Annotated in this window: 53 protein-coding genes (2 of these 53 only partly in view); 29 read left to right on the top strand and 24 right to left on the bottom strand. The window is 70.4% G+C overall.

Going from position 1 to position 56,958, the window contains the following annotated elements; genetic code table 11:
* The 3 genes in view from BJ992_RS27280 to BJ992_RS27270 are tightly spaced (at most 38 nt apart) and all read right to left on the bottom strand, a layout consistent with a single transcriptional unit that may run on beyond the window.
* Positions 1 to 557, bottom strand: partial view of a Zn-dependent alcohol dehydrogenase gene (locus tag BJ992_RS27280; protein WP_184985810.1) — the 5' portion only. The gene continues 529 nt to the left of window position 1, outside the view; the window shows 557 of its 1,086 coding nt (coding positions 1-557); the start codon lies at positions 555 to 557; the stop codon falls past the left edge of the window.
* Positions 558 to 581: 24 nt separating this feature from the next.
* Positions 582 to 776, bottom strand: a complete 195-nt coding sequence (locus BJ992_RS27275; protein WP_184985808.1) for a ferredoxin — start codon at positions 774 to 776, stop codon at positions 582 to 584.
* A 38-nt stretch (positions 777 to 814) separates the two neighbouring features.
* Positions 815 to 1,291 carry a pyridoxamine 5'-phosphate oxidase family protein gene (locus BJ992_RS27270; RefSeq protein ID WP_184985806.1) on the bottom strand — a complete coding sequence of 159 codons (477 nt, stop codon included), beginning with the start codon at positions 1,289 to 1,291 and terminating at the stop codon, positions 815 to 817.
* Between the two features lie 146 nt (positions 1,292 to 1,437).
* Between BJ992_RS27270 and BJ992_RS27265 the strand changes: the two genes are divergently transcribed.
* Positions 1,438 to 2,073 carry a class I SAM-dependent methyltransferase gene (locus BJ992_RS27265; RefSeq protein WP_184985804.1) on the top strand — a complete coding sequence of 212 codons (636 nt, stop codon included), beginning with the start codon at positions 1,438 to 1,440 and terminating at the stop codon, positions 2,071 to 2,073.
* Here BJ992_RS27265 and BJ992_RS27260 read toward each other — a convergent pair.
* The 3 genes from BJ992_RS27260 to BJ992_RS27250 are packed head-to-tail and all read right to left on the bottom strand — an operon-like array spanning position 2,070 to position 5,142.
* Positions 2,070 to 3,152 carry a prenyltransferase gene (locus BJ992_RS27260; protein WP_184985802.1) on the bottom strand — a complete coding sequence of 361 codons (1,083 nt, stop codon included), beginning with the start codon at positions 3,150 to 3,152 and terminating at the stop codon, positions 2,070 to 2,072. The genes BJ992_RS27265 and BJ992_RS27260 overlap by 4 nt on opposite strands.
* Positions 3,149 to 3,862: a methyltransferase domain-containing protein gene (locus BJ992_RS27255; RefSeq protein WP_184985800.1), complete on the bottom strand. Its 714-nt coding sequence runs from the start codon at positions 3,860 to 3,862 to the stop codon at positions 3,149 to 3,151. Before BJ992_RS27255 ends, BJ992_RS27260 begins: the two co-directional genes overlap by 4 nt.
* Positions 3,856 to 5,142, bottom strand: a complete 1,287-nt coding sequence (locus tag BJ992_RS27250; protein ID WP_343072871.1) for a glycosyltransferase family 4 protein — start codon at positions 5,140 to 5,142, stop codon at positions 3,856 to 3,858. The genes BJ992_RS27255 and BJ992_RS27250 overlap by 7 nt, the downstream gene beginning before the upstream one ends.
* 310 nt (positions 5,143 to 5,452) lie before the next feature.
* Between BJ992_RS27250 and BJ992_RS27245 the strand changes: the two genes are divergently transcribed.
* Complete coding sequence (locus BJ992_RS27245; RefSeq protein ID WP_184985798.1) at positions 5,453 to 6,478, top strand: GDP-mannose 4,6-dehydratase; 1,026 nt, start codon at positions 5,453 to 5,455, stop codon at positions 6,476 to 6,478.
* A 307-nt stretch (positions 6,479 to 6,785) separates the two neighbouring features.
* Here BJ992_RS27245 and BJ992_RS27240 read toward each other — a convergent pair whose 3' ends face one another.
* The 3 genes from BJ992_RS27240 to BJ992_RS27230 all read right to left on the bottom strand — a co-directional run bounded on the left by BJ992_RS27240 (position 6,786) and on the right by BJ992_RS27230 (position 9,682).
* Positions 6,786 to 7,580: an SAM-dependent methyltransferase gene (locus BJ992_RS27240; RefSeq protein WP_184985796.1), complete on the bottom strand. Its 795-nt coding sequence runs from the start codon at positions 7,578 to 7,580 to the stop codon at positions 6,786 to 6,788.
* Positions 7,581 to 7,669: 89 nt separating this feature from the next.
* Entirely contained in the window at positions 7,670 to 8,356 is a 687-nt protein-coding gene (locus BJ992_RS27235) for a maleylpyruvate isomerase family mycothiol-dependent enzyme (protein WP_184985794.1), read from the bottom strand.
* 111 nt (positions 8,357 to 8,467) lie between these two features.
* Positions 8,468 to 9,682, bottom strand: a complete 1,215-nt coding sequence (locus BJ992_RS27230) for a cytochrome P450 (RefSeq protein ID WP_184985792.1) — start codon at positions 9,680 to 9,682, stop codon at positions 8,468 to 8,470.
* 329 nt (positions 9,683 to 10,011) lie between these two features.
* Here BJ992_RS27230 and BJ992_RS27225 point away from each other — a divergent pair, with 329 nt between their 5' ends.
* On the top strand, positions 10,012 to 10,986 hold the full coding sequence (locus BJ992_RS27225; RefSeq protein WP_184985790.1) for an aldo/keto reductase: 975 nt from the start codon (positions 10,012 to 10,014) through the stop codon (positions 10,984 to 10,986).
* A gap of 163 nt (positions 10,987 to 11,149) precedes the next feature.
* A complete protein-coding gene (locus BJ992_RS27220) occupies positions 11,150 to 11,752 on the top strand; it encodes a superoxide dismutase family protein (protein WP_221475001.1) in 603 nt (200 codons plus the stop codon).
* Between the two features lie 24 nt (positions 11,753 to 11,776).
* Here the strand turns inward: BJ992_RS27220 and BJ992_RS27215 are convergent, their stop codons facing one another.
* The 3 genes from BJ992_RS27215 to BJ992_RS27205 all read right to left on the bottom strand — a co-directional run bounded on the left by BJ992_RS27215 (position 11,777) and on the right by BJ992_RS27205 (position 15,217).
* A complete protein-coding gene (locus BJ992_RS27215) occupies positions 11,777 to 13,489 on the bottom strand; it encodes a serine/threonine-protein kinase (protein WP_246496786.1) in 1,713 nt (570 codons plus the stop codon).
* Positions 13,490 to 13,537: 48 nt separating this feature from the next.
* On the bottom strand, positions 13,538 to 14,209 hold the full coding sequence (locus tag BJ992_RS34425) for an FCD domain-containing protein (RefSeq protein ID WP_184985786.1): 672 nt from the start codon (positions 14,207 to 14,209) through the stop codon (positions 13,538 to 13,540).
* Between the two features lie 69 nt (positions 14,210 to 14,278).
* Positions 14,279 to 15,217 carry a TetR/AcrR family transcriptional regulator C-terminal domain-containing protein gene (locus tag BJ992_RS27205; RefSeq protein ID WP_184985784.1) on the bottom strand — a complete coding sequence of 313 codons (939 nt, stop codon included), beginning with the start codon at positions 15,215 to 15,217 and terminating at the stop codon, positions 14,279 to 14,281.
* A 172-nt stretch (positions 15,218 to 15,389) separates the two neighbouring features.
* On the opposite strand from BJ992_RS27205, the gene BJ992_RS27200 reads away from it, so the two are divergent.
* Positions 15,390 to 16,616 (top strand): FAD-dependent monooxygenase, encoded by a 1,227-nt coding sequence (locus BJ992_RS27200; protein ID WP_184985782.1) that lies wholly within the window; start codon positions 15,390 to 15,392, stop codon positions 16,614 to 16,616.
* Here BJ992_RS27200 and BJ992_RS27195 read toward each other — a convergent pair.
* The 3 genes from BJ992_RS27195 to BJ992_RS27185 form a co-directional block, all read right to left on the bottom strand.
* Complete coding sequence (locus BJ992_RS27195) at positions 16,580 to 17,596, bottom strand: MBL fold metallo-hydrolase (protein WP_184985780.1); 1,017 nt, start codon at positions 17,594 to 17,596, stop codon at positions 16,580 to 16,582. The genes BJ992_RS27200 and BJ992_RS27195 overlap by 37 nt on opposite strands.
* Positions 17,593 to 18,750: a steroid 3-ketoacyl-CoA thiolase gene (locus tag BJ992_RS27190; RefSeq protein WP_184985778.1), complete on the bottom strand. Its 1,158-nt coding sequence runs from the start codon at positions 18,748 to 18,750 to the stop codon at positions 17,593 to 17,595. Before BJ992_RS27190 ends, BJ992_RS27195 begins: the two co-directional genes overlap by 4 nt.
* 77 nt (positions 18,751 to 18,827) lie before the next feature.
* Positions 18,828 to 19,487, bottom strand: coding sequence for a TetR family transcriptional regulator (locus tag BJ992_RS27185; RefSeq protein WP_184985773.1), 660 nt, complete (start codon positions 19,485 to 19,487; stop codon positions 18,828 to 18,830).
* A 181-nt stretch (positions 19,488 to 19,668) separates the two neighbouring features.
* Between BJ992_RS27185 and BJ992_RS27180 the strand changes: the two genes are divergently transcribed.
* From BJ992_RS27180 to BJ992_RS27150, 7 genes are all read left to right on the top strand, one after another.
* Positions 19,669 to 20,739, top strand: a complete 1,071-nt coding sequence (locus BJ992_RS27180; RefSeq protein WP_184985771.1) for an acyl-CoA dehydrogenase family protein — start codon at positions 19,669 to 19,671, stop codon at positions 20,737 to 20,739.
* A complete protein-coding gene (locus BJ992_RS27175) occupies positions 20,733 to 21,887 on the top strand; it encodes an acyl-CoA dehydrogenase family protein (RefSeq protein WP_184985769.1) in 1,155 nt (384 codons plus the stop codon). The genes BJ992_RS27180 and BJ992_RS27175 overlap by 7 nt, the downstream gene beginning before the upstream one ends.
* 12 nt (positions 21,888 to 21,899) lie before the next feature.
* On the top strand, positions 21,900 to 22,853 hold the full coding sequence (locus tag BJ992_RS27170; RefSeq protein ID WP_343072870.1) for a bifunctional MaoC family dehydratase N-terminal/OB-fold nucleic acid binding domain-containing protein: 954 nt from the start codon (positions 21,900 to 21,902) through the stop codon (positions 22,851 to 22,853).
* Positions 22,853 to 23,260, top strand: a complete 408-nt coding sequence (locus BJ992_RS27165; RefSeq protein ID WP_184985767.1) for a MaoC/PaaZ C-terminal domain-containing protein — start codon at positions 22,853 to 22,855, stop codon at positions 23,258 to 23,260. The genes BJ992_RS27170 and BJ992_RS27165 overlap by 1 nt, the downstream gene beginning before the upstream one ends.
* Before the next feature lie 72 nt (positions 23,261 to 23,332).
* Complete coding sequence (locus tag BJ992_RS27160) at positions 23,333 to 24,505, top strand: thiolase C-terminal domain-containing protein (protein ID WP_184985765.1); 1,173 nt, start codon at positions 23,333 to 23,335, stop codon at positions 24,503 to 24,505.
* A 152-nt stretch (positions 24,506 to 24,657) separates the two neighbouring features.
* A complete protein-coding gene (locus BJ992_RS27155; protein WP_184985763.1) occupies positions 24,658 to 24,936 on the top strand; it encodes a CopG family transcriptional regulator in 279 nt (92 codons plus the stop codon).
* Complete coding sequence (locus BJ992_RS27150; protein ID WP_184985761.1) at positions 24,933 to 25,358, top strand: hypothetical protein; 426 nt, start codon at positions 24,933 to 24,935, stop codon at positions 25,356 to 25,358. Before BJ992_RS27155 ends, BJ992_RS27150 begins: the two co-directional genes overlap by 4 nt.
* Position 25,359: 1 nt before the next feature.
* On the opposite strand, the gene BJ992_RS34010 is transcribed toward BJ992_RS27150, so the two are convergent.
* Entirely contained in the window at positions 25,360 to 27,150 is a 1,791-nt protein-coding gene (locus BJ992_RS34010) for an RNA polymerase sigma factor (RefSeq protein WP_184985759.1), read from the bottom strand.
* 369 nt (positions 27,151 to 27,519) lie between these two features.
* On the opposite strand from BJ992_RS34010, the gene BJ992_RS27140 reads away from it, so the two are divergent.
* From BJ992_RS27140 to BJ992_RS27115, 6 genes are all read left to right on the top strand, one after another.
* The gene (locus BJ992_RS27140) at positions 27,520 to 28,560 is read left to right on the top strand and encodes an ATP-binding cassette domain-containing protein (RefSeq protein WP_184985757.1); all 1,041 of its coding nucleotides are present in this window, start codon (positions 27,520 to 27,522) and stop codon (positions 28,558 to 28,560) included.
* On the top strand, positions 28,553 to 29,215 hold the full coding sequence (locus BJ992_RS27135) for an ABC transporter permease subunit (RefSeq protein ID WP_184985755.1): 663 nt from the start codon (positions 28,553 to 28,555) through the stop codon (positions 29,213 to 29,215). The genes BJ992_RS27140 and BJ992_RS27135 overlap by 8 nt, the downstream gene beginning before the upstream one ends.
* The gene (locus BJ992_RS27130; protein ID WP_184985753.1) at positions 29,212 to 29,883 is read left to right on the top strand and encodes an ABC transporter permease subunit; all 672 of its coding nucleotides are present in this window, start codon (positions 29,212 to 29,214) and stop codon (positions 29,881 to 29,883) included. The genes BJ992_RS27135 and BJ992_RS27130 overlap by 4 nt, the downstream gene beginning before the upstream one ends.
* 38 nt (positions 29,884 to 29,921) lie before the next feature.
* Positions 29,922 to 30,851: an ABC transporter substrate-binding protein gene (locus BJ992_RS27125; protein ID WP_184985751.1), complete on the top strand. Its 930-nt coding sequence runs from the start codon at positions 29,922 to 29,924 to the stop codon at positions 30,849 to 30,851.
* Between the two features lie 76 nt (positions 30,852 to 30,927).
* Entirely contained in the window at positions 30,928 to 31,407 is a 480-nt protein-coding gene (locus BJ992_RS27120; protein ID WP_184985749.1) for a flavin reductase family protein, read from the top strand.
* A gap of 141 nt (positions 31,408 to 31,548) precedes the next feature.
* A complete protein-coding gene (locus BJ992_RS27115; RefSeq protein WP_343072869.1) occupies positions 31,549 to 32,451 on the top strand; it encodes a maleylpyruvate isomerase family mycothiol-dependent enzyme in 903 nt (300 codons plus the stop codon).
* On the opposite strand, the gene BJ992_RS27110 is transcribed toward BJ992_RS27115, so the two are convergent.
* A complete protein-coding gene (locus BJ992_RS27110) occupies positions 32,435 to 32,908 on the bottom strand; it encodes a MarR family winged helix-turn-helix transcriptional regulator (RefSeq protein ID WP_343072868.1) in 474 nt (157 codons plus the stop codon). The genes BJ992_RS27115 and BJ992_RS27110 overlap by 17 nt on opposite strands.
* Positions 32,909 to 32,967: 59 nt before the next feature.
* Here BJ992_RS27110 and BJ992_RS27105 point away from each other — a divergent pair, with 59 nt between their 5' ends.
* The gene (locus BJ992_RS27105; RefSeq protein ID WP_184985747.1) at positions 32,968 to 33,372 is read left to right on the top strand and encodes a cupin domain-containing protein; all 405 of its coding nucleotides are present in this window, start codon (positions 32,968 to 32,970) and stop codon (positions 33,370 to 33,372) included.
* A gap of 23 nt (positions 33,373 to 33,395) precedes the next feature.
* Here the strand turns inward: BJ992_RS27105 and sppA are convergent, their stop codons facing one another.
* The 6 genes from sppA to BJ992_RS27075 form a co-directional block, all read right to left on the bottom strand.
* Entirely contained in the window at positions 33,396 to 35,087 is a 1,692-nt protein-coding gene (gene sppA / locus BJ992_RS27100) for a signal peptide peptidase SppA (RefSeq protein WP_184985745.1), read from the bottom strand.
* 48 nt (positions 35,088 to 35,135) lie between these two features.
* Positions 35,136 to 37,406: a 1,4-alpha-glucan branching protein GlgB gene (glgB, locus tag BJ992_RS27095; protein WP_184985743.1), complete on the bottom strand. Its 2,271-nt coding sequence runs from the start codon at positions 37,404 to 37,406 to the stop codon at positions 35,136 to 35,138.
* Between the two features lie 105 nt (positions 37,407 to 37,511).
* Entirely contained in the window at positions 37,512 to 37,967 is a 456-nt protein-coding gene (locus BJ992_RS27090) for a hypothetical protein (RefSeq protein WP_184985741.1), read from the bottom strand.
* A 77-nt stretch (positions 37,968 to 38,044) separates the two neighbouring features.
* Positions 38,045 to 39,463, bottom strand: coding sequence for a maltokinase N-terminal cap-like domain-containing protein (locus BJ992_RS27085; protein WP_184985738.1), 1,419 nt, complete (start codon positions 39,461 to 39,463; stop codon positions 38,045 to 38,047).
* Positions 39,460 to 41,172 carry a maltose alpha-D-glucosyltransferase gene (gene treS, locus BJ992_RS27080; protein WP_184985736.1) on the bottom strand — a complete coding sequence of 571 codons (1,713 nt, stop codon included), beginning with the start codon at positions 41,170 to 41,172 and terminating at the stop codon, positions 39,460 to 39,462. The genes BJ992_RS27085 and treS overlap by 4 nt, the downstream gene beginning before the upstream one ends.
* 55 nt (positions 41,173 to 41,227) lie before the next feature.
* Positions 41,228 to 43,255 (bottom strand): alpha-1,4-glucan--maltose-1-phosphate maltosyltransferase, encoded by a 2,028-nt coding sequence (locus BJ992_RS27075; protein ID WP_184985734.1) that lies wholly within the window; start codon positions 43,253 to 43,255, stop codon positions 41,228 to 41,230.
* Between the two features lie 518 nt (positions 43,256 to 43,773).
* Here BJ992_RS27075 and glgP point away from each other — a divergent pair.
* Both glgP and cutA read left to right on the top strand, forming a co-directional pair.
* A complete protein-coding gene (gene glgP / locus BJ992_RS27070) occupies positions 43,774 to 46,368 on the top strand; it encodes an alpha-glucan family phosphorylase (RefSeq protein ID WP_184985732.1) in 2,595 nt (864 codons plus the stop codon).
* A gap of 73 nt (positions 46,369 to 46,441) precedes the next feature.
* A complete protein-coding gene (cutA, locus tag BJ992_RS27065) occupies positions 46,442 to 46,777 on the top strand; it encodes a divalent-cation tolerance protein CutA (protein ID WP_184985730.1) in 336 nt (111 codons plus the stop codon).
* A gap of 5 nt (positions 46,778 to 46,782) precedes the next feature.
* On the opposite strand, the gene BJ992_RS27060 is transcribed toward cutA, so the two are convergent.
* Positions 46,783 to 47,760 (bottom strand): class I SAM-dependent methyltransferase, encoded by a 978-nt coding sequence (locus tag BJ992_RS27060; RefSeq protein ID WP_184985728.1) that lies wholly within the window; start codon positions 47,758 to 47,760, stop codon positions 46,783 to 46,785.
* A 47-nt stretch (positions 47,761 to 47,807) separates the two neighbouring features.
* Between BJ992_RS27060 and BJ992_RS27055 the strand changes: the two genes are divergently transcribed.
* From BJ992_RS27055 to BJ992_RS27020, 8 genes are all read left to right on the top strand, one after another.
* Complete coding sequence (locus tag BJ992_RS27055; RefSeq protein WP_184985726.1) at positions 47,808 to 48,389, top strand: helix-turn-helix domain-containing protein; 582 nt, start codon at positions 47,808 to 47,810, stop codon at positions 48,387 to 48,389.
* Positions 48,390 to 48,450: 61 nt separating this feature from the next.
* Complete coding sequence (locus BJ992_RS27050; RefSeq protein ID WP_184985724.1) at positions 48,451 to 48,822, top strand: hypothetical protein; 372 nt, start codon at positions 48,451 to 48,453, stop codon at positions 48,820 to 48,822.
* Between the two features lie 97 nt (positions 48,823 to 48,919).
* Entirely contained in the window at positions 48,920 to 50,149 is a 1,230-nt protein-coding gene (locus BJ992_RS27045) for a DUF6395 domain-containing protein (protein WP_184985722.1), read from the top strand.
* On the top strand, positions 50,149 to 50,991 hold the full coding sequence (locus BJ992_RS27040) for a M55 family metallopeptidase (protein ID WP_184985720.1): 843 nt from the start codon (positions 50,149 to 50,151) through the stop codon (positions 50,989 to 50,991). The genes BJ992_RS27045 and BJ992_RS27040 overlap by 1 nt, the downstream gene beginning before the upstream one ends.
* A gap of 5 nt (positions 50,992 to 50,996) precedes the next feature.
* The gene (locus BJ992_RS27035) at positions 50,997 to 52,634 is read left to right on the top strand and encodes a flavin monoamine oxidase family protein (RefSeq protein WP_343072867.1); all 1,638 of its coding nucleotides are present in this window, start codon (positions 50,997 to 50,999) and stop codon (positions 52,632 to 52,634) included.
* 3 nt (positions 52,635 to 52,637) lie between these two features.
* Positions 52,638 to 53,162 carry a YbaK/EbsC family protein gene (locus tag BJ992_RS27030; protein ID WP_343072866.1) on the top strand — a complete coding sequence of 175 codons (525 nt, stop codon included), beginning with the start codon at positions 52,638 to 52,640 and terminating at the stop codon, positions 53,160 to 53,162.
* A 442-nt stretch (positions 53,163 to 53,604) separates the two neighbouring features.
* The gene (locus BJ992_RS27025) at positions 53,605 to 55,830 is read left to right on the top strand and encodes a serine/threonine-protein kinase (RefSeq protein WP_184985718.1); all 2,226 of its coding nucleotides are present in this window, start codon (positions 53,605 to 53,607) and stop codon (positions 55,828 to 55,830) included.
* Positions 55,827 to 56,958: the 5' portion of a serine/threonine-protein kinase gene (locus tag BJ992_RS27020; protein WP_246496784.1), read on the top strand. It continues 836 nt past the right edge of the window; 1,132 of the gene's 1,968 nt are visible here — the first part of the coding sequence; its start codon is at positions 55,827 to 55,829; its stop codon lies beyond the right edge, outside the window. Before BJ992_RS27025 ends, BJ992_RS27020 begins: the two co-directional genes overlap by 4 nt.

Genomic DNA, 56,958 nt, shown 5'->3' with positions numbered 1-56,958 from the left:
ACCACGGCCGTGGCGCCGGGCCGCAGTTTGGCCGTGTTGACCACCGCGCCGACGCCGGTGGTGATGCCGCAGCCGATGAGCGCCGCGACCTCGTACGGCACCTCGGGGTCGATCTTGATGGCCCCCTGCCACGGCACGACGATCTCCTCGGCCCAGGTGCCGCACCCCACCATGCCGAACGCCGGGGTCTCCCCGCCGTACCGGAACCTCGGCAGTGTGAAGCTCTCCATGACGTAGTGCATGCACAGGTACGGCTGGCCGCCGACGCAGCGGTCGCACGCGCCGCACGCCGGCGTCCAGTTGACGACGACGTGGTCGCCGGGAGCGACCGAGGTGACCTGGTCGCCGACCTCGACGACCTCGCCGGCGCCTTCGTGGCCGAGCACCACAGGCAGCGGCATCGGCAGCAGGCCCGTCATCACCGACAGGTCGGAGTGGCAGACCCCGGTCGCCTTGATCTTCACGCGGACGTCCGTGGCACCCACGGGGGCGAGGGTGAAGTCGTCGCGGATGTCGAGCTTGTCATCCCCGACGGCGTGCAGCATCGCGGCTCGCATGAAGGACCTCCTAATGGGGACGTGCTACTCCTCTTCCAGGGAGAGCGCGGCTTTGGGGCAGGAACGGACCGCGTGGCGCACGCGGTCGAGCATCTCCGGCGGCGGCTCGGGGAGCAGCACGTGCAGGTTGTCGTCGTCGTCCACCTCGAAGACCTCCGGCGCGAGGCCCATGCAGACGGCGTTCGCCTCGCACACGTCGTAGTCGACCTTTATCTTCATCTGTGCCCCTCCTGGCGTGGATGCGGATGAAGGTGAGACTAGGCCGTGGCGGGTGCGGTCAGCTTGCGGTGGTCCCAGGAGACCACGCGTGTCGGCTCGACGAGGTAGGCCACCCTCTTGCGGCCGGTGTGCTCGACGTAGCCGCGCAGCTCCTCGGCGGGGTCGTCGTCGGGGAGGCGTGCCATGCGCCGGGTGATCTCCAGGCCGGCGCCGAGCACGCCGGCCGGCGCGTCGACCAGGCGCGCGGTGCCGTAGACGAGCACGCCGCGCAGGTCGAAGTAGTCGTCGCCGGTCTCGACGAGGCAGCTCACCCGGGGGTCGCGGTCGATGTTGCGCCGCTTCTGCGCCTTGCCGTACGTCCAGAAGGCGATGCGGCCGTCGATCAGGCCGTAGAACATCGTCACCAGGTGCGGCGTCCCGTCGGGGTTGACGGTGCCGAGCTGGAGCTTGCGGCACTGTCTGAGGTGGTCGGCCACCTCGTCGTCGCTCATCGCGATGCGGGCACGCTGGTTCACCCAGGAAGTAGAACACGTTCCACCAGGGGTGGCAAGGGCTGCCGGAATATTGTTCGGGACAAATCCGATCTTGCCGGGGGTCCCCGCGAGTGGAGGGACGGCGGACGGGTAGGGTGCTGCCCCGTTGCCGTCCACAGGGGAAAACGATGACTTATCCGACCTTGCCGGCCGAGCTGCGGCACGCGGCCGAACGGGCCAAAGGCTTCATGCCCCCGCCTGAAGGCCTGGCGCTGTTCCAGACCGCGCACACCTACGCCGAGCGCGGGCCCATCTGCGAGATCGGCACCTACTGCGGCAAGTCCGCCGTGTACCTCGGCGCGGCGGCCCGCGAGCACGGCACGGTCGTGTTCACCGTGGACCACCACCGCGGCTCGGAAGAGATCCAGCCCGGCTGGGCCTACCACGACCCGACGCTGATGGACCTGCGGTTCGGCAAGATGGACTCCCTGCCGTTCTTCCGCTCCACCATCGCCGCCGCCGGCCTGGAGGACACCGTCATCGCCGTGGTCGGCCGCTCGGAGGTCGTGGCACGCCACTGGAACACCCCGCTCGCCATGCTGTTCATCGACGGCGCGCATTCGGAGGAGCCGGTCACCCTCGACTACGAGGGCTGGGCCCCGCACGTCATGCCAGGCGGCGCGCTGGTGTTCCACGACATCTACCCCGACCCCGCCGACGGCGGCCAGGGCCCCTACCGCGTCTACCAGCGCGCGCTGGCCACCGGCGAGTACCGCGAGGTCAGGGCCGAAGGGTCGCTGCGGGTGCTTCAGCGCGCCGGCTAGGCGCGGCTCGGCGTGGTGGAGCAGCCGCAGGTGGCCGGGTCGGTGACCGGCAGCGTGTAGGGACCGGCGTCCCTGAACAGCGCCGCGGCCGGTGTGGCGCCGGACAGCGCGTCGGCGGCCAGCACCACGGCGGCCGCCGTGTAGGCCGACTGCTCGTGCGGGAACCACGCGCGGTTGGCGAACTGCCAGCCCGTCCAGTACGAGCCGTCCTCGTGCCGCATGTGCTGCACGTCCCGGAACAACGCGTGCGCGCGCTCGGCGTCCCCGAGCGCGTCCAGCGTCAGCACCAGCTCGCACGACTCCGCGGCCGTCACCCACGGCTGGTCCGACACGCACCGCGCGCCGAGCCCCGGCACCACGAACGTGTCCCAGCGCTCGGCCAGCCGCTCGCGCGCCTGCGCGCCGCGCACCGCGCCGCCGAGCACCGGGTAGTACCAGTCCATCGAGAAGCGGCTCTTGTCGGCGAACGCCTCGGGGTGCGCCGCGAGGACGTGACCGAGCTGTCCGGCCGCGAGTTCCCAGTCCGGCTGCGGCGCGCCGAGGTGCTCGCCGAGCAGCACGCCGCAGCGCATCGCCTGGTAGACGGACGAACAGCCGGTCAGCAGCGCGAACCCGGCCGGCTCACCCGTCGCGGTGCGCTGCCAGATGACCTCGCCGCGCGCCGTCTGCAATCCCACCACGAAATCCATGGCGCGGCGGACGGCGGGCCACATGCGGCGCGCGAAGTCCTCGTCCCCGGTGACCAGCAGCTCGTGCCACACCCCGACCGCGAGGTACGCCGCGTGGTTGCTCTCCCCGGCCGCCTCGGCGGTCCGGCCGCGCACGACCTTGCGCGGCCATGAGCCGTCGGAACGCTGGTGGCGCACCAGCCAGTCGTACCCGGCGCGGACCTCGGCGGTGAGGCCGGCCACCGACATCGCCATCAGGCACTCGACGTGGTTCCACGCGTCCACGTGGCCCTCGGGCCACGGCACACCGCCGTCGTCCTCCTGCACCGCGGCGATGCTGCGCGCGGTGGCGAGGACCTGCTCGGCGGTGATGACCCCCGGTACCGCGGGGAGCCGGCCGCCTGCCGTCATGCCGGCTTCCGAACGTAGATCACCACGCTTTTGCCGATCAACGGGTTCAGCACGGCCTCGGCGACGCGGGTCGCCGCGGGCCGCTTCATGATGTCCCACACCAGCAGCCGGTGGTAGGCCTTGGCGAGCGGATGGTCGTCGTCGTTCACGCCGACCGCGCACTTGATCCACCAGTACGGCGAGTGCAGGCCGTGCGCGTGGTGGTGCGGGCCGACCTCCAGGCCGGTGGCCTTCAACTTGGCGCTCAGCTCGGCGAGCGTGTAGATGCGCACGTGGCCGCCAGGCGCCGTGTGGTACGCCTCCGACAGGGCCCAGCAGATGCGCTCGGGCAGGAAACTCGGCACGGTCACCGCCGCCGTGCCGCCGGGCTTCAGCACCCGGAAGATCTCACGCATCGCCGCCATGTCGTCGGGGATGTGCTCGAGCACCTCCGCCGCGATGACCCGGTCGAACGACGCGTCGGGGAACGGCATCGCGAGCGCGTCCCCCGTCACGGTCTCCGCGGTCGCGCCTTGCGGTACCTCGCCTGCCTTGTCCATGGCGGCGAACATGACGGCCACGCTCTGCAGTTCCGCCGCGTCCTGGTCGAACGCCACCACGTCCGCGCCGCGCCGCAGCACCTCGAACGCGTGCCGTCCGCCGCCGCAGCCGAGGTCCAGCACCCGAAGGCCCGGCCCGACCGTGAGCCTCCCGAAGTCGACCGTCAGCACCTACCGCTCCCCTTTCGCCTCTGGATGGCCTCGCGGTACGCCTCCACGGTCCGCCTGGCCACGACGTTCCAGGTGAACCGCTCCATGACCCGGTCGTAGCCCGCCTTGCCGACCCGCTCGCGTTCCTGCGGCGAGTCGTGCAGGCGGCGCAGCACGCCGGCCAGTTCCTCGGGGTCGCCGGGTGCGACCTGGATCGCGGCGTCGCCGACCACCTCGGGCAGCGCGCCGGTGCGGCTGGCCACGAGCGGGGTGCCGCAGGCCATGTGCTCGACCGCCGGCAGCGAGAAGCCCTCGTACAGCGACGGCACCACGGAGATCTCGGAGGTGGCGATCAGCTCGCCGAGCTCGTCGTCGGAGATGCCGTGCACGAACCGCACCCGGTCGCCGAGCGCCAGCTCGCGCACGAGTTTCTCGGTGGGGCCGCCGGGGGTGGGCCTGCTGACCACGGTCAGGTTGACGTCCCGCTCGGTGGCGAGCTTGGCGACGGCGCGCAGCAGCGTCGCCACCCCCTTCATGGGGGAGTCGGCGCTCGCCACGGCCACGATCGAGCCCTTGCGCTTCGGCAGGTGCGGGCGGGGGTGGAAGTGGCGGGTGTCCACGCCGAGGGGGATGAGCCGCATGTTGCGCTGCGGCACGTTGAAGTCGCGGTGGATGTCGGCGAGGCTCGACTCGCTGACGGTGAGGATCGGGCTGAGGCGCGGCGCCACGATGCTCTGCATGCGCACGAAGCCGTACCAGCGGCGCATGGAGAGCTTCTTGCGCAGCGGCGCGGCGCTCAGCTCGATGCGCCGGTCCACGCTGATCGGGTGGTGGATGGTGCCGACCACGGGGAACAGCTTCTGGATGCCGAGCAGGCCGTAGCCGAGGGTCTGGTTGTCCTGCACCACGTCGAAGTCGCCTTGACGGCGCTTCAGCTCACGCAGGGCCCGCAGGCTGAACGTCAGCGGCTCGGGGAAGCCCGCCGTCCACATGGTGCCGACTTCCAGCAGGTCGATCCAGTCGCGGTACTCCTTGAGGCCCGGCGTGCGGAAGGGGTCCTCGTCGCGGTACAGGTCGAGGCTCGGCACCTTGGTGAGCACGACGCCTTCGTCCAGCTCGGGGTAGGGCTGGCCGGAGAAGACCTCCACGCTGTGGCCGAGCGCGACCAGTTCGCGGCTGAGGTGGCGCAGGTAGACGCCTTGGCCGCCGCAGGTGGGCTTGCTGCGGTACGACAGCAGCGCGACGCGCAAGGGGTGGTCCTGATCAGCGGTGAGGTCATGCCGGTCCTTCGGAACCTCCACGGACACCCCTTCCGGGCTGGTGCTCTCTCGACCTCTAAACAGGGCATGTACCGCAAAAGCCGATCTTAGCTGCGAAGACTACCATCTGGTACTAGACGCCTTCTTTGGTGGGAATCGGGCCTCATCTTTCCCGTACGCCGTGCGAACTGGGACATCATGCCAACCGAACGCTGCTCGGTAGAACTGGTTCTAGGTAGGCTGGGGAGACTCCCCTGGCGCTTGGCGGACCACGTGGCGGTACATTCGGCTCTTAACGTCCAAGTTCGGGCGAAGCCATCATCCCCGGGGCCCCGGAGAACTGGAGGACCTGTTGGCCAGGCGTGCTCTGATCACCGGCATCACCGGGCAGGACGGTTCCTACCTCGCCGAGCACCTGCTGGAACAGGGCTACGAAGTCTGGGGTCTCGTACGCGGCCAGGCCAACCCCAGGGTCTCCCGGGTACGCAGGCAACTGCGGGACGTGCGGCTCGTCCGCGGAGACCTGCTCGACCAGGGGTCCCTCATCTCCGCCGTGGAACGGGTCGCGCCTGACGAGGTCTACAACCTCGGTGCCATCTCGTTCGTGCCGATGTCGTGGGAGCAGGCGGAACTCACCGCCGAGGTCACCGGCATGGGGGTTCTGCGCATGCTGGAGGCCATCAGGGTGTGCTCCGGCATCACCTCGTCCCGCGCCACCGCCTCCGGCCAGATCCGGTTCTACCAGGCGTCGTCGTCGGAGATGTTCGGCCAGGTCCGCGAGACCCCGCAGAACGAACTGACCCCCTTCCACCCGCGCTCGCCGTACGGCGTCGCCAAGGCCTACGGTCACTTCCTCACCCAGAACTACCGCGAGTCGTACGGCATGTTCGCCGTCTCCGGCATCCTGTTCAACCACGAGTCCCCCCGCCGCGGCGCCGAGTTCGTCACCCGCAAGATCACCCTCGGCGTCGCCAGGATCAAACTCGGCCAGGCCACCGAACTGCGCCTCGGCAACCTCGACGCGCGCCGCGACTGGGGCTACGCCGGCGACTACGTCCGCGCCATGCGCATGATGCTCCAAGCCCCCACCCCCGAGGACTACGTCATCGGCACCGGCCGCACCCACTCGGTACGCGAACTCGTCGAAGCCGCCTTCACCGCCGCCGACCTCGACTGGGAACGCCACGTCGTCCTCGACCCCACCCTCCACCGCCCCGCCGAAGTGGACCTCCTCTGCGCCGACCCCAAGAAAGCCAGAACCCAACTCGGCTGGGAACCCTCGGTCCCCTTCGAAGACCTCATAGCCATGATGGTCGACTCCGACATCCACCTCCTCTCCACCGGCACCGACCCCGACCAGGACTCCTCCTGGCCCTGACCCCACCCCGACCCAGAGGCCTCGACCACTCGCCGTCCCATCCCTCTCACCCACCGCCGCGCCGACCCGACCCGGGGCCTTGACCGTTCGCCGTCCCGTTCCTGTCACCCGCCGCCGCGCCGACCCGACCCAGGGGCCTCGACCACTCGCCGTCCCGTTCCTCTCACCCGCCGCCGCGCCGGCCCGACCTGGGGGCCTTGACCGCTCGCCGTCCCGTTCCCTCCACCCGATGTCGTTCGCTTCTTCGGCGCCGACGCGGCGGGACGTGGTACGGCGATTTCGGCGCCTGCTTACGGCGGCGAGCCGGTCAGGGCTTGCGGCCGACCCCCGCGAGCACCCACATCTTGGCGAAGTCCACCGGACGGGTGATCCCGGGCCGCCATTCCGGTGCGGTCACGAGGCCCGGCTCGACCAGCTCGAAATCGCCGAAGAAGCGCATCAGCTCGTCCCGGCTCCGCGCGACCCACGGCGCGCCGGCCCTGGCCGACACCTGCACCAGTTCGGCGGTCTCCTCGGGGTGGGGGTCGGGGGTCACGTGGGACAGGGCCAGATAGCTACCCGGTGCCATGACCTCGCGCAGAAGGTCCACGACCTCGTACGCGCGTTCCTCGTCCCGCACGAAGTGCAGCACGGCGACCAGCAACACCGCCACCGGCTCGCTGAAGTCGATGAAACGGGGAAGGTCGGGGTGCGCGAGGACGTCCTCGACCTTCCTCAGGTCCCCCCGGATGAACGCCACCCCGGGGCTGTCGGCCACCAGCGCGTCCCCGTGCGCCACCACCAGCGGGTCGTAGTCGACGTACACCACCCGCGACCCCTCGGCCGCCACCTGGTGGACGTTCGCCTGCGTCGGCAGCCCGGAGCCGATGTCGAGGAACTGGCGGATCCCCGCCTCCTCCGCGAGGAAACGCACGGCACGGCCGAGGAAGGCACGGTTCTGCCGTGCCATCACCGGCATCTCAGGCGCCATCGCGAACGCCTTCTCCGCCGCGATCCGGTCGACCTCGTAGTTGTCCTTGCCTCCGAGCGCGTAGTCATAGATGCGCGCCGCGCTCGGCGTGTTGGGATCGACCCCGGCGGGAGCCGGACGCAACTCGGACATGACAACAACTCCAAAAGTACGGAACCGGATGATCCGCAGCCTAGAGTCGCAGATGCGGGAAACCGGATGATCCGCAGTCTAGAGCCGCTTCACTCCCGATAGATGTTCATCTCGGGCCCGAACCCCAGCGAGGCCGGATCGGCCCTCCCCGTGGCCGCCATCAGGAAGTCCAGCGCGTCCACCGTCACCACCGGAGTCTCCGGCCCCGGAGCCCCGAACACGAGCTCCTCCGGTTCCCCGTCCATCCCCGTCAGCACGAACCGCGCCGGACCGAACCCCTCCTCATCGAGCCGGCGCGACACGTCGTCCAGGGACGCGCGCAGCCCCGGCCCCCGCTCCGACGGCAGCCCCAGCGCCACCCGTATGTCATCGGTGTGGATGAACAGGTCGTGCCACAGCCGGATCGAGCTCTGTGCCCGGTCCAGCCCCGGCAGCGGCCCCGACGTGTGCCAGAAGGTCGCCTCCCGGCCGTTGAGCAGGCCCACGATCGACTTGGCCGCGGTGCGCAACTGGTCGACCAGTTCCGCGGGCTCGCGGCCACGCAGCGCGGCGGCCTGCTGGTCACCGGAACGGGTCTGGCTGAAACCACCCGCGATGTCCTTGGCGAGCCCGGTGACGTGCCCCGCGATGTCGCGTACCTCCCATCCGGCGCAGCGCGTCGGTGTACGCCACTGCTCCGCGGTGAGACCCTCCACCAAGGAGGCGAAATCCGCGTAGGCGCGATCCACGCCTGCGGCGATCTGCGGCCCTTGTGGGGAGTTCTTCAACAGTTTCATGGCGGGACTATACGAACGCGAAGCTTTGCCTGTATACCTGCCGGTCAACTCCACCGAAGATCACCGTACCCCCACCGGTGAGGTGAGGGCACGGCATGGCTCAGGCGCGGCTCAGAGCTCCACGGGCATCGACTTGATGCCGTTGATGAAGTAGGACCGCAGCCGCTTGGCGTCGCCGGCCGGCCGCAGGCCCGGCATGCGCTGCGCCACCACCTCGAACAGCACCCGCAGCTCCATCTTGGCCAGGTGGTTGCCGAGGCAGAAGTGCGCGCCGCCGCCGCCGAACCCGATGTGCGGGTTCGGGTCGCGGCCGACGTCGAACGAGCCGGGGTCCGAGAACACCGACTCGTCACGGTTGGCCGAGGAGTAGAAGACGACGACCTTGTCGTTCTCCTTGATCTCTTTGCCGCCGAGCACGGTGTCGCGGGTGGCGGTGCGCCGGAACAGGTTGACCGGGGAGACCCAGCGGACGATCTCGTCGGCGGCGGTGCCGGCCAGCGAGGGGTCCTTCACCAGGCGCTCCCACTGCTCGGGGTGCTCGAACAGCGCCAGCATGCCGCCGGACGCGGCGTTGCGCGTCGTCTCGTTGCCTGCCACGACGAGCAGCAGGACGAACAGGTCGAACTCCTCGACCGACAGCGTCTCGCCGTTCTCCGCCGGCTGGAGCAGCTTGGTGACGATGTCGGGCTGGGGGTTCTCCCGCCGCTTCTCGGCCAGCTCGTTGGCGTAGGCGTAGACCTCCATCGCGGCCTGCTGGCCGTCGTCGGGTGCGCTCGCGTACTCGGGGTCCTGCGCGCCGATCATACGGTTGGACCACTCGAAGATCTTGTTGCGGTCCTCGACGGGAGCGCCGAGCAGCTCGCAGATCACGTACAGGGGGAGCGGCGCGGCCACGTCGGTGACGAAGTCGATGTCGCCTTTGGCGAGCGCGTCGTCCATCAGGCTGTGGCAGATCTCCCTTATGTGATCCTCCAGCAGGCCGATCTGCCTAGGCGTGAAACCGCGGTTCACCAGGGAACGGCGCCGCGTGTGCTCCGGCGGGTCCTGGTTCAGCATCATCATCCGCTGGAGGAGGAGCTGCTCCTCGGGCATCTCGTCGAACAGCGCGAGCCTGCGGCTGGAGGAGAACAACTCGGAGTCGCGCGACACCCGCACGACGTCCTCGTGCCGTGTGACGGCCCAGAAGCCCGGCCAGCCCTCCTCGGCCCCCTTCTCGTGCCAGAACACGGCGTCGTTGGCGCGCAGCCATGCGAACTGGTCGTGCGGAGCGCCGTCACGCGCGTAGACATCCTGGTCGACGAGGTCGATATCCGTGCTGATATCCATGAGGCCACCTGAGGTTCTGGCCGGAACGCCGGCAAGGCATACGTTACTGAAACGTGTTCTATTACGCTCACGGGGAGCGGTCAAGCCGTGCGACCTGCCGCCGGACACGCTCAGTGACGCCGCGAGTCTGTCCTGTATGTGTGTGACAGGTCAAGGGTCCGATGAATCAACGATCGGCCCGCCAGGCCTTCTTGACGGACGTGTTCGGTTACGCGATCGTCTGCTCAAAATATCCGATGAATCTCGGGCAAGTCACACGAAGGCATTACGAGCCGGGTCCGGCCCGTCTGACCGCAGGACTACCCCGACGACCGTGAAGGAGTCATGACGTGCAGGACGTCATCGTGGGCCGGGGTGCGCGAGTGACCCGGCTCGGCGTAGGTACGGCCCCTCTCGGCAACCTGTTCACCGCGGTCACCGACGACCAGGCCGCCGCCACCGTGACCGCCGCCTGGGAGGCCGGTGTCAGGTACTTCGACACGGCTCCCCACTACGGCCTCGGCCTGTCCGAACGCCGTCTCGGCGCGGCCCTGCGCCAGTGGCCGAGAGGCTTCTACACCGTGTCCACCAAGGTCGGCCGCCTCCTGGACCCCACGGAGGAGACAGGCAAGGACGACGAGGGTTTCGACGTCCCGAGAACCCACCGCCGCGTCTGGGACTTCTCCCGCGACGGCGTACGCCGCTCGCTGGAGAGCAGCCTGAAACGCCTCGGCCTCGACCACGTGGACATCGTCCTGCTCCACGACCCCGACGACCACTGGCGCCAGGCCGTGACCGAGGCCTACCCGGCCCTGGCCGAACTCCGATCCCAAGGAGTCGTGAAGGCCATCGGCGTAGGCATGAACCAATGGCAGATGCCGGCCCGCTTCGTCGAGGAGACCGACCTCGACGTCATCCTCCTGGCCGGCCGCCACACCCTCCTCGACCGCTCAGGCACCCCCCTGCTCGACCTCTGCCGCACCCGCGGCGTCCCCGTGATCGCCGCCGGCGTCTTCAACAGCGGCCTCCTCGCCACCCACGACGCCACCGGCACCTACGACTACGCACCACCCCCCGAGGCCGTGAGAACCCGCGTCCGCCACCTGACGACCCTCTGCGACCACCACGGCGTCACCCTCCCGCAGGCCGCTCTCGCCTACCCCTTGCGCCACCCCGCCGTGGTCTCCGTCCTGGTCGGCGTCCGCAGCCCCGAGGAGATCAAGGCCAACGCCACCCTGGCCGCCACCCCCGTCCCCGAATCGCTGTGGCACGACCTTCAGGCTCAGGACTTCTCGCTGAATGACGAGAAACCGCGGCGACGGTAAAAAATCATCCCATCAGGAATATGTTTCTCTGACGGTGTCCATCGCGTCATCTCACAGCCCCGTCGCATGATTCGGCTGGCGGTCTTTCCGGTGTCGTGATTGCCTGTGCCTGGCGGAACTTTCACATTGGATATCTCTGTCATATCCAGTTATTCGGGCATATGTGAGTTCAGTTGGACGGCTGATCGAAGGAGAGACGATCATGGCGGTGCGCGAAGGCGTCGTGGCCCTACTGGTCCCTCTGGGCCTGCTCACCACCCCGGCCACGGCGCCGGCGGACGAGCGCGGCATGGCGCTGGCGGTGGGCCGGTTCGAGCCGTACGCGCAGGGCCGGGACGCGATCACGTACGACCGGAAACTCGTGCCGGCCGGCGCGGTGGCGGCGGTGAGTTACATGCCGGTGGGGGACGGCCGCACGCAGGTGATGCTGCGGACACGGGGGCTGCTGGCCAACCACAAATACGGAGCGCACGCGCACGTCAATACGTGCGGGGCCAAGGCGGACGACGCGGGCCCCCACTACCAGAACATGAAGGACCCGAAGACGCCGTCGACCGACCCGAAATACGCCAATCCTCAGAACGAGGTCTGGCTGGACTTCACCACCGACGCCAAGGGGAACGGCCTCGCCACGTCGGCGGTGGCGTGGCGCTTCACCGACCGTCAGGCGAAGTCGGTGGTGCTCCACGCCGAGCACACCCACACCGACGCCGGCCACGCGGGCCAGGCCGGCCCTCGGCTGGCGTGCCTCAACGTCGACTTCTGACCGGCTCCTGGGACACCGCCGGGTTCAGGGGATCCGGACGGCCGTTCCCGAGTAGCGCGGCGTCGATTCGCCCTGGCGGACCACCTGGAAGGTGAGCGTGGCCGGGCCCGTGGCGGTCAAGGTGAGCGTGCCGGAGTAGCACGGGGTGCCGCTCACCAGGGTCAGGCGGTAGGTCGTGGCCGTGGTGGCCGTCAGCGTCCCTGTGCAGTGCAGGTCGAGACCCCAGCGCATGGCGCCGCGGGTACCGGACGGCAGGTCGATCTGCACGGGGAAGACCTGCCGTGCGGAGGGGTGCGCGGCGGTGCCGGTCCACCTGCCGGCGAACGGACCGGCGTCCTGGCCGGTCAGGTGGCCGGTCAGGCCGAGCCACAGCGCGACACCCGCCGTACCGGCGAGCAGCAGACCGAGCAAGGCGGCACGCACCACACGGCGACGACGACCACCGGACAGGACGCCGTCGCGCGGACCGCGAGACGCCGCGCCGTCGCGCGGATGGCTGGATTCCAGGTCGTCACGCGGACGGTGGGACGCCAGATCGTCGCGCGGACCACGAGACGCCGGACTGTCGCGCGGACGGCGGGACGCCACGCCGTCACGCCGCGGGCCGGAGGTCGTGGGCCGGGTGCGCGCGCCGCCGTACAGATCATCCGGTCCGCCGGGTCCGTCGGCGTCCAGGCGGAAGGTCAGCGTCGGCGGGTCCTCCTCGTCGGCCTGCCGGTCGAACGGCAAGGTGGCCGCCTCCCTCACCTCCGGGATGTCCGGGACGTCGGAGGCCTGTGGCGCGCGGGCTTGCGGTGCCGCGCCTGCCTGTGGCGTACGCGCCGCCAGCGACGCGCCTGCCTCCAGGACCTCGCCGTCAGGCAGTTCCAGGTCCGCCGTCGGCCGGTCGTCCGGCGGCCTCCCCGCCGGAGCCGGCTCCGGCGCCGAGGCGGAGCGGCGCGCGATGAGGTAGCGCAGAACCTCCTCGGCGGTGGGCCGGTCGTCGGGGTCCGGCCGCAGGCACTCCTCGACGAGCGCACGCAGCGGCCCGGACAACGGGTCGAGATCCGGCTCACCGAACAGGATGCGTCCGAACACCGCTTCCAGGGTGTCCGCCGCGTACGCGTGCCTGCCGCTCGCCGTGAACGCCACCGTGAGGGCCCACCCGAACATGTCGGCCGCCGACCCCGCGCGCTCCCCTCTGAGCGCCTCGGGAGAGATGTACGCCGGCGTGCCGACCGCCAGCCGTCCCGTAGTGGTCGCCGTGTCCATGAGCCGCGAGATCCCGAAGTCGATGACCCGCGGTCCGTCCATCCCGAGCAGCACGTTCCCCGGCTTGAAATCCCGGTGCACCACCCCGGCCCCGTGGATCGCCGCGAGCGCCGTCGCCGTCCCCACCGCGATCCGCTCCATGGCCCCACCGCTACGCGGCCCCTCGTTCGTCACATGCCGCTGCAGTGACACCCCTTCGACATACTCACTGACGATGTACGGCCGATCCCCATAAAGATCCGCGTCCAGCACCTGCGCCGTACAGAACGGCGCCACCCGCCGCACCGCCTCGACCTCCCCCGCGAACCGCCGCCGAGCCCTCTCGTCGTCCAGCCGAGCCCGCATCAACTTGACCGCGACCCGCGACCCACCACTCTCCACCCCGAGAAAAACCGTCCCCTGCCCCCCTTCCCCAAGTCGCCCTACCAACCGATACCCACCCAGCCGCTCAGGATCATCCCCAGAAAGCGGCTCAACCTCCGACATGTGCCATGCCTACCACGCCACCCGCTGTCGCGTGACTTGTCGCGCGGGTCACAGGGCCCGGCGGAGCCATTCCTCGACGCCGGAGATGTGGACGGTGGCCCAGCTTCTGGCTATTTCCGGCTGGTGGGAGGCGATGGCCTCGTAGATGGCGAGGTGTTGTTCCTGGGTTTTGAGGTTGGCGCCTTCCTGGGTGAGTCCGCGCCAGACGCGGGCCCTGGTGGTGGGGGCGGAGAGGCTTTCGATCAGGGAGGCGAGGACGGTGTTGCCGGAGCCCACGGCGATGCGCTGGTGGAACTCGAGGTCGTTGGCGACCATTTCTTCGACGGTCGGGTTGTCGGGGACGGCGTCGAGGATGGCTTTGAGGTCGTCGATGTCCTCGGGGGTCATGATGGTGGCGGCCATGGCGGTGGCGGCGGGTTCGAGGATGCGGCGGACCTGGAAGAACTCCAGGACGGTGTCGTCGCGGTGGAAGTCGACGACGAAGGACAGCGCGTCGAGCAGGAGGCGGGGTTCGAGGCTCGTCACGTAGGTGCCGTCGCCTTGGCGGACGTCGAGCACGTTGATCAGGGAGAGGGCCCGGACGGCCTCACGCAGGGAGTTGCGGGACAGGCCGAGGCGTTCGGCGAGGTCGGCCTCCTTGGGGAGCCGGGCCCCGGGGGCCAGCTCGCCGGAGACGATCATCCCTTTGATCTTGTCGATCGCGGCGTCTGTTACCGCCACCTGTACATCACCTCATGTGTTACGTCGGACGTCACGGATCGGACATCCGACGTCTCAGAGTGTAGGGGATCAACGAGGCGGGGGTGCGACTCGTTCCGCGTGCGGACGGCTCTGGAGGACCTGAAGGCCGTCGAGGAGACGTGCCAGGCCGAACTCGAAGAGTTTGTCCAGGTCGAACTCGACGTCGCTCCGCATGAACGACGCCAGGGCTCCGGTTCCGTCGATCCCCGCGAACTCGTCCTCGTGCGACTCCATCCATTCGTCGTTGGTCAGGCCGGTCTCGCGTTCCGCCTCCGCCTCGGGTTCCAGCGCGGTGGCGAGGCCCCGGACGTAGCTGAACAGCATCACGTGCACGTACAGGCGATGCTCGGGGTCGAGGTCGGTGCCGTCGAACGCCGTCAGCCCCCACTCGGCGTACTGGAGCGCGTTGGGGGCGAGTTGGGGCCGGGTCAGGGACATGGCGGGGGCCAGCCAGGGGTGGCGGTGGAAGAGGCGCCACAGCATGCGGGTGCTGAGTTCGAGCCGTGCGCGCCAGCCGTCCGGCCGGGTGGCGGGGAAGGTCTCCTCGCCGAGCGCGGTGTCGATCATGAGGAGGACGAGGTCGTCCTTGCTCGGGACGTGCCGGTACAGCGACATCGTGGCGACGCCGAGCGCGTTGGCGACGCGCCGCATGGACAGCTCCGCCATGCCTTCGACGTCGGCGAGCGCGATGGCGGCGCGGACGACGCGGTCGCGGGTGAGGTCGGCGGTGTCGCGACCGGAGGCCGGTCTGGCGGGACGGGGGAGGGGGGAGCCCGCGACCACGGTGCCGACCCCGGGCCGGACGGTGGTGAGGCCGTCCTGGCGCAGGACGGTGAGGACCTTCATGGCGGTGGCGATCGCGACACCCCACTCTCGGGTGATGTGGCGCGCCGAGGGGACGCGGTCGCCGGGACGCAGCTCGCCTGAGGTGATGCGCCGGCGGAGGTCGTCGGCGATGCGCAGGTAAGGCGGAGCGGGGTCGGTCATGCGTCCTCCTGGGGTCCATGTACTAGTACACCAGAGGCGGCGACACGGTGCGACCCGCACGGTGTACTAGTACACAATCGAGCCATCAAGCTTGTACTTGCCGGTGTTTCCCAAGGACTGTAGCGTGTACGTAATTATCTGCGTACGCTGTACATAAATGTGGAGGTGTTCCATGGAAGCGACGAGTGTGCTCATCTCAGGCGCCGGCATCGCCGGGCCCGCGCTGGCCCACTGGCTGAGCCGGCACGGCTTCGTGGTGACGGTCGTGGAGCGCGCGTCCGGGGTGCGGCCGGGAGGGCACGCGGTCGACCTGCGCGGGGTCGCGCGTGACGTGGCCGAGCGGATGGGGATCATGCCGGAGGTGCGGCGGCACCAGGCGGACGAACGCGGCTTCGCCTTCGTGGACGGCCGGGGCCGCCGCACCGCGTCGATGCCGGTGGACGCGTTCGGTGGCGAGGGCATCGTGGCCGACATCGAGATCATGCGCGGTGACCTCGCGCGCATCCTGTACGACGCCACACGCGGCTACGTCGAGTACGTCTTCGGCGACCGCGTCACCATGCTCGCGCAACGTGCCGACGGGGTGGATGTGGTGTTCGCCGGCGGGTCCAGGCGCCGGTTCGACATCGTGGTCGGCGCGGACGGCGTGCACTCGGCGGTGCGCGGGCTCGCCTTCGGGCCGGACTCCGAGTACGTGCGTCACCTCGGTGCGTACACGGCGTACTTCACCGTGCGGGACCCGGGTGACCTGGACAACTGGTTCCTGATGTACAACGCTCCCGGCGGCCTGGTGGCGGGCCTGCGGCCCGAGCGCGGCGGCACGGCGAAGGCCTCGCTCACCTTCACCTCGCCGCCGCTCGCCTACGACCGGCAGGACGTGAGCCGGCAACGGGACATCGTGGCCAGGAAGCTGGCAGGCGCCGGCTGGCGGGTCCCCGAGATCCTCCGGCAGTTGCCGGACGCGCCGGACTTCTACTTCGACGAGGTCAGCCAGGTGCACGTGGACCGCTGGTGGCGTGGCCGGGTCACGCTGGTGGGGGACGCCGGCTACTGCGGCTCACCGCTCGCGGGCCTCGGCACCAGCATGTCGCTGGTCGGCGCCTACGTCCTCGCGGGTGAGCTGGCGGCCACGCCGGACGACCACGAGGCCGCGTTCGCGCGCTACCAGGACGAGATGCGCGACTACGTCGCCGCCTGCGTCCAGTTGCCACCCGGCGGTGTCAGCGGCTTCGCTCCCCGGTCACGGTTCATGATCTCACTGCGCGCGTTCTCGATGCGCATGATGACCCGCTGGCCGATGAAGCGCGTCATGGCCGCGCAGTTCGGCAAGGCCGACGCCATCGTGCTGAAGGAGTACGCCGCTCACGGCGCGGAGAACCGCACCGGCTCACCGGGGTGACGCAGCGCCTGGCCGCGCGTCTCCAGCGTGCGCAGGTGCGCGGCGGCCTCCCCGGCGGCCATGCCGCGCTGTATGGGGTACAGGTCGGCCCAGGGACGGTTCCACGTCATCTTCTCGGCGATCTGCCAGATGGAGTACGCGTCGGGGGCCAGATCGGTGAGGAGTGCCGCCAGGGAGTCGAGCTTCTCCTCGTGGTGCGCGCGGATGTCGGCGGCGCGGGCCGCGACCCCCTTGAAGGTCCACTCGTGCGCGGGGAGCGCCTCTGTGGTGGTGAAGGTGGCGAGGCGGTCCAGTGAGCCGAGGAAGTCGGTCAGCGGGTCGGTGTCGGCGCGGTCGTACGGATAGATGCCGACATGTGGGGTGATGCCAGGCAACACGTGGTCGCCGGTGAACAGCCGGTCGGCGTCCTCCAGGTGAAGGCAGAGATGACCGGGGGTGTGGCCGGGGGTCCACACGGTGCGCAGCGCGCGGCCGGGGAGGTCGATCAGTTCGCCGTCGCGCAGCTCGATGTCGGGCTGCGCCGGCGGGATGGGACGCTCGGCGTTGACCATGGCGTCGGCGTCGGCACCCGCGCCGGCCCTGCGCATCATCTCGACCTGCAGCGTGCGGCCGGAGTCGCCGGCGAGCTCACGGTACAGGCGTACCAGGGCCGCGTCGGCCTCGTGCATGGCGATCCAGCCGCCGCACTCCTCACGCACCCGGCCGGCGAGGCCCGCGTGGTCGGGGTGGTAGTGCGTCACGACGACACCGCGCAGGTCGCTCACCCGCACCCCGACGGCCGACAGGCCGTCACGCAGCGCCGTCCAGGCGTCCTCGTGGTTCCAGCCCGCGTCGATCAGCACGATGCCGCCGGGGGACTCGACGGCGTACACCAGCGTGTACCCGAGCGGGTTGCCGGGGATCGGCACCGGCACGCTCCACACGCCACCGCCGTGGCCGGTGGGACGCTGGTCGCTGTAGGGCCTGCGGCGGGTCTTCACGCGCGCTCGAGCACGGTCGCGGTGGCGAGCGCGCCACCGGCGCACATGGTGACCAGGGCCGTGGCGGAGCCCGACCTCTCCAGCTCGTGCAGTGCCGTGGTGACCAGCCTGGCGCCGGTGGCCCCGACCGGGTGGCCGAGCGCGATGGCGCCGCCGTTGACGTTGACCCGGTCGAAGTCCGGCTCGTGCACCGAGCCCCACGACAGGACGATCGACGCGAACGCCTCGTTCACCTCGAACAGGTCGATGTCGCTGATCTTCATGCCGGTCGAGCCCAGCACCTTGGCCGTCGCGTCCACCGGCCCGTCCAGGTGGTAGTACGGCTCGGACCCCACCAGCGCCTGTCCGAGTATGCGGGCCCGTGGCCGCAGCCCGTGCCTCGCCGCGGCCGGCTCGCTCATCAGCAGAACAGCGGCGGCGCCGTCGGAGATCTGCGACGAGGTGCCTGCCGTGTGCAGGGCCTCCGGACCGAGAACCGGTTTCAACGCGCTCAGCCCCTCGACCGTGGTCTCCCGCAGCCCCTGGTCGCGCAGCACGGTGCGCGACGCACCGGTCGGCCCTTCCGGCCCGAGCACGGGTGCGTTGATCGGGACGACCTCACGGTCGAACCGGCCCTGTGTCCACGCCTGCGCGGCGAGCCGCTGCGAGCGGGCCCCGAAGGCGTCCAGCCGTTCCCGGGTGAGTCCCCGCCGCCGCGCGATCCGCTCCGCGGCGGTGAACTGGTCAGGCAGGTCGATGTCCCAGTCGTCGGGACGCGGGTCGGCGGGGAGCACGTTGCTGCCGAGCGGCTGCCGGCTCATCACCTCGACCCCGCAGGCGATGCCGGCCTCGATGACCCCGGCCTGGATCAGCGCCGCCACCAGGTGCACGGCCTGCTGGGACGACCCGCACTGCGCGTCCACCGTGGTGACCCCGGTCTGGTGCGGCAGCCCCGCGTACAGCCAGGCGTACCGTCCGACGTGGCCACCCTGCTCGCCTGCCTGCGTGACGCACCCGGCGAAGACCTGCTCGACCGCGGACGGGTCGAGGCCCGACCGGGTGATCACACCGCTCATGGCCGCCGCGAGCAGTGCCTGCGGCTTGACCCCTGCGAGCACGCCGCCCCGTTTGCCGATCGGAGTGCGGACCGCCTCGACGATCACCGGTGCTCCCATGCGGCTCCCTCCACGGGTCGAACATTGTTCCGGACCGAACAGTAACGGGTTACAGTTCGAGCGGGAACCTCGGGGTGTCAGGAGGCGAGGTCGGCGAGCAGCCGCTCCGCCACGATCTCGATGCGCTGCTGTATCTGCTCGTAGGTGCGCCGTCCGCGCAGCATCTCGAGCAGTTCCTGCACCCACACCGCCGACACGGCGCTCGCGAGGGTGAACCGCGCCTCACCCGCCGACTCGGGGGTGAGCCCGGAGACCCGCAGCAACAGCCCCGCCATGCGGTCGGCGAACGGTGTCTCGACGTCGGCCATGATGAGCGACCGGATCAGCGCGTCGGCCAGCTCGGGCTCACGCATGAGCCCGCGGGTGGCCCGCATCAGCACGTCGACCGCGCGGCCCGCCGGGGTGGCGGCACGCGGTGGACGCCGCTCGATGCTGCTCTCCAGCAGGTCGATCTCCTCGCTGACCACCGCGACGACGAGATCCATCTTGGAGGGGAAGTAGCGGTAGAGCGTGCCGAGCGCCACTCCGGCGCGTTCGGCGACCGTGCGCATCTGCATGGCCTCGACGCCGCCACGCGAGGCGAGGGCCGCGGCGGCCTGGATGATGCGCTTGCGCCGCTGGTGCTGGCTGCGGGTGCGCACGCCTGAGGAGACACCGGCGGTGACAGGGTGAGGCGCGGCCGGACGGGGGTCGGTGCGAGGCGCCGTGGTCGCCGTGCCGGCCTGCGTGGTGCGCATGAGAACACGTTACCGGATTACCCGCAGGTAGACCTTGTTACCGGCCGGTCAACATTGAATGCCGTTCTTCCATGTTCTTTGTGATGCGCTCACTCATCGCCGGCGATCTTCCACGGAAAGGCTATGGACAGCGAATAGAATGTGTTCTAGTTTGCGGCTGACACGCTCAAGGGGGTGCTCGATGGATTTCACCCTGGACGAGACCCAGGCCGAGCTGCGGAGCCTGGCCGCGGGCCTGTTCGGTCGCGAGACGGCCGGCGACGACACCAAGCCGTACGACACGGGGCTGTGGGCCGCGACCGCCAAGGCCGGCCTCGTCGGCGCCTGCCTGCCGGAGGAGTCCGGCGGCGCCGGGCTCGGCGCCGTCGAGATGGCCGTCGTGCTCCGCGAGGCCGGGGCCCACGTCGCGCCGATACCCCTGCAGGACGCACTGGTCGCCGGCATGGTCGTCGGCCGCCACGGCTCGGCCGAGCAGCGCGCCGCGCTGACCCGCCTCGCCGAAGGCGAGATCGTGCTCACCGCGGCCCCGCTGGAACCCGGCCGCGACCTAGGCGCCGAGCCGCTCACCACCGCACGCGAGGACGGCGACCGCCGGCTGCTGACCGGCCGCAAGACCATGGTCGGCCACGCCGCCGAGTCCGAGGCCATCCTGGTGCCGGCCCGCACCCCCCGAGGCGTCGGCCTGTTCCTGGTACGTCCACGGGACGCCACCGTCCACCCCGTGCCGACGGCCACCGGAGAGCCCGCCGCGGCGCTGACCCTCGACGACACCCCCGGCGACCCGGTCGGCGCCGACGACGGCGCCGCGTTCACCCTGCTGCGCCTGCTCACCCTCGCCGCGATCACCGCCACCGCCTCAGGCGTGCTCGCCGGCGCGCTCGACCTCACGACACAGCACATCAGGACCCGCAGGCAGTTCGACCGCGTGCTCGCCGAGTTCCAGGCCGTCACCATGCAGATCGCCGACGTCTACATCGCGGGCCGCGCACTGGACGTCGCCATGTGGTCCGGCGCCTGGCGCGTCGACCAGGGCCTGCACGCCGAGGCCGAGCTCGACCTGGCCGTCGCCGCGCACACCGTCGCCGACGCCGGCCTGCTCGCGCTGTACACCTGCCAGCACCTGCACGGTGGCCTCGGCCTCGACGTGACCTACCCCCTGCACCGCTACTTCGCCTGGGCCAAGCACCGGGCCCACCTGCTCGGCGGCGTGGAGGCCCGGCTCGACGCGATCGGAGAACTGGTCCGATGCTGATCGACCTCACCCCCGAGCAGAAGCGGCTCCGCGACGAACTGCGCGACTACTTCGCCGGCTGCCTCACCCCCGAGGACCGGGAACGGCTGGCCGAGGACCCGTTCGGCGCGGCGTACATCGAGCACTGCCGCAGACTCGGCCGCGACGGCAAACTCGGCCTCGGCTGGCCCAAGGAGTACGGCGGCGCCGGGCTCGGCCCCCTGGAGCAGCAGATCTTCGCCAACGAGATCGCGCGCGCCGAGGTGCCGTACCCCATCATCACGCTCCAGACCGTCGGCCCCACCCTCATGCAGTACGGCACCCCCGAGCAGAAGGAACACTTCCTCCCCCGCATCCTCGCCGGGGACTGTCACTTCGCCATCGGCTACAGCGAGCCGGACGCCGGTACCGACCTCGCGTCCCTGCGCACCACGGCCGTCAGGGACGGCGGACACTACGTCGTGAACGGCCAGAAGATCTTCACCTCCGGCGCGCACCACGCGCAGTACATCTGGCTCGCCGCGCGCACCGACCCCGGCGCCAGGAAACACCGCGGCATCTCCATCCTGATCGCCGACACCGCCGACCCCGGCTTCTCCTGGACCCCGATCGTCACCATGGACGGCCGCCACCACACCAACTCCACGTACTACAGCGACGTACGTGTCCCGGTGGACATGCTGGTCGGCGAGGAGAACAAAGGCTGGGACCTGATCGTCAACCAGCTCAACCACGAACGTGTCACCCTCGGCCCGGCAGGCAACCTGGCCCGCGTGAGCGACCGCTTCGCCGCCTGGGCCCGCCGCACCGGCGTCATCGAGGAACCCGCCGTACGCCGCGCGCTGGCCCGCGCGCACGCCTGCTTCCGCACCAACGAACTGCTGAACTGGCAGGTCGCCGCCAACATGGACCTCGGCTGGCTCGGCGCACCCGACGCCTCCGCCACCAAGATCTACGGCTCGGAGCGCATGCAGGAGATCGGCAGGATCGTCGGCGAGACCCTGGCCAGGTACGGCGACCCGTCCGACCCCGAGACCGCCGCGTTCATGGAGTCCATGGACCAAGGGGTCAAAGGCGCGATCGTGCTGACCTTCGGCGGGGGAGTGAACGAGGTGCAGCGCGAACTGATCGCGATGCTCGGCCTGCGACTACCCCGGCCGCCACGCTGAGGAGGAGACCTGGTGACCACGACGGCGGGATCGGACGTCCACGAACGCCTCATGGCTCTGGCCGATGAGCAGATCGCCGTGGGGGAGGTGCGCGGCGCCGCCGCCGTGGACCCGGTGAACCTGCCGATGATCCGCCACTGGGTGGACGCGATGGGGGACGCCAACCCGCTGTACACCGACGCCGATTTCGCCGCCGGCACGGTGCACGGCGAGATCGTGGCGCCACCCGCCATGATCCAGGTCTGGACGATGGCCGGCGTGCGGACCGAGACCGGCGCGAGCCCCATCGGCGGCGTGCTCGACCTGCTGGACGCCGACGGCTTCACCGGCGTCGTCGCCACCAACTGCGAGCAGACCTACCACCGCTACCTGCGGCTCGGCGAACGCGTGGCACCCGCCACCCGCCTGACCGGCCTCACCGGCCCGAAGACCACCGCGCTCGGCGCCGGGTACTTCGTCACCTGGGTCATCACCTGGTACGTCGGCGACGAACCGGTCGCCGAGATGATGTTCCGCATCCTGAAGTTCCGGCCCTGGGAACAGAAACCGGCCCCGGGGAGGCGCGACCCCTATCCGCTGCGTCCCGCCGTCAACCGCGACACCGCCTTCTTCTGGGACGGCGTGCGGGCCGGCGAGCTCCGGATCCAGAAATGCGGCGACTGCGGCGAACTACGGCACCCACCCGGTCCGTTCTGCACCGCCTGCCGTTCGCTCAACCGCACGTACGTCACGGCCGCCGGGACCGGCGAGGTGTTCAGCTACGTCGTCCACCACAACCCCCCCGTCCCCGGCCCCCGCACGCCGTTCGTCGTCGCCGTGGTCTGCCTGCCGGAAGGCGTGCGGATGGTCGGGAACATCGTCGACTGTCCACCGGACCAGGTCACCGTCGGAATGCCGGTACGCGTGACGTACCGCGAGATGGACGACGACCTCACCCTGCCGATGTGGGCACCCCGGGAGGCCTGATGCGCACCCTGACCCAAGCGGAGATCACCCTCGGCACGGCCCTGCCGCCGCTGACCATCAACCTCACCCCCACCACCGTCGTCTCCACCGCCATCGCCACCATGGACTTCACCCCCGTCCACCACGACGTCGAGAACGCACGGGCCCAAGGCTCCAAGGACATCTTCCTCAACATCCTCACCACCATGGGCCTGGTGGAACGCTTCGTCACCGACTGGTCCGGACCGCAGACCCTGATCCGCGGCATCAACGTCCGCCTCGGCGTCCCCGCGTACGCCGGCGACGTCCTCACCATCACCGGCGCCGTCGTGTCCTGCGTGAACGGCGACTTCACCGTCGACGTCCGCGGCGCCGTAAGCCTCGGCGACCACGCCACCGGCACCGTCAGATTCCGCCTCCCCCACTGACCCACCAGATTCCGTCCCCCCACGGACCCGGTTCATGGAAAGGCACCTTCTTCCCCAGAAAGGCGTACCGAGGTGAACTCACTCTCCGGCCGCACCGCCATCGCCGGCATCGGCGCGACCGAGTTCTCCAAGGAATCCGGCCGCACCGAACTCCAGCTCGCCGCCGAAGCCGTCCACAACGCGCTCGACGACGCCGGCCTGAACCCCGCCGACGTGGACGGCATGGTGACCTTCACCCAGGACGCCAATCAGGAGATCGCCGTGGCCAGGGAAACCGGCATCGGCGACCTGTCCTTCTTCTCCCGCGTCGAGTACGGCGGTGGCGCCGCCTGCGGCACCGTCATGCACGCCGCGATGGCCGTAGCCACCGGCGCCGCCACCACCGTCGTCTGCTACCGCGCCTTCAACGAACGCTCCGGCCGCAGGTTCGGCCAGCCCAACGCCGGCCTCGGCGGCGAACCGTCCTCTCTAGGCGTGGAAATGAGCTGGCACGTCCCGTACGGCCTCATGACCCCCGCCGCCTGGGTCGCCATGTTCGCGCGCCGCTACATGCACGTCTACGGCGCCACCTCGGAAGACTTCGGCCGAGTGGCCGTGGCCATGCGAAAACACGCGTCGACCAACCCCGCCGCCTGGTTCCACAACCGTCCCATAACCCTCGACGACCACCAACGCTCCAAATGGATCGTCGAACCCCTCCACCTGCTCGACTGCTGCCAGGAAAGCGACGGCGCCGTAGCCCTGGTCGTCACCTCGACAGACCGGGCCCGCGACCTCCGCCGCTCCCCGGCCGTCATCACCGCCGCGGCCCAAGGCTCCGCCACCGGCCAGATGATGATGACCAGCTTCTACAGAGACGACATGACCGGCCTCCCCGAAATGGGAGTGGTAGCCGGAAAACTCTGGTCAATGTCCGGCCTCACCCCCGCCGACATCCAGACCACCATCCTCTACGACCACTTCACCCCCTTCGTCCTCTGCCAGTTGGAAGAACTAGGCTTCTGCCCCAAAGGTGAGGCAAAGGACTACATAGCCGACGCCGCCATAGAACTAGGCGGCCGCCTCCCCGTGAACCCCAACGGCGGCCAACTCGGCGAAGCGTACATCCACGGCATGAACGGCATAGCCGAAGCCGTCCGCCAACTAAGAGGCACCGCCGCCAACCAGATCCCCGACACTCGAAACGTAGTGATAACCGCCGGCACCGGCGTCCCCACCAGCGGCCTCATCCTCACCACCGACTGACCACCCGGATCCCGACCTGTAGGGAAGGTGCCGTGTCGGCTGAAGAACGGCATCGAATTCTGTGTGTGCTCACGTGGATACAGGCGGTGAAAGCATCACCACACACGTTCGTAGCTGGTATGAAGGGTGGCACCCGAAGTATGGTCTGAAGTATGGCGACGAAGAAGGTCACGGTGACGATCCCCGAGGAACTGCTCGACGAGATCCGAGCGGAGGCAGCCGAACGAGGTCTGTCGGCCTACGTCGCGGAGGCGCTGCGGTTCAAGCGTGACCGTGATCGGTTGCTCGAACTGGTGGGTTGGCTGGAGGAGGAATACGGTCCCGTCACCGAGCAGGAGCGGGAAGCCGTGCTCGAAGAGTTGGAGGATCTCGACGCTGAGCATGAGCGTCGGCGTGCCGTCGGCAAGGGCAGCTCAGGAGAGGCCGCGTGAGCAAGCAAACCGGCGGACGTGGTCAGCCGCCGCCGAGGGTCTTCGTGTTCGACTGCGAAGCATTGTCTCTGGCGGTGCGCGGGGACAGAAAGACGATTGCCTGGCTCGACCTCGCGGCGCGAGGACAGGTGGAGGTCCTGACCTCCCCGATCACGGTGGTCGAGGCTCACGACGGCAGAACCACGGAGCGGCGCTGGGATTGGGTCCTGTCCCGGCTCAACGTTCCCGATGTCGGCAAGGCTGATGCCCGGCTGGCGCGCCGGCTTCTGGCCGAAGCCGAGCTGCATGGTCACAAGCACGCGATCGACGCGGTGCTCGCCGTCATCGCCCGGCGGCAGAAGGGGCAGGTGACCGTCTTCACTTCGGATGTTGACGACCTGGAAAAGCTCGTCCCGGACACGATCGTCGTCAAAAAGGTATGACTCACGGTGTGACGATGGTGGGGACGGCGAAGAAGACCGTCAGGGCGATGGCTACGCAGAGGATGAAGCCGGCCAGTTCCCACAGCCAGTCGTAGTGGTGTTCGCCGATTTTGATGGGTTTTTGGCGTTTGTGCTGGCGGGGTTGGCGGGGGCGGGGGCCCATGGTGCCGCGGGACGATCTGGCGGGGCGGGGGGTTCTGACGGGGGCCGTGGTCTCGGCGTCCGGTGCGATGTCTTCCGCTGGATCGGAGGCGGTTGCCGGTGCGGCGGTGAGGTCGGTGGCCGAGGAGGTCTCGGCGGCGGGGAGGGAGGGTTCGCTGTCCTGAACGGGGGGGTCCGTCACCGGGTCCTTGGTGGGGACGGCGGCGGTGGCCACGGTGGGCCGCTCGGTCTCCGGGTCCGGGAGGGGGGTGTCGAGGACGGGGGTTGAGGTCGCGGCGGTCGCGGTGTCCGGGGTGGGGGTCGCGGAGAAGGGGGCCACCTTGCGGTCCGGAGGCGGGGTCTTGCGCCTGCGACGGGGCTGGGTGGTGGTGTCGGAGAGGGGAGGCGCGGTGTCCGCGGTGGGGTCCGCGACGGTGTCCAGGACGGGGGCCGCTGAAAGGGTGGGATCTGGGGTGGGTTCGGTGGTGGTGCCGGGGGCCGTGTCGGCGGCGAGCGCGGGGGAGGTGGCAGGGACGGCGGTCATGGGCTTCGGCAGTGGTTTGCCGAGGGCCAGGAGGCGGCGGCGTTGGCGGGTCGGGGGGGTGGTGGGGCGGGGGGCCGTGTCGCGGACCTTGGGGAGGGGTTCGGTGGTGGCCTCGTGGCGGGAGCGGCGGCCGGGGACGGGTGGGGTCAGTTCCGGGAGGTGCTCGGAGGTGCCGGACACGTCGGCCACGTCGGACGTGGCGGAGACGGTCGGGCCGCCGGCGGGGGGCTCTGCCGGGTCCGGGTGGCCGGTGCGAGGCGGGGAGATGGGGAGTTTCTTGGTGGGGAAGACGCCGACGGTGGTGAGGGGGTCGGGGGTGGCGAGGGGGAGGGGCCACTGGGAGGTGGTGGGCCAGCGATGGGAGTCGGCGGCTGAGGTGAGCGGGTCGGCCCCGTAGGTTGCCGAGGTGGTCGGGTCGGCCGGGTGGGTTTCGGTGGGGGTGGGGGCGGCGAGTGGGGGGGTGGCCGTGGGGGGGTGGCCGGTGGTGGTTTCGGCGGTGGGGGCTGTGGGGAGGCCGCGCAGGATGCGGGTGCGGAGGGACGCGGGTGGGGGGTGCCAGGGGAGGCGGGACAAGGCGTCCTCTGGACGGGCCACGGTGAGGGCTTCGTAGACCTCGGCCACGGCAGGAGGGAGGCCGTGGATGGTGAGGGCCGAGTTGACGGAGTGGGAGAGGGATTGCGCGAAGCGCGTGCGCGCGCTGAGGACGAGGGACTCGGCGGTGTCGGCGGCGACGTCCAGGACCCAGGAGAGCTCGGCGGTGTCCAGGCCGCAGACGGCGGACAGCAGGAGGACTTCGCGCTGGTGGGGCCGGACCTCGCGCAGGACGCGCTCGATGAGTGCGGTCGGCGGGTCGGCGACGGGGTCGACCGAAGGGAAGGCGTAGGCGACGTCGCGGCGGTAGACCTCGCGGCGGGCCAGTGCGTACAGCGCGGCACGGGGAGGCTCGACGGCAGGCACGCGGGTGAACACGGCGGCGAGCGCGTGACCGGCGGAGGTGGTGTCGCCGAGCTGGTCGTGGCAGTACGCGAACAGCCCGGCGGCGTGACGGTCGTAGAGCTCGGCGACCACGGCGGCCCGGGGACGCGCGTCGGTGAGCGGTGTGGTCACAGCCGGTTCCTCTGGAATTCTCGCGCGGGGCCGCAGGTTGGGCCTGAGGAGGATGAGACGTGGGAGGTCAATCATGCCAAGTCCCCGGCGAGCGCGGCACCAAACGATGCGAGTTTGATAAATATCGCGAAAGCCCAGGGAAGCCATCTGCCGATATCACGGTGAATTACCGACATGCCTCTGTGACCAGGGATTTCCGGTGGATTGTCGGTGATCGCCGTAGTCTGGGGCAGGGTAAGGCCGTGTGGACCACCGGTCCGCGCGTCACCTACGGTGGGGGCTGCCAAGCGGGTGGTAGCCGTGTCGCCGTGGCGGCCGACTCGACGATCCCGGGCCAGCCGGTCCCGGCCGAGAAGCACGAGGTCGTGCGTGATCACATTTGAAGGCGTCACCAAGCGCTACGCGGACGGAACGGTGGCGGTCGACGATCTCAGCATCGAGGTGCCGACGGGAAGCATCACGGTGTTCGTCGGCCCTTCCGGCTGCGGCAAGACGACGTCACTCCGCATGATCAACAGGATGATCGACCCCACCGAGGGCCGCATCCTGCTCGACGATCAGGACATCAGGAAGATCGACCCTCCCACGCTGCGCCGCGGCATCGGATACGTCATCCAGCAGGCGGGCCTGTTCCCGCACCGCAAGATCGTGGACAACATCGCCACCGTCCCGTACCTGCTCGGCTGGGACAAGAAGAAGGCACGCGCACGCGCGACCGAGCTCATGGAACGCGTCGGCCTGGACCCCAAGCTGGCCGGCCGCTACCCCTTCCAGCTCTCCGGCGGCCAGCAGCAGCGCGTCGGCGTGGCACGCGCGCTCGCCGCCGACCCGCCGGTGCTGCTGATGGACGAGCCGTTCAGCGCGGTCGACCCGGTGGTGCGCACCAGCCTCCAGGAGGAGCTGCTGCGCCTGCAGGCCGAGCTGCACAAGACGATCGTGTTCGTCACCCATGACATCGACGAGGCCATCAAGCTCGGCGACACCGTGGCGGTGCTGCGCGTCGGCGGCAAGCTGGCACAGTTCGCCGCGCCGCCTGCTCTGCTCTCCGACCCCGCCGACGAATTCGTCGAGGGTTTCCTCGGCAAGGACCGCGGCATCCGCCGCCTGTCGTTCGTCCCCGCCACCGGCCTGGAGACCGGCGACAAACCCGAGTTCCCCGGGTGGACGCTCGTCCTGGACGACGACCGCCGTCCTCTCGGCTGGCGCGCCGACGGCGACGGCGGGCTGTACCCGGCCGGCACCGTCGACCTCGCCAAGGACTCCCTGCGTGCCGCCTTGGACGCCTCGCTGATCGCGCCGTGCGGCTGCGCCGTCGCGGTGGACGGCGACGGCGTGTTCGCCGGGGTCGTGACCCGCGAGGCGCTGGACGGCGCGCTGGCCCGCGCGTCGGGGGTGGCGGCCCGTGGGTGAGGAGCCGCTGGTCCGCTGGGACTGGATCGGCCGCAACTGGCCGACCATCCAGGAGCTCCTGCTCGACCACATGATCATGGCACTCGTGCCGGTGGTGCTCGGCCTGCTCATCGCGCTGCCGCTCGGTCTCGCCGGTGCGCGGTGGCGGGTGCTGTACCAGCCGACGGTGAGCCTCATGAACGTCGTGTACTCGCTGCCGTCGCTGGCGGTGTTCATCGTGCTCATCCCGATCACCGGTCTCGCCGAGCGGGCCACGGTGATCGTGCCGCTGACGTTCTACTCTCTCGCCGTGCTGATCCCGGCGGTGGTGGACGGCCTCGCCGCGGTCCCCGGCCACGTACGGCAGTCCGCGGTCGCCATGGGCTTCGGCCCGACCCGGCGCCTGCTGCAGGTGGAGCTCCCCATCGCGGTCCCCGTGGTGCTGGCGGGCCTGCGGGTCGCCACGGTGTCCAGCATCAGCCTGGTCAGCGTCGGCGCGCTGATCGGCCGCGGTGGCCTCGGTTACCTGTTCATCGACGGCTGGCAGCGGCAGTTCCCCACCCCCATCGTCGTCGGCATCGCGCTGGTGGTCGTGCTCGCGGTGTTCGCCGACGGGTTGCTCGTGCTGGCGCAGCGGCTGCTGACGCCGTGGGCCAGGGCCAGGAGGACCACGTGAACTGGCTGCTGGACTTCTTCGGCAACTCCGCGAACTGGTCGGGTTCCAGCGGCATCCCGGTACGGGTGCTGGAGCACGTCGAGTTCTCCCTGGCCGCGCTAATGCTCGCGACGCTGATCGCGTTGCCGCTCGGCCTGCTGATCGGCCACACGCGGCGCGGCGCGCTGCTGGTGGTGGTCGCGGCCAACGCGGCGCGCGCGCTGCCGACCCTCGGCCTGGTGGTGCTGATCGTGCTGCTGGTGGGGGTCGGCACGACCTGGCCGGTGCTGATCCCGCTGGTGGCGCTGGCGGTGCCGCCGATCCTGGTGAACACCTACGAAGGTGTGCGCGGCGTGGACGAGGACCTGCGCGACGCGGCGTACGGCATGGGCCTGCGCGGACGTCAGGTGCTGCTGCGCGCGCTCGTGCCGGTGGCGCTGCCGCTGATCCTGCTCGGCCTGCGCATCGCCGCGATCCAGGTGGTCGCGACGGCCACCGTGGCGGCGTACGTGGGGCTCGGCGGGCTCGGCCGTTTCATCATCGACGGACTGGCGACCAAGGACTACCCGAGCACGATCGGGGGAGCGGTGCTCGTGGCCGTGCTGGCGCTGCTGGTGCAGGCCGGTTTCTCGCTGCTGCAGCGGGTGGCCGTCTCGCCGGGTGTGTCCCAGCGGGCCAAGGCCCGATAGTCTTCAATACCCCCTGTTTTAGAAGGGAATATTCATCAATGAGAAGAACGATAGGCGCCGCGATGGTCACCATGGCCGCGGTGCTGACGCTTGGAGCCTGCGGCGGAGGCGGCGACCCGCTCACCGCCGCGAGCCCCGCCCCTGCTCCGGCCTCCTCGGGCTCCGGCGGCTCCGCGGGTTCCGGCAAGGTCGTGATCGGCTCGGCCAACTTCCCCGAGAACGTGCTGCTCGGCTCCATCTACTCGCAGGCGCTGCAGGCCAAGGGGGTGCCGGTCGAGGAGAAGTTCAACATCGGCAGCCGTGAGGTCATCTTCGGCCAGCTCGTCAACGGCTCGCTCACCGTGCTCCCCGAGTACAACGGCGGCCTGCTCAGCTTCATCGACCCCAACAGCAAGGCCGCGAGCACCGACGAGGTGAACGGCGAGCTGAAGACCAAGCTGCCCTCGCAGGTCGAGATCCTCGACTCCTCGCCGGCCGAGGACAAGGACTCCCTCACCGTCACCAAGGCCAGCGCCGACAAGTACAAGCTGACCTCCATCGAGGACCTCGCCAAGGTGGCGAAGGACTTCACGGTCGGCGGCCCGCCGGAGTTCAAGAAGCGCCGCGAGGCCCAGTTCAAGGACGTCTACGGCCTGACGTTCAAGGAGTGGAAGCCGACCGGTGAGACCACCGCGGACGCCATCAAGAGCGACGCCGTCCAGGTCGGCAACGTCTTCACCACCGACCCCAAGATCCTGATCAACGGCCTGGTGCCGCTGCAGGACCCGAAGAACGTGTTCAGCGCGCAGAACGTCACCCCGGTGGTCAACAAGGCCGCCGTGAACGACACCGTGCGCACCACGCTCAACGCCATCTCCGCCAAGCTCGACACGACCACGCTGACCGACCTGATGAAGCGCGTCGCCGTCGACAAGGACGACCCCCCGGCCGTCGCGAAGGACTGGCTCACCCAGAACGGCCTCCTTTAGGCCTCGTCCCGAAGGCGTCGTCCCCACGTACGGTGGGGACGACGCCTTCGTTGCGTTCCTCCGACGAGAAGAGCCCATGAACGAGTTCACCGAGGCGATGCGGCAACTGGCGGCCGGCGTGGCCGTGGTGACCGTCCGCGAGGGCCGCGACGACATCGGCACCACCGTCACCACCTTCGCGTCGCTGTCGCTCGACCCCCCGATGGCGGCGCTCAGCCTGGACTCGGCGGGCTACCTGTGCGAGGTCATGCTCCGCCACGACCGGTGGGCCGTCACCCTGCTCTCCGCCGGCCAGTCCGTGATCGCCAGCCGTTTCGCCACCCCCGGTCGGCCGAGCGCGCGCCTGCTCCTCGCCGGCGTCCCCCACCACCGAGGCTCCCGCACCGAAGCCATGATCATCGACGGCGGCGTGGCCGCACTGGAGGCCGAGACCACCCGCGTCGTCCCCGGCGGCGACCACACCCTGTTCCTCGCCACCGTCATCGCCGTCGACTACATCGACCCGTCCCACCCCCCGCTCGTCCGCCTGCGAGGCCGCTACCGTCCCCTGACCTGACCCCGCGAGCCACCGACACCTCCGGTCGGCCCCGCGAGCCGCCGCCACCCTGACCCGACCCCGCAAGCCGCCGCGACCCCTGGCGGGCTTCGCGAGATCAGTGGATCATTGAGGGGGTTCCCCATCCCGTGGAGGGTAGCTGTGGACGACCTCGGTGTGACGGTGCCGCAGGACCGGTGGGCCACCGCGCGCACCGCGCTCAAGGAGACCGGCGACCGCTTCGCCGCACTCGTCACCTCGGTCCCCGATCCCGCCGTGATGGCCACGAAGGACTGGACGATCGCGGAGACCGCCGCGCACGTCGTCGTCATCTCCCGCATGTACACGGCACTGGCCCGCGCGGACGGCACGCCGTTCCCCATCGACGGCCTCGACTCCGCCGTCGCGCCGGTCACGATCGAGACGGTCGGCCTGTTCAACGACATCTCCCTGGAGCGCTTCACCGAGCGCGACCTGAAGGTCCTCGCGGCCCGCCTCCGCGACGACATCACCGAGATCCTCCGCGTCACCGAGAACGCCGACCCCTCGGCCCCGGTCATCTGGCTCGGAAGTTCCGTCGTCCCCCTCGGAGGCCTGTTCGCTCATCTCGTCAACGAGCTGCTCCTGCACGGCTGGGACATCGCCACCGCCGCCGGCGTCCGCTGGCCCATCCCGTCCCGCCACGCGGCCCTCTTCTTCGACCTGTTCCTCCTCGGCATGCTCCGCAACGACACCGGCGACCTGCTGAACCGCCCCGGCCCCGTCTCCTCGAGGCGCATCGCCGTAAGGTTCCACTCCCGCCACACGACCCCCGCGCGCCTGGTGGCCCAGGCCGGCCGCATCACCGCCGAACCCCCGGGCCCCGGCACCGACGCGCATATCGCCTTCGACCCCGCGACACTCAACCTGATGCTCTTCGGCCGCATCTCCCAGCCCCGCGCCGTCCTGACCGGCGGCCTGATCGCCTGGGGCCGCCGCCCCTGGCTCCTGCCGGAGTTCCTCCACACCGTGCGCGTCCCCACCATCCCGTACGCTCGCGGCTCGGCGGCTACTGATAGCCGTTGAACCAGCCTGGCACGTCCAGGTGGAACAGGTTGGCCGGGGTGACCTGGCGCAGGTCGGACTCCAGTGCGCGCAGGCGGTCGGCGCCGAGGGTCTTGGCCCAGCGGGCCCGCAGGTCCTCGAAGATGCGAGCCGAGCGGGTGAGGCAGTCGACGCCTCGGTCGGTGAGGCGGACGGTTTTGCGGCGTGCGTCGTGGGGGTCGGTGACGCGGTGGATGTAGCCGAGGCGTTCGAGGTTGTCGATGGTCTTGCCTGCGGCCTGTTTGGAGACGCCGAGGGTGCGGCCGAGGTCGGCGGCGGTGGTGCCTCTCTGGCCGATGGCCTGGAGGACGAAGCCGTACATGGGACGCATGTCGGGGTGGCCCTGGCGGGACAGTTCGGCGTGGAGGTCGTCGATCATGGTGCGGAAGCCCAGGAAGAGCCGGAGGGGGAGCTCGAAGCCGGGTGGGTCAGTTGACACTGTGGACAACCTCGTTCACTATATAGACAACCACATTGTCGATTATGGGGGAGGGCTCCATGACTGTCATCCGTCGTGAGCAGTGCCGTACCACCGAGACGCCGAACGCCGTCATGACGACCTTCGCCTCACCGGCCCAGGGAGGCGCCGGGATCGCCGTCTGGCGGGTGGACATGGCCGCGGGACAGGCGGGGCCGCCGCACGCGTTCGACGTCGAGCAGGTGTGGACCGTGCTCGACGGCGGCGCGACCGTCGAGCTCGGCGATGAGACGTCCGAGGTGGCGGCGGGGGACACGGTCGTCATGGCCGCCGGGGTGCCGCGCCGCGTGCGCAGCGGGACCGGCGGCCTGAGCGCCGTCGTCGCGGCGCCGGCCGGGGGACGCGCGTACGGCGTCACCGGGGACGTGGCCCCCGGCTGCGCCGTCCGGGACGGTGACGAGCTCGTCCCGGCCTGGACGGTGTGACGTGCCATGACGCGCGCCTGCGGTCAGCGGATGGTCCACCAGCCCGGCAGGACGAGTGGGCCGTACGCCGGCAGGCCGAGCTCGGCGGCCACGCGGGTGAGAGGGCCCCAGGCCTCCACGCGGGTGAGCGCGGCGGCCTTGTCCTCGCTGGAGTCGGCGGGACGCAGCCGGTCCAGGGGGTGGACGCGGGGGTAGGAGCGCACCGGCGCGTCGGCGGGGAGGCCGGCCTTGCCGCGGGCCAGGGCCAGCGCGTCCTCAAGGCCGCCGAGCTCGTCCACCAGGCCGCCGCTGAACGCGTCGGCGCCGGTCCAGACCCGGCCGCGGGCCAGGTCGTGCGCACGGTCGCGGTCGAAACCCCGGCCCTGCGCGACCTTGCCGACGAAGTCGTCGTACACGCGGTCCAGCCAGGCGTTGATCCTGGCCCACTGGGGCTCGGAGAACGAACGGCTGGTGGAGTACATGCCGGAGTTGGCGCCGACGTCCACCGCCTCGTAGTTCACGCCGATGCGGTCCAGCAGCTTCTCCAGCGACGGCTTGCCGCCGAACACCCCGATGGAGCCGGTCAGCGTGCCGGGCTGGGCCACGATGACGTCGGCCCCCATGGCGACGAAGTAGCCACCGGACGCGGCGACGTCTCCCATCGAGACGATCACCGGCTTGCCGGCGCGGCGCGCCAGCAGCACCTCGCGCCAGATCGCGTCGGAGGCGACGTACGAGCCGCCGGGGCTGTCCACGCGGAACACGATGGCCTTGACGTGCTCGTCGCGCCTGGCCGAGCGCAGCGCGGCGCAGATGGTGTCGGAACCCATGGAACCGCCGCCGCCGAGCGGGCTGCGGCCACTGCGGCCGAGACGGATCATGCCGGTGCCGTGCACCAGCGCGACGACCTTCTCGCCGGGTTTGGGGAGCTTGGCGCCGATCCCCAGCGGTCCCTTGGCGTACCGGCCGACGTACAGCAGCAGATCGTCCTCGTCGCGGACCTCGTCGTACACCTCGTCGCGGTACGCCAGCCGGTCCACCAGCCCCGCCTCGACGGCCTCGGTGCCGATGAACGGCCCCTGGTCGATCAGCGCGCGCACCCGCTCGGGCTCGAGACCCCGGCCCTCGGCGACGCCGGCGACGATCTGCTCGATGACCGACTCGGCGATGCGGGCCGCGGACTCGCGGTGCGCCTCGGTCATGTGGTCCTGCGTGAACGTGTTGGCGGCGGTCTTGTACTCGTGCCGCTGCCCCACCTGGTAGTCCACGCCGAGCTTGGTGAGCGCGTTCTTCACGAAACGCTGCTCAAGCGAGACACCGGTCAGGCCGACGTCACCGGACGGCTGGAGGTAGATCTCGCCGAAGGCGGTCGCCAGGTAGTACGACACCGTGCCGGCGCCGAACTCGCCGAAGGTCTCGGAGAACGCCACGGTGCGTTTGCCGGCCTCGCGAAGCGCGGTCACCGCCGACCGCAGCTCCTGCACCATGGCGAGACCGATGGGCCGGCCGCCGATCTTCACGATCAGGCCCTTGACCCTGGGGTCGGTGCGGGCCCGCCTGAGCCCGGCGAGAATGTCGGCCAGGCGGGTCTTGCGCATGGACAGGAGCGCACCGAGAGGATCGGCCGGCGGCCCCTCGATGAGGCCGTCGGTGAGATCGAGTTCGAGGACCAGGGGAGCGCTGCGCCGCTGCCGGAACCGGTCGACCGTGTCCGTGATCGCCTTTGTCGCGTCCATAGCGACACCCTAGGCGACGATCCGGCGTGACAGGCGTACGGCGGCGGCTCAGTTCCCGGCGTCCACCTCACGCTCGCCGGACTCGTCAGACGACACGGACTCCTCCGGCAACGCGGACTGCTCAGGCGACGCGGTCTCTTCTCCCGATACCGACGCCGCGGACACCACGGGCTCCGGCGCCGGCTGGTGCAGCCACAGCGCGCCGAGCGGCGGCACCCGAAGGCGCGCCGAGTACGGCCTGCCGTGCCACGGCTCGGCCACCGCGTCCACGCCGCCGAGGTTGCCGACCCCGCTGCCGTGGTAGTCGTAGGCGTCGGTGTTGACCACCTCGTCCCAGCGGCCCCCGGACGGCAGCCCGACGACGTACCCGTCGTGCGCCTGGCCGGAGAAGTTGGCGACGCACACCAGCATCGAGCCGTCTGACCCGTGCCGCACGAACGAGAACACGTTCCCGGACGCGTCGTCGGCGTCGATCCACTCGAAGCCCTTCGGCGTGTGGTCCTGCGAGTAGAGCGCCGGTGTCGTGGCGTACACGCGGTTGAGGTCGCGCACCAGCCGCCGGACCCCCTGGTGGGGCTCGAAGTCCAGCATCCACCAGTCGAGCCCGCGCTCCTCCGACCACTCCAGGCCCTGGCCGAACTCACCCCCCATGAACAGCAGCTTCTTGCCGGGGTGGGCCCACATGAACGCGAACAGCGCTCGCAGGTTGGCGAATCGCTGCCACTCGTCCCCCGGCATCTTGCCGAGCAGCGACCCCTTGCCGTGCACCACCTCGTCGTGGGACAGCGGCAGCACGAAGTTCTCCGAGTAGGCGTACATCAGCGAGAACGTCATCTGATGGTGGTGGTACTGCCGGAACACCGGCTCGTGATGCAGGTATGCCAGCGTGTCGTGCATCCACCCCATGTTCCACTTGAACCCGAAACCGAGCCCGCCGAGGTGCACCGGCCGCGACACGCCGGGCCACGCGGTGGACTCCTCGGCGATCGTCACGATGCCGGGGGCCTCGCGGTACACGACCGCGTTCATCTCCTTGAGGAACTCCACGGCGTCGAGGTTCTCCCTGCCGCCGTAGACGTTCGGGGTCCACTCGCCTTCGCGGCGCGAGTAGTCCAGGTACAGCATGGAGGCCACGGCGTCCACCCGCAGGCCGTCGACGTGGAACTCCTTGAGCCAGTACAGCGCGTTGGCCACCAGGAAGTTGCGCACCTCGTTGCGGCCGTAGTCGAAGATGTAGGTCCCCCACTCGGGGTGCTCGCCGCGCCGGGGGTCGGAGTGCTCGTACAGCGGGGTGCCGTCGAACCGTGCGAGGGCCCACTCGTCCCTCGGGAAGTGCGCGGGGACCCAGTCGAGCAGCACGCCGATCCCGGCCTGGTGCAGCCGGTCCACGAGGTGCCGGAACTCGTCGGGGGAGCCGAACCGCGAGGTCGGCGCGTAGTAGGACGTCACCTGGTAGCCCCAGGACCCGCCGAACGGGTGCTCGGCCACCGGCAGCAGCTCCACGTGGGTGAAGCCCATCTCCGTGACGTACTCCACGAGCTGGTCGGCCAGCTCGCGGTACGTCAGGCCGGGCCGCCACGAGCCGAGGTGCACCTCGTAGGCGCTCATCGGCCGCTCCAGCGCGTCGCCGTCGGCCCGCCGCCGCATCCACTCGCCGTCCTGCCAGGTGTAGCCGGTGACGTCGACCACGGACGCGGTGGCAGGGGGTTGCTCGGTGCGGCGGGCCATCGGGTCGGCCTTGGACCGCCAGACCGAGTCGGCGCCGAGCACCGAGAACTTGTAGTGCTCGCCGGCCCCGACGCCTGGCACGAACAGCTCCCACACGCCGCTGTGGCCGAGGGACCGCATGGGGTGCGCGGCGCCGTTCCAGTGGTTGAAGCCGCCTTCGACGCGCACGCCGCGCGCGTTCGGGGCCCACACGGCGAACGCGGTGCCCTCCTCGTCGTCGTGCGTCATGACTCTGGCGCCGAGCACCTCCCAGAGGCGTTCGTGCCGTCCCTCGCCGATCAGGTGCAGGTCGACCTCGCCGAGTGTCGGCCAGTGGCGGTAGGGGTCGCCGGCCTCGTACGGCGCGGCGCCGGTGTAGGTGACGCGCAGGCGGTACGGCGGGACCTTGTCCACGCCGGGGAGGGTCACGGTGAAGACGCCGTACGCCTCGTGGGCCATCTCGTGCGCGGCGCCGTCCAGCACCAGCTCGACCTTCTCCGCGAGCGGTCGCAGCGCTCGCACGGTGAGGCCCTCGGGGGTGAGGTGGCCACCCAGGATCGCGTGCGGATCGTGGTGGGCTCCTCCGGCCAGCCGGTTCAGGTCAAGGTCCATCGGATCGTTATCGCTCCTCAGCACGGTCTTCGGTCATGTACCCCTGCCCAGGATCCTCGCGCCGACCCACGGCGACAGACCCGGTGCCCCCCAAAAGACGATTTTTCACCATTCCAGGACGCGGACGGTCTCGGTGGTCAGATCCACCACGACCCTCCCCACGTCCAGCCACTCGCCACCGGGGAACCGGATGAACACCTGCAGGCACCGATGCGCCTCGCACCCGTGCCGCCGGAAGATCAGCGTGTGCACCCGCAGGTCCGCCGCCGACCGCAGCCGCCGGCCCGCCGACCTCGCGTACTCGCCGCGTACGGTCTCGCCGAGCACCGGATGGGCCAGCAGCAACTCGGTGGCGTACCGCTCCTCCCACGGAGCGGGGGCCGGGCTCGGGTGCAGCGGCCCGAACGGATCGGCGCGCGGCGGCTGCACGGTCGCGATCGGCCGCACCTGCCGCGGCCGTGGCCCGTGCTCCACGGAGAGGCCGGCCACCAGCCCCGCGCCGAGCCCCACGGCGAGCGTGGCCAGCCCCGCCAGCGCCACAGTGAGCCGCCTCCGCGTCACCCGCACTCCTACGATCCGTCGTCGTAATGTGACGGATCGTATCCGACCGAGAGGTGCGCACGGTGGACGGCGTGCGGTCAGGCACCGGGGCCGGTGAACGCGGCGAGCGGGATCGGCAGCCACGCCGGCCGGTTGCGCGCCTCGTACACCACCTCGTACGCCGCCTTGCTGAGCTCCAGCGCGCGCAGCAGCACCGCGTCGTCGCCGCGGATGCCGCCACCGCCGGCCGAGTAGCCCGCGAGGAACGCCGCGCGGTTGCGCGCGGCCCACTCGGCGGCCCTTGGCGCGAGCCGCCGCGGGTCCGGATGGTCGAAGAGCAGGTGACGCGCCGCGTACTCGAAGGAACGCAGCATGCCGGCGACGTCCCGCAGCGGTGAGTCCAGCGCGCGGCGTTCGCCGAGCGGCTGGCCCGGCTCTCCCTCGAAGTCGAGCACCACCCATTCGCTCGGGGTGCGCATCACCTGACCGAGGTGGTAGTCGCCGTGGACCCGCTGCACCGGGATGGGATGCTCGACGTCGGCCAGCCGGTCGAACGCCTCATGGGCCTCGCCGGCGTGGGCCGCGAGCTCCGGCACCTCGGCGATGGCGGACTCCAGGCGCCGCCTGAACCCCTCGACCATGCGTTTGACCTCGGGGGCCTCGATGGCGCCGGTGGGGAACGCCGCCGCCATCTCCTTGTGCAGGTGGGCCGTGGCCACGCCGAGCCGGTGCGACTCGGCGGCGAAGTCGCCTCCCGCGTCGCCGGCGTCGGTGCCGGCCAGCGAGCCGTACAGGTCGCGCACGCTGGTGAGCGCGAGAGCCCAGCCGTCGCAGGCGGTCGGCAGGAACTCCTGGGTGAACGCCAGCGTGGTGTTCTCGCCGGCCACGTCGGTCTCGATCCAGCCGTACGGCTTGGCGATGTGCGGCGAGCCGCGCTCGGCCAGCGCCGAGACGATCTCCAGCTCGGGGTTCACGCCTGGCACGATCTTGCGGAAAAGCTTGCAGATGTAGCGGTCGCCGTACACCAGCGAGGTGTTGGACTGCTCGGCGCCGAGCACCAGGCTGCGCGGCGAGGTGTCGATCTCGACGCCTGGCATGCGGTGGAACCGCAGCGGCCCGATCTCGTCCTCGCCGGCGATGCCGCCGAGCAGCAGGCCGGTGACCTCGGCGTCGTGGACGGCGTCGTAGGCCACGCCGTCGTCGGTGGGGCCGATCGCCACATGGTTCAGCCGCTGCGGCAGCTCGGGCCGGAACCCGAGGAAGAGCTGGTAGCGGTCGGTGCGGGACTCCTGGCGTACCGTGATGATCAGGTGGCGCACGGTGACGGGGAGTGTGCTTTCGTCGTCCGTGGTCCTGGAGGACCCCGCCACATCGCTGTGGCGGGATTCTGCAGGACCACGAAGGGGCAGGGGGGTGGCGGTCTCTACGGCCAGTTCGGTGATCGCGCGGCCCTTGCCGGCGAACCACCGCTGACGGGTGATCCAGCCGGCAAGCAGCTCCTCGAAAGTAGGTCTCACGTCTCCTCTGTCGCTGAGCTCGTGGGTGGAAGGGTGAACCAGTAGAACCCATGCCCAGGAAGCGTCAAAAGATACGGAAGTTCCCCAATTGGGGGGAATGGCACGCCACCCGTGCACTCCACGGGGGTGACCCCCTCGAACCGCCGCAGGTCCAGTTCCACCGGCTGGGGGAACCGCGACAGGTTGTTGACGCACAGCACCCTGTCGTCGCCGAGTTCGCGGACGAACGCGAGGACGCTGGGGTTGGAGGAGTTCAGCTCGGTGAACTCACCGAGGCCGAACACCGGGTGCCGCTTGCGGATCTCGATCATCTTGCGGGTGAAGTGCAGGATGGAACCCTGGTTGCGCTGCTGGGCCTCGACGTTGAGCGCCTGGTAGCCGTAGATCGGGTCCATGATCGTCGGCAGGTACAGCCGGCCGGGGTCGCAGTCGGAGAACCCGGCGTTGCGGTCCGGGGTCCACTGCATGGGGGTGCGGACGCCGTCCCGGTCACCGAGCCAGATGTTGTCCCCCATGCCGATCTCGTCGCCGTAGTACAGCACGGGGCTGCCCGGCAGGCTCATCAGCAGAGCGGTGAACAGCTCGATCTGGTTGCGGTCGTTCTCCAGCAGCGGCGCGAGGCGGCGCCTGATGCCGACGTTGGCCCGCATGCGCGGGTCCTTGGCGTACTCGGCGTACATGTAGTCGCGCTCTTCGTCGGTGACCATTTCGAGGGTCAGCTCGTCGTGGTTGCGCAGGAAGATGCCCCACTGGCAGTTCTCGGGGATCTTCGGCGTCTGGGCCATGATCTCCGAGATCGGGTAGCGGGTCTCCCTGCGCACCGCCATGAAGATGCGCGGCATCAGCGGGAAGTGGAACGCCATGTGGCACTCGTCGCCGCCGGTCACCGGGTCGCCGAAGTACTCCACGACGTCCGCCGGCCACTGGTTGGCCTCGGCCAGCAGCACCCGGTCGGGGTAGAGGCGGTCGATCTCGCCGCGGACCCGCTTGAGGTAGGCGTGGGTCTGCGGCAGGTTCTCGCAGTTGGTGCCTTCCTGCTCGAACAGGTAGGGGACCGCGTCCAGCCGGAAGCCGTCGATGCCGAGGTCCAGCCAGAAGCGCAGGACCTCCAGCATGGCGTCCTGGACGTCGGGGTTCTCGTAGTTGAGGTCAGGCTGGTGGTGGAAGAACCGGTGCCAGTAGTACTGGCCGCGCACCGGGTCGTACGTCCAGTTGGACGTCTCGGTGTCGATGAAGATGATGCGCGCGTCGCTGTACTTGTCGGCGTCGTCGTTCCAGACGTAGAAGTCGCCGAACGGGCCGGTGGGGTCGTGCCGCGAGGCCTGGAACCACGGGTGCTGGTCGCTGGTGTGGTTCATGACCAGGTCGGCGACGACCCGCATGCCGCGTTTGTGGGCTTCGTCGACGAGCTTGATGAAGTCCCCCAGGTCCCCGAAATCCGGGAGGATCTTCATAAAGTCCGAAATATCGTACCCACCGTCTTTCAGCGGGCTTTCGTACAGGGGGAGCAACCACAGGCAGTCCACCCCGAGCCACTGGAGGTAGTCCAGTTTGCTGATGAGGCCGCGGATGTCTCCTGTCCCGTCTCCGTTGGAGTCCGCGAACCCCCGGATCAGGACCTCGTAGAAGACGGCGCGTTTGTACCACCGTGGGTCGTTCGGCTTCTCGTGTGTGAAGGTGTTCGGGACGGGTTGAGGCGTCAAGCTCACCTGTGGGCTCCCCGCTGTGCTTTATGCCCGCTCTGCCGAGGGACCGGCCATGTGCCTATGACCGGCCCTGCGATAGCGCGCGCAGTGTGAGGACGTGTGCTGGATTGATGTGGGGGTCGAGGCGTACGTAGTTGGCTTGGCGCCAGTGGTACGTCTCCCCTGTGAGGTCGTCGTCCACCACGAACTCCGCGTCCCAGTCGAGACCGAGCGCCGGCATGTCGAGCCGGACCGTGGCCTCGTGCGTGTTGTGTGGATCGAGGTTCACGACGACCAGAACCACATCGCCTAGGCCGTGCCGTCGTGTGGACGGGTCGTAGGCGCCGGGCAGCCGCTTGGAGAAGCACAGCATGTCCGGGTGGTCGATGGTGTGGAACCGTAGATTACGCAGTTCCTGGACCGCAGGGTGTGCTCTTCTGAACAAATTGAGCCGAGTGATGAACGGCGCCAGGCTCCGTCCGTCCCGTTCGGCGCCGGCCCAGTCGCGCGGCCGGAGCTCGAATTTCTCGCTGTGCAGGTACTCTTCGCTGCCCGGCCGCACCGGGACGTTCTCCCCGAGCTCGTAGCCCGAGTACACGCCCCAGCTCGGCGAGCCGAGCGCCGCGATGACGGCCCGCACCTTGAATGCCGGAATACCGCCGTTTTGTAGGTATTCATGGAGGATGTCCGGTGTGTTGACGAAGAAATTTGGACGGACGTAATGCGCGGTCTCGTGGGAGAGCTCACCCAGATACTGCTCCAGGTCGGCTTTGGAGTTCTTCCACGTGAAATAGGTGTACGACTGGTGGAACCCGATCTTCCCGAGGCCACGCAGCATGGCGGGCCGGGTGAACGCCTCGGAGAGGAAGATCACGTCGGGGTCGGTGGTGTTGACCTCGGCGAGCAGCCTCTCCCAGAAGCCCACCGGCTTGGTGTGCGGGTTGTCCACCCGGAAGACCCGCACGCCGTGCGCCATCCAGTGCCGCACCACGCGCAGGACCTCGGCGTAGATGCCCTCGGGATCCTTGTCGAAGTTCAGGGGGTAGATGTCCTGATACTTCTTCGGCGGGTTCTCAGCGTACGCGATGGTGCCGTCCGCCCTGACCGTGAACCACTCGGGGTGCTCCTTGACCCACGGGTGGTCGGGGGAGCACTGGAGCGCCAGGTCGAGCGCGATCTCCAGCCCGAGCTCCTTGGCCCGCTTCACGAAGCCGTCGAAGTCCTCCAGGGTGCCGAGATCGGGATGGACCGCGTCGTGGCCGCCGTCCTCCGACCCGATGGCCCAGGGGGAGCCCACGTCGTACGGCTCGGGGTGCAGCGTGTTGTTGCGGCCCTTGCGGAACGTCGAGCCGATGGGGTGGATCGGCGGCAGGTACACGATGTCGAACCCCATGCCGGCGACGGCCGGCAACCGCTCCGCCGCGGTGCGGAAGGTGCCGGACACCGGCTCGCCTTCCTCCGGCACCACGGCCCCCTCCGACCGGGGGAAGAACTCGTACCAGGACCCGAACAGCGCGCGGCGGCGGTCCACCCGCACCCGCACGCGTCCGCTGCGGGTCACCAGGTCGCGCAGCGGGTGAGCGGCCAGCGCGGCGGCCGTCCCCGGCAGCTCGGCGACCGCGAGGCGGGCCCGCGGGTCGTAGCCGTCGTCACGCAGCCGCTCGGCCACCGACAGCAACGCGGCACGGTGCGCGCAGCCGTCGCAGTTCTGCGCGCGCACCCCGCGCGCGGCGCGCTCGAACAGGCGCGCACCCTCTTCGCACATCAGATCGGTGTCGAGGCCGCGCGGGATCTTGATCTCCGCGTCGTGCAGCCACGTGGCGATCGGGTCGCTCCACGCCTCGACACGGAAGCTCCAGTCGCCCTCGTCGGGCAGAGTGACCTCGACGGCCCAGCGGTCGGTGCCTGGCGCCACCTGCCGCATGGGGAGCAGGGGCCCTCTGGCCCCCTGGGGGCCGGTCAGCACCACCCCCGCCGCGACCGCGTCATGTCCCTCACGGAACACGGTCGCGCTTATCTCGAAGGTCTCCCCCGCCGCGGCCTTCGCCGGCCACTGACCGCACTCGACGACAGGGTGGATGTCCAGTATTGGGATTCGTCCGATCATCGCGTCTCAAGGTAGTGACGGCGCACCAGGCGCCGCCGGGAATTGTGAGGGCAAAAGGTGATCATGTGGTGCCGACCCGGCCCGAAGGTCCGCCGTACCGACGGGCATGATCGCATTCACCGTGGGGCAGGTTTAGGCCGGCCCTCCGGTGACGAGATTCCTCACCCGGGGGGTGACGGCGCGAACCGGGTCGGCGGCACGCGGCGTCGTCCCTCCTGGTGAGAGAGACGAACGGGACTCGTACATTGTCGTGAGGTTCTTACATGCGTCTGCCCCCATAGTCGCGCTTCAAGCCTGTTCAAGGGAAGTTCGCGCATGAGACGAGAAGCTCTCAACGCCGAGATTTGCCCTGTGAGCGCGAACAGTACATGATCAATTTGAATGGAAGAGGGACTGTCGGCTTTGATGTTGTCTGACCGGTTTTAGCGGGTGGTGAGGGCGAATCGCATGAGATCTAACCAGGCGGCAAGTGTGTTTCGGTCGCGCGTCGTGGCGCTGAGTAACTAGGGTCTGGCCTCGTGAGAGCAATCCGCAGGTTCACCGTACGTACCGTCCTTCCCGCCGAGCTGGCCGCGCTGAGCGAGCTCGTGCACAATCTGCGCTGGTCATGGCACCCGGAGACCATGGACCTGTTCGCGGAGGTGGATCCCGGCACGTGGGAGCGGGTCGGCCATGATCCCGTAGCGCTGCTGGGGGCCGTCGAAGCCGGCAGGCTCGCCGAGCTCGCGCGCGACCGCAGATTCCTCCGCCGGCTGGCCGACGCCGCCGACGACCTGCGCGAGTACATGACCGCGCCCCGGTGGTACCAGACGCTCCCCGACGCGCCGGCCGCCATCGGTTACTTCTCCCCCGAGTACGGCATCGCCGCCGCACTGCCGCAGTACTCCGGCGGTCTCGGCATCCTCGCCGGCGACCACCTCAAGGCGGCCAGCGACCTCGGCGTCCCCATCCTCGGCGTGGGCCTTCTCTACCGCCACGGTTACTTCACCCAGTCCCTGTCCGCCGAAGGCTGGCAGCAGGAGCACTACCCGAGCCTCGACCCCGGCGGCCTGCCGCTGAGCCTCCTCAAGGAGGACGACGGAACCCCGGCCAGGGTGGCCATCCCCCTGCCGGGAGGCCGCACGCTGCACTCGCAGATCTGGGTCGCGCAGGTCGGCCGCGTCCCGCTGCTCCTGCTCGACTCCGACGTCGCCGAGAACGACTCGGCCGCGCGCGACGTCACCGACCGCCTGTACGGCGGCGGCACCGACCACCGCCTCATGCAGGAGCTCCTGCTCGGCATCGGCGGCGTGCGCGCGCTGCGCGCGTACTGCAGGATCACCGGCCACCCCGAGCCCGAGGTCTTCCACACCAACGAGGGCCACGCCGGCTTCCTCGGCCTCGAACGCATCCGCGAGCTCACCGAGCACCGCCTGTCGTTCGACGAGGCCCTGGAGGCCGTGCGCGCCGGCACGGTCTTCACGACCCACACCCCGGTCCCCGCCGGCATCGACCGCTTCCCGTCGGAGATGATCGGCCGCCAGTTCGGCGGCGACAACGCCTGGCCCACCGTCCCGGTGGAGCGCATCCTCGCGCTCGGCGCCGAGCCCGAGAACGGCGGCGACCCCGAGATCTTCAACATGGCCGTCATGGGCATGCGCCTGGCGCAGCGCGTCAACGGCGTGTCCGAGCTGCACGGCGCCGTCAGCCGCGAGATGTTCCAGGGCCTGTGGCCCGGCTTCGACGTGGACGACGTCCCCATCGGCTTCATCACCAACGGCGTCCACGCACCCACGTGGGTCGCACGCGAGGTCATGGAGCTCGCCGGCAAGGAACTGCCGTCCATCGTCGAGAAGGCCCAGGGCTGGGAAGGCGTCCAGAAGCTCTCCGACGAGGACATCTGGTCCATCCGCGGCCGCCTGCGCCGCAACCTCGTGGAGGCCGCCAGATCGCGCCTGCGCGCCTCCTGGAAGGCCAGGGGAGCCTCCACCGCCGAGCTCGGCTGGATCGACGAGGCACTCGACCCCGACATCCTGACCTTCGGCTTCGCGCGCCGCGTCCCGTCCTACAAGCGTCTCACCCTGATGCTCAAGGACCCGGCCCGCCTGAAGGCCCTGCTGCTCGACCCCGAGAAGCCCGTCCAGATCGTCATCGCCGGCAAGGCCCACCCCGCCGACGAAGGCGGCAAGAAGCTCATCCAGCAGATCGTCCGCTTCGCCGACAGCGAGGACGTCCGCCACCGCATCGTGTTCCTCCCCGACTACGACATGAACCTCGGCCAGCTCATGGTCCAGGGCTGCGACGTCTGGATGAACAACCCCCTCCGTCCCCTGGAGGCCTGCGGCACCTCAGGCATGAAGGCCGCACTCAACGGCGGCCTCAACCTGTCGATCCGCGACGGCTGGTGGGACGAGTGGTACGACGGCAACAACGGCTGGGCCATCCCCACCGCCGACGGCGTCGAGGACCCCGACCGCCGCGACGACCTGGAGGCCTCGGCCCTGTACGACCTCATCGAACGCGAGGTCGCCGACCGCTTCTACGACCGCACCGGCGGCTCCCACCCCCGCCGCTGGCTCGACATGGTCAAGCACACCCTGAGTTCCCTCGGCCCCAAGGTCCTGGCCGGCCGCATGCTCCGCGACTACGTCGTCGACCTGTACACCCCCGCCGCCGCCTCGGCCCGCGAGCTCTCCAAGGCCGACCACAACAAGGCCAAGGAGTTCGCCGCCTGGAAACTCCGCGTGACCAAGGCCTGGCCCGGCGTCCGCGTGGAACACATCGAGGCCAGCGGCATAGGCGACACCCCCGAACTAGGCGCCGCCATGGAGATCCGCGCCACCGTGGCCCTCGGGGAGCTGTCCCCCGACGACGTGATAGTGCAGGCCGCCTACGGCAAGGTCGGCCCCCACGACGAACTCCTCCACCCCTCCTACACCACTCTCACCACCGACGCGGTGACCGACGACGGCAAGGCCTCCTACACCGGCACCGTCCCGTTGAACCGCACCGGCGCCTTCGGTTACACCGTCCGCACCGTCCCCCACCACTCCTTGATGTCCAACCCGGCCGAATGCGGCCAGATAGCCCTCCCCGAGGAGCCGGTCGGCATGACCAACGGCACCCTCCGCTGACGAACGACGAAGGTCCCCGGCATGAGCCGGGGACCTTCGCGTGTGACGGCGAGCCCGGCCCTACGCTGATCGCATGACGCGGCATTTCGAGGTGCATGTGACCGCTCCGACGCGTGAGGAGGCGGAGGCGATCTCTGTGGCGGTCGTGAGCCGGAGGGTGGCGGCCTGTGCGCAGGTCGTCGGGCCGGTCAGGTCGGTCTACCGGTGGGAGGGAGAGGTCCAGCAGGACGAGGAGTTCCTCATCCTCATGAAGACCGGTGCCGGACGGCTGGACGATCTGGTGGCGGTGGTCCGGGGGCTGCACTCCTACACGACTCCGGAGGTCGTGGCGGTGCCGATCGAGGGTGGGCTCGCGGACTATCTGGGGTGGGTCACCGCGGAGACCGCGGAGCGGTCGCCTGGGGGCTGACGGGGTCAGGGCCGGCGGGCCACCCAGAGGGACCTCGAGGCCTGGACGGTGAGGTCGTCGCGGTGGATGAGGCCTGACGGTGAGGTGTTGTCGAGGAGGGTGTCGAGGGTTTTCCGGTCCTCGGGGTCGAGCTGGTCGGCCAGGCGGTCGCGGACGCGGGTCAGGGTGAGTTCGGCGTAGCGGCGGGCCGAGGGGGAGATGGGGGCCGGGATCGTGGTGGTGAGGTGGCGGGTGAGTTCCACGGTGAAGCCGGCCTTGCGGAGGAGCGGGGCCCAGTCGGCGCCGAACGTCGGCATCGTGGCGACGTTGCCGGTGGTGACGAGGGCCTGGCAGCGGGCTTCCAGGCCGGGGGTGCCGATGCCGAGGTCGTGAGGGAGGAAGGTGGGGAAGGAGTCCAGTTCGAGGACCGCGAGGAGGCCGCCGGGACGCAGGGTGGTGAGGATCCGGGTGAGGGTGTGCGCGGGGTCGGCCATGTGGTGGAGGGACGCCGAGGCCCAGACGAGGTCGGGGGTGGCCACGGCGGGCCACGTCGTGTCGAGGTCGGCTTCGATGGTGCGGAGCCTGGCGGCCAGGCCGGCGGTGTGGGCCTTCGACTCCAGGCGGCTCAGCATTTCGGGGGAGCCGTCCACGGCGGTGGCCTCCGCGCCGGGGAAGCGGCCGAGAAGGGCCAGTGTGCCGGTGCCGGTTCCGCTGCCCAGGTCGAGGATGTGGCGGACCGGCGCGTCGGCGGTGAGGGTGTGGACGTGGCCGACCGCCTCGGACAACAGCGAGTGCAGGACCTCGGCGTCGAGATCCAGGACCTCGGCCAGTTCGGCGCCGCCGGGGCCGGCCGTGCCGTGCTGATGACCGTGGCCATGGCCGTGACCGTGGCCGTGGCCCTGCTGCGGTCCGTGACCGGCCTCGTGTGGCGCCGTGCGTCCGTGGTCGTGCTGGGGGCCGTGACCGTGGCCGCTGTGCTGCGGGTCGGGGTCGTGTTGTGTCATGGTTCGACGGTACGCGAGCTTTGCGGTAGGAGCATACCATCTTGCGTATGAAGCAAGATGATGACGTCGACGCGTTGGTCCGTAGCCGGATCCGGGGGTTGCGGACGGCTCTCGGCTGGTCGTTGGACGACTTCGCTGCCCGGTGTCACATGAGCCCGTCCACCTTGAGCCGCATCGAGACCGGTCACCGGCGCATCGGACTCGACCAGCTCACCGCGATCGCGCGGGCCCTCGGGGTGACGCTCGACCAGCTCGTGGAGTCGGTCGCGGACGAGGACGTGGTGATCAGGCCGGTGCACGATCCGGCGCGTGGCGTGACCACGTGGATGTTGAGCAGGGAGGACGGGCCGCACGGTGTCACGGTGGCGAGGATGCGGATCGTCAAGCCGCCGCCGCGGCGGGACGCGCTGAAGGTCCATCCGGGACACGACTGGTTCACCGTGTTGTCCGGGACGGTCCTGTTGCTGCTGGGGGAGCGGACCATCACCGTCGAGACGGGGCAGGCGGCGGCCTTCTCGACCATGATCCCGCACGCGTTCGGCGCCAAGGACGGGCCCGCGGAGATCCTGGCGGTGCTGGACCACGACGGACGGCGCATCCACCTGCTGACGGAGCGGCCCGCCGACTGATCACCAAGGGTGTGGCGGCATTTGCCGGGAAGGTTCACGGGTTCCGCTAGGGTGGCCGGTCATGGCGCGGGTTGTGTGGCGGGCTTTGGTGCCTCGGCGGGTGTTGCGGGCTGTGCTGGTGCGGCTGGACGGACGGTACGTCACGCGAGCCGAGCATCGACAGGATGTCAAGGACTCGTTGTGGGAGGTGCAGGCGCTCCGGCGTGAGGTCACCGAGCTGCGGCGCGAGGTGGAGCTGCTGCGCAAGCAGGGGAGGGCTCCTTCTGGTGACGGCGGTCTGAAGGCGAAGGTCGAGGACGCTCACCGGCTGGCGACGGAGGCCTCGTCGGCCGTCGACCATCTGCTGCAGGCCGAGGTCCTGCTCTGGCAGGCCGTGGACGGGCTGCGCGAGGACGGCGAGGCGGGGCGGAGCTCACCGGCGGCATCCTCATGAGGGCCGGGTCCGTGCGACGTCGCGGTGGAGGAACGAGCGCCGGGCCGGTGCCAGGGATCGGTGGCGGGGCCGTGCGGCGTCGCGGTGGAGGACGGGTATGAGGCTGGCGTGGACGCGGGACGGGGCCGAGTGGCGGCTGCGGTTGCGGCTGGACGCCGGTGAAGGGGTCGCGGGGGTCGTGACGGACGGGCAGGCGGTGGAACTGGCCACCGACACCTGCCATGTGCGGCTTCCGGAGGGGGAGCACGGCGAGCCGCATCCTGATCTGCTCGCACTGGCGGCCTGGACGGTGGCGGCGCCGTGGGCCCGGGGGAGAGTGGTCTTCGACCGGCCCGTCTCGGCCGCGCTGGCCGGCGCGTTGCACGACGGCTGGGGGGTCGACGCGGGTCCCGTGGGGGGTGCGGCGCGGGAGGCCGGGGAGCGGCTGGCGATCTCCTACAGCGGCGGGGCCGATTCGGTGGCGGTGGCGGCGCTGCTGCCGGAGGCGCCGCTCGTCCACTTCCAGCGGGTGCCGCATCCGCGGGTGCCGAACCGGTGGACGCACTACCGCTCCGACGTGCTGGCGAAGTTGGCGCGTGGGACCGGTCGTGAGGTCACGGTCGTCCGGTCCGATCTCGAGTTCATGCTCCGCAAGCCCCGGCCCGGTTACCCCGAGCACCACGCGGTGCTGGCCGGTGCGCTGCTGACGGCCGGCGAGGCGGACCTCGGCGGGGTGGCGCTCGGGTACGAGATCGGCTCGCGCTGGCTCGGCGGGGGCCGGTACGTCCACCGGTACACGCCGGACAACCCCATGTGGTCGGCGCACGGCAGGTGGGGGAGAGCGTTCGCGGCCGTGGGGCTGCCGCTGGTGCTGCCGGTCGGGGGCATCAGCGAGGCGATGACCATGCGGATCGCGCTGGAGTCGGAACTGAGGGACCAGGTGCGCTGGTGCCTGCGCGGCGACGGCAGCGGGCCGTGCGGCCGGTGCGGCAAGTGCCTGTACAAGGAGCTCATCCAGGCCGCCGTCGAGCGGCGGCCGATGCGCACCGAGATCACGGCCGACCGGCCGGTGGCGCGCAAGTGGCAGCAGCCCCCGCCGTACGGCGGCCAGGAGATGATCGAGTACGGCTGCGCGCACGTGCCGGACATCGAGACGACACCGTTCGCCACGGCCGCGCGGCATCTGAAGGCCACCGTCGAGTCCACGCGGTGGCTGGAGCGGTGCTACCCTCCCGCCGTCGAGGAGATCCCCGAGAAGTGGCGCAAGGAGATCGAGCCGATCATGGCGGACCGGTTCGGCTTCATGGACGCGGCCGACCGTCTCCGGGTGGAGAGCTGGGGGCTGTGATGAAGGTGTACGTGTCGGTGGACATGGAAGGCGTGACCGGCCTCACCGACCCTGAGGAGATGCACGCCGGCGGCCGGGGCTACGAGCGTGGCTGCGAGCTGATGACCGCCGACGCCAACGCCGTCGTCGCGGGGGTGTACGAGGCCGGCGCGACCGACGTGGTCGTCAACGACGCGCACGGCTCCACCAAGAATCTCCGCATCGACCAGCTCGACCCCCGCGCGTCGCTGATCCGCGGCCCCGGCAAGCCGATGCGCATGGCCGAGGGCCTGACGGCCGGCTTCGACGCGGCCTGCTTCGCCGGCTACCACGCGCGCGCCGGCACCCGGCACGGCGTGCTCAACCACACGTGGATGGGTCACGAGATCCAGAACGTGTACCTCAACGGTGAGATCTGCGGTGAGATCCGGCTGGTCGCCGGGTTCGCCGGGTTCCTCGGCGTACCGGTGGCGCTGGTCACCGGGGACGAGGCGGCGTGCGCGGAGGCCCGCGAGGTGCTCGGCGAGGTCGAGACGGTGCCGGTGAAGAAGGGCATCGACCGGTTCGCGGCGCAGTTGCTGCCGCCGGCCGTCGCGCACGCGCTCATCAGGGAGGCCGCGGCGCGTGCGCTGAACCGGCTGAGCGACTTCCGGCCGTACGTCGTGCCGCCGCCGTTCACGCTCGGGGTGGAGTGGAACTCGACGGCCATCGCGGCGGGCTGCTCGCTGATCCCCGGCACGCGCCCGGCCGGTCCCCGGCACATCGAGTTCACCTCGGAGGACTTCAGGGACATCATGGCGCTGCTCGGTGTCTACGCGATGATCGCCGGCCGGGTGGCCTGCGACAGCGGCATCTACGGCTGACCCCCGTGCCTGACCCCGCCAAGCTCACCCGTCGCTCACTGCTCGTCGGCATCGGCGCGGCCGGCGGCGCGGGTGCCATGTACGCCGCCATGGGTGTGCTCGGACTGGCCCCGTCCCCTGCCGCCGACCCGCTGCCGCGCACCGGCGGCGCGGCGGGTCCCGCGCCGTACGTCCCGCCTGGCCGGTCGGACTTCACGCTGCGCGGTGGCCGTCCCGCCAAGGTGCTGGTGCTCGGCGCCGGCGTGGCGGGGCTGGCGTGCGCGTACGAACTCGGCAAGGCCGGGTACGACTGCACGGTGCTTGAGGCACGTGATCGCATAGGGGGCCGCAGCCTTACACTGCGCGGTGGCGACACAGTCACCGAGCTTCCGGTCTCGTGGAACGGTTCCGCGAGCCCCGGCACCGCGGACTCCCCGGAACGGCGGCAGGTCCGCTTCGGCCCCGGCACCTACTTCAACGCCGGTCCCGCTCGCATCGCTCAGTGGATGGTCACCCTCGACTACTGCCGCGAGCTCGGCGTCCCCCTTGAGGTGTTCGTCAACAGCAACTCCAGCGCGTACGTCCTCACCTCCGGCATGCGGGCCCCGGTCCGCATGCGCACCGCGCGCGCCGACGCCTACGGCTACATCTCCGAGTTACTCGCCAAGGCCACCGACGCCGGGGCTCTCGACGCCAGGCTGACCAAGGCCGACCAGGAGCTGCTGCTCGACTTCCTGTCCCACTTCGGGGAGATCGGCCCGGCGCACACCTACACCGGCGGGGAGCGCCGCGGCTACCGCGTGGACCCCGGCGTCACGGCGGGGTCGGCGCTCGGCCGTCCGCCTGAGCTGGCCGAGGTCCTCAGCCAGGGCCTCGGCCGCATGCTGACCATGGACGCCGGCTACGAGCAGGCCATGCCGATGTTCCAGCCGATCGGCGGCATGGACGCCATCGTGCGCGCGCTGGCCGGCCGGGTCGGCGCGGAGCGCATCAGGACCGGCACACGCGTCACCAGGATCACCAACCGTCCGAGCGGGGTGGAGGTCGAGCTCGACGGCGGCGCCGTCCTGACCGCCGACTACTGCGTGGCCGCGCTGCCTCCGCACGTCCTGACCCGTGTGCGCACCAACCTCGGCGCCGACGTCCATTCCGCGCTGGCGACCCCGATCCCCATGGCGGCCGGCAAGCTCGGCCTGGAGTACGGCCGCCGCTGGTGGGAGCTGGAGGACCGCGTGTACGGCGGCGCCACCGAGACCGACCTGGAGATCGGCCACATCTGGTACCCCTCGCACGACTACCACACCGAGCGCGGCCTGGTCGTCGGCTACTACAACACCGGGCCGCACGCCGAGGCCTACGACGCGATGCCGCACCGCGACCGGGTGCGCCGTGCGCTCGGCCACGGTGCGCGCGTGCACGGCGCCAAGTACCGCAAGGACGTGCTGGACGCGGTGACGATCTCGTGGCGCAGGCAGCCGCACATCGAAGGCGCATGGGTGCGCTGGCCGTCCACGAGCGGCCTGTCCCTGCTCCAGCGGCCGGCCGGCCGGGTGTACTTCGCGGGGGACTGGCTGACGCACCTCATCGCCTGGCAGGCCGGTGCGCTGGAGTCGGCACGTAAGGTGGTCACCGATCTGCACCACCGTGTTCTGAAGGAGGGATGACCCGTGGGCCTCGGCACGCTCGACTGGGTACCCGCGCTGGACCGCCGCGACCTGCTGGCCGACCCGGTGGCGCAGGCGCTCGCCTGCATGACCGACGCCGTTCGGGTCGCGCCGATCGACGCCGGCCTGGCCGACACGGCGGTGTTCTGCGAGCGGTACGGCGTGGCGCCGGCGGACTCCGCCAACTGCGTGATCGTCACCGCCAGGCGGGGAGGCGAGACGCGGTACGCCGCCGTGATGGTGCTCGCCACGACGCGGGCCGACGTCAACGGCGTGATCCGCCGCCACCTGGACGCGCGCAAGACGTCCTTCGCCGCGCAGGACGACGCGGTGACGCGGTCCGGCATGGAGTACGGCGGCATCACCCCGATCGGCCTGCCGGACGACTGGCCGGTGCTGGTGGACACGCGGGTCGCCGAGCGTCCCGAGGTGGTGATCGGCAGCGGCATCAGGGGTTCCAAGCTGGCTCTCGCGGGAGAGGCCCTGGCGCGGCTGAAATCGGCGGAAGTGCTCTCCCTGGCCCAGTGATCACACGAATGCGGCTTCGACCTGCGAGAAAGGCTCAGGAATGCCGGTGACCGGTCCCGGTGACCCGCGGGGCCGGAGAAAATCTTGAGCCATTTGGGAAACCACAGGGGCCGGTTCGCCCGTTGTACAACCGGGAATGTGACCTCTTGGTTCATCTCATGGGCGGGGTTTAAGCCGGTATGGTGCTACGTGCCGTTAAGGATCGCAGGCGTGAGCCGGCGGATGTGACCGGTGGCCGATGGCCGACCGGCCGCGGGGTGAGAGGCGACGGGGGGCGTCCGATCCGGCGGCACAAGGTGAACAAGGTGAAGTTGGTGACGGTTCTCGTCACCCGGCGGGACGGGTTTTCCCGGACAGCCGTTGCGCACAGTAAGCCGAATGTCACAATTGGAGCAAGGCGCTTCCTTCCGGATACCGGTTCCGGGGCACCGCCGGAGATCAGATGAATCAGGACGACCGTTTGGGCCCCTACCGGCTGCTCCGGCGGCTCGGTGCTGGTGGCATGGGCGTGGTGCACCTCGCCCTGGACTCTCACGGCAGGCAGGTCGCCGTCAAGGTGCTGCGCGCGGAGGTCGCGGGGGACGACGTCGCGCGCAGACGGCTGTCCCGTGAGGTCGAGACGATGCGGCGGGTACGCAACAAGTACATCGCCGAGGTGCTGGACGCCGACGTCACCGGCAGCCGCCCCTACATCGTCACCCGTTACGTCCCCGGCAAGCCGCTCGACGAGGCGGTCAAACAGGACGGCCCGCTCCCGGTCGACGCGTTGCTGCGGCTCGCGCACGGCGTCGCGGACGCGCTCGCCGCGGTGCACGCCGCCGGGGTGATCCACCGCGACCTCAAGCCGGGTAACGTCCTGCTGCTGGACGGCGAGCCCGTGCTGATCGACTTCGGCATCGCGCAGGCGGTGGACGCCACGCGGCTCACGCAGACCGGCATGTTCATCGGCACCCCCGGCTACCTCGCGCCTGAGATCATCGAGGGCCACGAGGCGGGGCCCGAGGTCGACGTGCACGCGTGGGCCGGCACTCTGCTGTACGCCGCGACCGGCCAGCCGCCGTTCGGCAAGGGCACGCTGGAGATGGTGTTCTACAACATCACCGCGGGCCGTGCGAACATCGACGCGGCTCCGGAGATCCTGCGGCCGCTGCTGCGTGGCGCCTTCCAGCGCGATCCGGCCAAGCGGCCGAGCGCCGCCGAGCTGGCCGCGCGGCTGACCCAGCTCATGCCTCCGACGGGGCCGGGCCGCGCGCGCATCCCTGACGACATACGCACCATGCCAGACATGTCGGGCCTTTCGGGTAAGGCGCCTGAGGCCACCAACCCGGCACGCAAGGCCCCCGCCACCGGCCCGTCCTCCAGCCCGCAGCAGGGCCCGACGGCCCCCGGCCGTACCGGTCAGCCCGCCGGCACCCCCGGCGCCGGCGTCCCGGTCGCGGGGCCCGCCGCCGGGGCCGACGAGTACGTGTCGCTGCTCAGCGAGGCGCCGCAGGGTCCCGGCCCCGGTGACCCCTGGCCGACCGTGCGGGTGACCGGCGAGGAACTGCGCCAGGCCGGTCTGCCGGGAACCGGCGCGAACCCCCGTGAGCAGGCCCGCACGCCGGAAGGCGAGGTGCCGACACGGTTCGCGCCACCCGCCACCGGCTCCTCCTGGCAGGGAGCCCCCAAGCCCGCTCCCGACCAGGGTGAGGTGCCGACCCGCCGCGTCCGGCCCGAGGAACTCGGCACCCTCGATCGCGACGCGCACCGCTCCGGCCAGCCCGGCCAGAACGCACACCCCGGCGCCTTCCCGGGTCAGAACGCACACCCCGGCCAGAACGCGCATCCCGGACAGTACGGCCACCCCGTCCAGCCGGGCCAGAACGCGCAGCACGTCCCGCACGGCCGGCAGGCCTCGCCGTACGGACAAGGCGGCCAGCCTCCCGGCGCCTACCACCAGGCGCTGTTCGAGCAGCCGTCGGAGGTGTTCGAGCGCACCCCCCACATCCGCCACCCCGGCATCCCGCGGAGCCAGGGCCACTCGCCGACCGTGCACCTGCCTCCCGACCAGGCCGCCGCGCTCACCGGCCGCGAACCGGCCCGCGCCGGCCTGCCGGAGACCTCGGCCCTGTACGCCGCGGCGGCACTGCTCGCGCTGCTCATCGTGGTCGGCGCGGCGGTCGTGGCGCCGGTGGTGGCCGCGCTGGTGATCCTGCCGGTCGCCGTGCTGCTGCGCGGCGCGGACATCGCGTACGCCTCCGACGGCCGTCCCGGCTTGCTGCGCGGCCTGTCGCCGGGTCCGCTGGTCAAGTCGATCGGCGTCACGATCGCGCTGGTGCCGTACGCTCTCATCCTCGCCGTGCCGGTCACGCTGGTGCTCGCCTTCCTGGTGCGTCACGTGCCGGTCGGCACCTGTCTGAGCTGGGGTGTCGCGGTCGCGTTGTGGATCGTCTGCGCGGGGCCCGGTGTCGAGGGGCCCGGCCGCCAGATGCGCAGGAGCCTCGCCGCGGTGTTCCCCGACAAGGGGGCCGCCATCGGGCTCGTCGCGATCACCGGCCTGATCGCCGCGGCGGCCACCGCGTACGCGGTGATGACCCTGATCACGCCTACGGGGGACGCGATCTGGACACCGGTGGACATCGACCACTGGCTGCAGCAACTGAACAACCTTCGGAAGAAGGCCGGATGACGGGGGAACGCGTGCCGGACACCATGGAACGACTCGGCCCCTATCGCCTGTTGCGCCGCCTCGGCGAGGGAGGCATGGGGGTCGTGCACCTCGCGCTCGACGAGGAAGGCCGGCAGGTCGCCGTCAAGGTGCTCCACCCGCACGTGGCCGCCGACCTCAAGGCGCGTGACCGGCTGACCCGCGAGGTCGAGACCATGCGCAGGGTCCGCAGCCCCCGCGTCGCCGAGGTGCTCGACGCGCGCCTCACCGGCGGTCAGCCGTACATCGTCACGCGCTTCGCGCCGGGCCGCACCCTGGAGGAGATCGTCCTCACGGACGGCCCGCTGGCGCCGCAGCAGGTCATCCGGCTGGCCCGCGGCCTGTCGGAGGCGCTGATCGCCATCCACAACGCCGACGTGATCCACCGCGACCTCAAGCCGGCCAACGTCATGGTGGTCGACGGCGACCCGCTGGTCATCGACTTCGGCATCGCGCACCTGGTCAACGCGACCAGGCTCACCCAGACCGGCATGTTCGTCGGCACCCCCGGCTACCTCGCCCCCGAGATCATCAGGGACGAGGAGATCACGCAGGCGGCGGACGTGCACGCCTTGGCCGCCACGGTGTTCTTCGGCGCGACCGGCCGGCCGCCGTTCGGCACCGGGTCGTTCGAGTCGGTCTGCTACAACATCATGGAGGGCCGCGCCGACATCGAGCGGGCCCCGGTGTGGCTGCGCCAGTGGCTGCGCGCCGCGCTCGCGGTGGACGCCTCCTCACGGCCCGACGCGCACGGCCTGCTACGGCGGTCACGCGCGCTCGACCCGAGCGTCACCGCCTTCCAGGAGTCCCCGCCGCGCACCGACCAGCCGGGCCACACCCGCAGGCTCGACACCCGCGACCCCGTCCCCGACGGCACCCGCAGGCTCGGCTCCGTTCCCGACGGCACCCGCGTGCTGGACGGCGCGGCGTCCCCGGGGGACGAGCCGGCGCCGACCAGGCGCACCAGGCCCGTGAGCGAGGACAGCTACTCCGACGTGCTGCCTCCGGTGCAGTACGCCGAGCCGGAGCAGCGGCCACGCCGTCCCCGTCCCGAGCGGGGACCGGCGGGCCGTGTCCCCACCGCGCCGCCGCCGGCCCCCGCCTACCCCC

Origin of the sequence: Sphaerisporangium rubeum (genome assembly GCF_014207705.1) — a bacterium.
GTDB lineage: Bacteria > Actinomycetota > Actinomycetes > Streptosporangiales > Streptosporangiaceae > Sphaerisporangium > Sphaerisporangium rubeum.
This window is presented reverse-complemented; position numbering and strand designations above follow the sequence as displayed.

What these genes read in the sequence shown, in the direction of transcription:
- sppA (WP_184985745.1), bottom strand. Translation starts at nt 35,087, where the DNA reads ATGGACGCGACAAAGGCGATCACGGACACGGTCGACCGGTTCCGGCAG.
- BJ992_RS27200 (WP_184985782.1), top strand. Translation starts at nt 15,390, where the DNA reads ATGGAAGCGACGAGTGTGCTCATCTCAGGCGCCGGCATCGCCGGGCCC.
- BJ992_RS27050 (WP_184985724.1), top strand. Translation starts at nt 48,451, where the DNA reads ATGGCGCGGGTTGTGTGGCGGGCTTTGGTGCCTCGGCGGGTGTTGCGG.
- BJ992_RS27075 (WP_184985734.1), bottom strand. Translation starts at nt 43,255, where the DNA reads ATGATCGGACGAATCCCAATACTGGACATCCACCCTGTCGTCGAGTGC.
- BJ992_RS27045 (WP_184985722.1), top strand. Translation starts at nt 48,920, where the DNA reads ATGAGGCTGGCGTGGACGCGGGACGGGGCCGAGTGGCGGCTGCGGTTG.
- BJ992_RS27230 (WP_184985792.1), bottom strand. Translation starts at nt 9,682, where the DNA reads ATGGATATCAGCACGGATATCGACCTCGTCGACCAGGATGTCTACGCG.
- BJ992_RS27060 (WP_184985728.1), bottom strand. Translation starts at nt 47,760, where the DNA reads ATGACACAACACGACCCCGACCCGCAGCACAGCGGCCACGGTCACGGC.
- BJ992_RS27175 (WP_184985769.1), top strand. Translation starts at nt 20,733, where the DNA reads ATGCTGATCGACCTCACCCCCGAGCAGAAGCGGCTCCGCGACGAACTG.
- BJ992_RS27215 (WP_246496786.1), bottom strand. Translation starts at nt 13,489, where the DNA reads ATGTCGGAGGTTGAGCCGCTTTCTGGGGATGATCCTGAGCGGCTGGGT.
- BJ992_RS27040 (WP_184985720.1), top strand. Translation starts at nt 50,149, where the DNA reads ATGAAGGTGTACGTGTCGGTGGACATGGAAGGCGTGACCGGCCTCACC.
- BJ992_RS27265 (WP_184985804.1), top strand. Translation starts at nt 1,438, where the DNA reads ATGACTTATCCGACCTTGCCGGCCGAGCTGCGGCACGCGGCCGAACGG.
- BJ992_RS27125 (WP_184985751.1), top strand. Translation starts at nt 29,922, where the DNA reads ATGAGAAGAACGATAGGCGCCGCGATGGTCACCATGGCCGCGGTGCTG.
- BJ992_RS27055 (WP_184985726.1), top strand. Translation starts at nt 47,808, where the DNA reads ATGAAGCAAGATGATGACGTCGACGCGTTGGTCCGTAGCCGGATCCGG.
- cutA (WP_184985730.1), top strand. Translation starts at nt 46,442, where the DNA reads ATGACGCGGCATTTCGAGGTGCATGTGACCGCTCCGACGCGTGAGGAG.
- BJ992_RS27180 (WP_184985771.1), top strand. Translation starts at nt 19,669, where the DNA reads ATGGATTTCACCCTGGACGAGACCCAGGCCGAGCTGCGGAGCCTGGCC.
- BJ992_RS27105 (WP_184985747.1), top strand. Translation starts at nt 32,968, where the DNA reads ATGACTGTCATCCGTCGTGAGCAGTGCCGTACCACCGAGACGCCGAAC.
- BJ992_RS27260 (WP_184985802.1), bottom strand. Translation starts at nt 3,152, where the DNA reads ATGACGGCAGGCGGCCGGCTCCCCGCGGTACCGGGGGTCATCACCGCC.
- BJ992_RS27190 (WP_184985778.1), bottom strand. Translation starts at nt 18,750, where the DNA reads ATGGGAGCACCGGTGATCGTCGAGGCGGTCCGCACTCCGATCGGCAAA.
- BJ992_RS27275 (WP_184985808.1), bottom strand. Translation starts at nt 776, where the DNA reads ATGAAGATAAAGGTCGACTACGACGTGTGCGAGGCGAACGCCGTCTGC.
- BJ992_RS27185 (WP_184985773.1), bottom strand. Translation starts at nt 19,487, where the DNA reads ATGCGCACCACGCAGGCCGGCACGGCGACCACGGCGCCTCGCACCGAC.
- BJ992_RS27155 (WP_184985763.1), top strand. Translation starts at nt 24,658, where the DNA reads ATGGCGACGAAGAAGGTCACGGTGACGATCCCCGAGGAACTGCTCGAC.
- BJ992_RS27240 (WP_184985796.1), bottom strand. Translation starts at nt 7,580, where the DNA reads ATGTCCGAGTTGCGTCCGGCTCCCGCCGGGGTCGATCCCAACACGCCG.
- BJ992_RS27025 (WP_184985718.1), top strand. Translation starts at nt 53,605, where the DNA reads ATGAATCAGGACGACCGTTTGGGCCCCTACCGGCTGCTCCGGCGGCTC.
- BJ992_RS27205 (WP_184985784.1), bottom strand. Translation starts at nt 15,217, where the DNA reads ATGACCGACCCCGCTCCGCCTTACCTGCGCATCGCCGACGACCTCCGC.
- BJ992_RS27165 (WP_184985767.1), top strand. Translation starts at nt 22,853, where the DNA reads ATGCGCACCCTGACCCAAGCGGAGATCACCCTCGGCACGGCCCTGCCG.
- BJ992_RS27235 (WP_184985794.1), bottom strand. Translation starts at nt 8,356, where the DNA reads ATGAAACTGTTGAAGAACTCCCCACAAGGGCCGCAGATCGCCGCAGGC.
- BJ992_RS27120 (WP_184985749.1), top strand. Translation starts at nt 30,928, where the DNA reads ATGAACGAGTTCACCGAGGCGATGCGGCAACTGGCGGCCGGCGTGGCC.
- glgB (WP_184985743.1), bottom strand. Translation starts at nt 37,406, where the DNA reads ATGGACCTTGACCTGAACCGGCTGGCCGGAGGAGCCCACCACGATCCG.